Origin of the sequence: Erwinia sp. JUb26 (assembly GCF_003751505.1) — a bacterium.
In the GTDB taxonomy this organism is placed as follows: domain Bacteria; phylum Pseudomonadota; class Gammaproteobacteria; order Enterobacterales; family Enterobacteriaceae; genus Erwinia.
On sequence record NZ_RJVB01000003.1, the window covers coordinates 60712 to 118382 of the forward strand.

The 57671-nt window shown below is 58.7% G+C and carries 41 protein-coding genes and 1 pseudogene (2 of these 42 only partly in view); 19 read left to right on the plus strand and 23 right to left on the minus strand.

Annotated features, from left to right (window positions below; genetic code table 11):
- From EC836_RS09050 to EC836_RS09060, 4 genes and pseudogenes are all read right to left on the minus strand, one after another.
- Positions 1-6051: the 5' portion of an Ig-like domain-containing protein gene (locus tag EC836_RS09050; protein WP_158612775.1), read on the minus strand. Its footprint begins 3894 nt before the window's first position; 6051 of the gene's 9945 nt are visible here — the first part of the coding sequence; the start codon lies at positions 6049-6051; its stop codon lies off the left edge, out of view.
- 790 nt (positions 6052-6841) lie between these two features.
- Positions 6842-7027 (minus strand): annotated as a pseudogene (locus EC836_RS25075) (BapA prefix-like domain-containing protein); the annotation flags it as partial.
- A gap of 525 nt (positions 7028-7552) precedes the next feature.
- Complete coding sequence (locus EC836_RS24600; RefSeq protein WP_148050361.1) at positions 7553-7966, minus strand: hypothetical protein; 414 nt, start codon at positions 7964-7966, stop codon at positions 7553-7555.
- Between the two features lie 863 nt (positions 7967-8829).
- Positions 8830-9399: a DedA family protein gene (locus tag EC836_RS09060; RefSeq protein WP_123332267.1), complete on the minus strand. Its 570-nt coding sequence runs from the start codon at positions 9397-9399 to the stop codon at positions 8830-8832.
- A 221-nt stretch (positions 9400-9620) separates the two neighbouring features.
- Here EC836_RS09060 and EC836_RS09065 point away from each other — a divergent pair, with 221 nt between their 5' ends.
- Together EC836_RS09065 and pbpG are read left to right on the plus strand one after the other, a co-directional pair.
- On the plus strand, positions 9621-10208 hold the full coding sequence (locus tag EC836_RS09065; RefSeq protein WP_123332269.1) for a Yip1 family protein: 588 nt from the start codon (positions 9621-9623) through the stop codon (positions 10206-10208).
- A gap of 179 nt (positions 10209-10387) precedes the next feature.
- Entirely contained in the window at positions 10388-11338 is a 951-nt protein-coding gene (gene pbpG, locus EC836_RS09070; RefSeq protein WP_123332271.1) for a D-alanyl-D-alanine endopeptidase, read from the plus strand.
- Positions 11339-11363: 25 nt separating this feature from the next.
- On the opposite strand, the gene EC836_RS09075 is transcribed toward pbpG, so the two are convergent.
- Positions 11364-11909 (minus strand): GNAT family N-acetyltransferase, encoded by a 546-nt coding sequence (locus tag EC836_RS09075; RefSeq protein ID WP_123332273.1) that lies wholly within the window; start codon positions 11907-11909, stop codon positions 11364-11366.
- Between the two features lie 194 nt (positions 11910-12103).
- Between EC836_RS09075 and EC836_RS09080 the strand changes: the two genes are divergently transcribed.
- On the plus strand, positions 12104-14536 hold the full coding sequence (locus EC836_RS09080; protein WP_123332275.1) for a DUF3772 domain-containing protein: 2433 nt from the start codon (positions 12104-12106) through the stop codon (positions 14534-14536).
- A 44-nt stretch (positions 14537-14580) separates the two neighbouring features.
- Here EC836_RS09080 and murF read toward each other — a convergent pair whose 3' ends face one another.
- Positions 14581-16026: a UDP-N-acetylmuramoyl-tripeptide--D-alanyl-D-alanine ligase gene (murF, locus tag EC836_RS09085; RefSeq protein WP_123332277.1), complete on the minus strand. Its 1446-nt coding sequence runs from the start codon at positions 16024-16026 to the stop codon at positions 14581-14583.
- Positions 16027-16192: 166 nt separating this feature from the next.
- A complete protein-coding gene (dld, locus tag EC836_RS09090; protein ID WP_123332278.1) occupies positions 16193-17914 on the minus strand; it encodes a D-lactate dehydrogenase in 1722 nt (573 codons plus the stop codon).
- 187 nt (positions 17915-18101) lie between these two features.
- Here dld and bglX point away from each other — a divergent pair, with 187 nt between their 5' ends.
- The 6 genes from bglX to EC836_RS09120 all read left to right on the plus strand — a co-directional run bounded on the left by bglX (position 18102) and on the right by EC836_RS09120 (position 25153).
- Complete coding sequence (bglX, locus tag EC836_RS09095) at positions 18102-20399, plus strand: beta-glucosidase BglX (RefSeq protein ID WP_123332281.1); 2298 nt, start codon at positions 18102-18104, stop codon at positions 20397-20399.
- Positions 20400-20444: 45 nt separating this feature from the next.
- The gene (locus tag EC836_RS09100; RefSeq protein ID WP_123332283.1) at positions 20445-21311 is read left to right on the plus strand and encodes an oxygenase MpaB family protein; all 867 of its coding nucleotides are present in this window, start codon (positions 20445-20447) and stop codon (positions 21309-21311) included.
- Positions 21312-21416: 105 nt separating this feature from the next.
- Positions 21417-22526 carry a suppressor of fused domain protein gene (locus EC836_RS09105; protein WP_123332285.1) on the plus strand — a complete coding sequence of 370 codons (1110 nt, stop codon included), beginning with the start codon at positions 21417-21419 and terminating at the stop codon, positions 22524-22526.
- Between the two features lie 126 nt (positions 22527-22652).
- Positions 22653-23213: an isopentenyl-diphosphate Delta-isomerase gene (gene idi / locus EC836_RS09110; RefSeq protein WP_123332287.1), complete on the plus strand. Its 561-nt coding sequence runs from the start codon at positions 22653-22655 to the stop codon at positions 23211-23213.
- 481 nt (positions 23214-23694) lie between these two features.
- Positions 23695-24600 carry a hypothetical protein gene (locus EC836_RS24605; RefSeq protein ID WP_148050362.1) on the plus strand — a complete coding sequence of 302 codons (906 nt, stop codon included), beginning with the start codon at positions 23695-23697 and terminating at the stop codon, positions 24598-24600.
- Between the two features lie 43 nt (positions 24601-24643).
- The gene (locus tag EC836_RS09120) at positions 24644-25153 is read left to right on the plus strand and encodes a fimbrial protein (protein WP_123332291.1); all 510 of its coding nucleotides are present in this window, start codon (positions 24644-24646) and stop codon (positions 25151-25153) included.
- Between the two features lie 47 nt (positions 25154-25200).
- On the opposite strand, the gene EC836_RS09125 is transcribed toward EC836_RS09120, so the two are convergent.
- From EC836_RS09125 to EC836_RS09135, 3 genes are all read right to left on the minus strand, one after another.
- Positions 25201-26682, minus strand: coding sequence for an MFS transporter (locus tag EC836_RS09125; RefSeq protein WP_123332293.1), 1482 nt, complete (start codon positions 26680-26682; stop codon positions 25201-25203).
- Between the two features lie 145 nt (positions 26683-26827).
- A complete protein-coding gene (locus EC836_RS09130; protein WP_123332295.1) occupies positions 26828-26935 on the minus strand; it encodes a protein YohO in 108 nt (35 codons plus the stop codon).
- A gap of 55 nt (positions 26936-26990) precedes the next feature.
- Positions 26991-27761, minus strand: coding sequence for a MerR family transcriptional regulator (locus EC836_RS09135; RefSeq protein WP_123332297.1), 771 nt, complete (start codon positions 27759-27761; stop codon positions 26991-26993).
- 146 nt (positions 27762-27907) lie between these two features.
- On the opposite strand from EC836_RS09135, the gene EC836_RS09140 reads away from it, so the two are divergent.
- The 4 genes from EC836_RS09140 to ybiB all read left to right on the plus strand — a co-directional run bounded on the left by EC836_RS09140 (position 27908) and on the right by ybiB (position 32266).
- Positions 27908-28471, plus strand: a complete 564-nt coding sequence (locus tag EC836_RS09140; RefSeq protein WP_123332299.1) for a helix-turn-helix domain-containing protein — start codon at positions 27908-27910, stop codon at positions 28469-28471.
- Complete coding sequence (locus EC836_RS09145) at positions 28468-28986, plus strand: N-acetyltransferase (RefSeq protein WP_123332301.1); 519 nt, start codon at positions 28468-28470, stop codon at positions 28984-28986. The genes EC836_RS09140 and EC836_RS09145 overlap by 4 nt, the downstream gene beginning before the upstream one ends.
- Before the next feature lie 124 nt (positions 28987-29110).
- A complete protein-coding gene (dinG, locus tag EC836_RS09150; RefSeq protein WP_123332303.1) occupies positions 29111-31273 on the plus strand; it encodes an ATP-dependent DNA helicase DinG in 2163 nt (720 codons plus the stop codon).
- Between the two features lie 21 nt (positions 31274-31294).
- Entirely contained in the window at positions 31295-32266 is a 972-nt protein-coding gene (gene ybiB / locus EC836_RS09155; RefSeq protein WP_123332305.1) for a DNA-binding protein YbiB, read from the plus strand.
- A gap of 244 nt (positions 32267-32510) precedes the next feature.
- Here ybiB and EC836_RS09160 read toward each other — a convergent pair whose 3' ends face one another.
- Entirely contained in the window at positions 32511-32768 is a 258-nt protein-coding gene (locus EC836_RS09160; protein ID WP_123332307.1) for a hypothetical protein, read from the minus strand.
- A 273-nt stretch (positions 32769-33041) separates the two neighbouring features.
- Between EC836_RS09160 and blc the strand changes: the two genes are divergently transcribed.
- A complete protein-coding gene (blc, locus tag EC836_RS09165; protein WP_123332309.1) occupies positions 33042-33569 on the plus strand; it encodes an outer membrane lipoprotein Blc in 528 nt (175 codons plus the stop codon).
- A gap of 141 nt (positions 33570-33710) precedes the next feature.
- Here blc and EC836_RS09170 read toward each other — a convergent pair whose 3' ends face one another.
- From EC836_RS09170 to hutH, 3 genes are all read right to left on the minus strand, one after another.
- A complete protein-coding gene (locus EC836_RS09170) occupies positions 33711-34868 on the minus strand; it encodes a M20 aminoacylase family protein (protein ID WP_123332311.1) in 1158 nt (385 codons plus the stop codon).
- A gap of 113 nt (positions 34869-34981) precedes the next feature.
- Complete coding sequence (hutU, locus tag EC836_RS09175; protein ID WP_123332313.1) at positions 34982-36667, minus strand: urocanate hydratase; 1686 nt, start codon at positions 36665-36667, stop codon at positions 34982-34984.
- A 25-nt stretch (positions 36668-36692) separates the two neighbouring features.
- Positions 36693-38237 carry a histidine ammonia-lyase gene (gene hutH / locus EC836_RS09180; RefSeq protein WP_123332315.1) on the minus strand — a complete coding sequence of 515 codons (1545 nt, stop codon included), beginning with the start codon at positions 38235-38237 and terminating at the stop codon, positions 36693-36695.
- Positions 38238-38514: 277 nt separating this feature from the next.
- Here hutH and hutC point away from each other — a divergent pair, with 277 nt between their 5' ends.
- Positions 38515-39270, plus strand: a complete 756-nt coding sequence (gene hutC, locus EC836_RS09185) for a histidine utilization repressor (protein WP_123332317.1) — start codon at positions 38515-38517, stop codon at positions 39268-39270.
- On the opposite strand, the gene EC836_RS09190 is transcribed toward hutC, so the two are convergent.
- Together EC836_RS09190 and EC836_RS09195 are read right to left on the minus strand one after the other, a co-directional pair.
- A complete protein-coding gene (locus EC836_RS09190) occupies positions 39254-39814 on the minus strand; it encodes a HutD family protein (protein WP_123332319.1) in 561 nt (186 codons plus the stop codon). The genes hutC and EC836_RS09190 overlap by 17 nt on opposite strands.
- Positions 39811-41166 (minus strand): formimidoylglutamate deiminase, encoded by a 1356-nt coding sequence (locus tag EC836_RS09195; RefSeq protein WP_123332321.1) that lies wholly within the window; start codon positions 41164-41166, stop codon positions 39811-39813. Before EC836_RS09195 ends, EC836_RS09190 begins: the two co-directional genes overlap by 4 nt.
- A gap of 82 nt (positions 41167-41248) precedes the next feature.
- Between EC836_RS09195 and hutI the strand changes: the two genes are divergently transcribed.
- Both hutI and hutG read left to right on the plus strand, forming a co-directional pair.
- A complete protein-coding gene (gene hutI / locus EC836_RS09200; RefSeq protein WP_123332323.1) occupies positions 41249-42466 on the plus strand; it encodes an imidazolonepropionase in 1218 nt (405 codons plus the stop codon).
- Positions 42463-43251 (plus strand): N-formylglutamate deformylase, encoded by a 789-nt coding sequence (gene hutG / locus EC836_RS09205; RefSeq protein WP_123332325.1) that lies wholly within the window; start codon positions 42463-42465, stop codon positions 43249-43251. The genes hutI and hutG overlap by 4 nt, the downstream gene beginning before the upstream one ends.
- A gap of 38 nt (positions 43252-43289) precedes the next feature.
- Here the strand turns inward: hutG and EC836_RS09210 are convergent, their stop codons facing one another.
- Positions 43290-43811 (minus strand): 5'-3'-deoxyribonucleotidase, encoded by a 522-nt coding sequence (locus EC836_RS09210; RefSeq protein ID WP_123332327.1) that lies wholly within the window; start codon positions 43809-43811, stop codon positions 43290-43292.
- A gap of 484 nt (positions 43812-44295) precedes the next feature.
- On the opposite strand from EC836_RS09210, the gene EC836_RS09215 reads away from it, so the two are divergent.
- The gene (locus EC836_RS09215) at positions 44296-46593 is read left to right on the plus strand and encodes a TonB-dependent siderophore receptor (protein WP_123332329.1); all 2298 of its coding nucleotides are present in this window, start codon (positions 44296-44298) and stop codon (positions 46591-46593) included.
- A 953-nt stretch (positions 46594-47546) separates the two neighbouring features.
- Here EC836_RS09215 and EC836_RS09225 read toward each other — a convergent pair.
- From EC836_RS09225 to EC836_RS09245, 5 genes are all read right to left on the minus strand, one after another.
- Complete coding sequence (locus EC836_RS09225) at positions 47547-48914, minus strand: efflux transporter outer membrane subunit (protein WP_123333139.1); 1368 nt, start codon at positions 48912-48914, stop codon at positions 47547-47549.
- 2 nt (positions 48915-48916) lie between these two features.
- Positions 48917-52021, minus strand: a complete 3105-nt coding sequence (locus EC836_RS09230) for an efflux RND transporter permease subunit (protein WP_123332334.1) — start codon at positions 52019-52021, stop codon at positions 48917-48919.
- Positions 52021-53142, minus strand: coding sequence for an efflux RND transporter periplasmic adaptor subunit (locus tag EC836_RS09235; RefSeq protein ID WP_123332337.1), 1122 nt, complete (start codon positions 53140-53142; stop codon positions 52021-52023). The genes EC836_RS09230 and EC836_RS09235 overlap by 1 nt, the downstream gene beginning before the upstream one ends.
- 426 nt (positions 53143-53568) lie before the next feature.
- Positions 53569-54108 (minus strand): PadR family transcriptional regulator, encoded by a 540-nt coding sequence (locus EC836_RS09240; protein ID WP_123332339.1) that lies wholly within the window; start codon positions 54106-54108, stop codon positions 53569-53571.
- A gap of 114 nt (positions 54109-54222) precedes the next feature.
- Positions 54223-54855, minus strand: coding sequence for a flavin reductase family protein (locus EC836_RS09245; RefSeq protein ID WP_123332341.1), 633 nt, complete (start codon positions 54853-54855; stop codon positions 54223-54225).
- A gap of 93 nt (positions 54856-54948) precedes the next feature.
- On the opposite strand from EC836_RS09245, the gene rlmF reads away from it, so the two are divergent.
- A complete protein-coding gene (rlmF, locus tag EC836_RS09250; RefSeq protein ID WP_123332343.1) occupies positions 54949-55878 on the plus strand; it encodes a 23S rRNA (adenine(1618)-N(6))-methyltransferase RlmF in 930 nt (309 codons plus the stop codon).
- A 7-nt stretch (positions 55879-55885) separates the two neighbouring features.
- On the opposite strand, the gene ybiO is transcribed toward rlmF, so the two are convergent.
- Positions 55886-57671, minus strand: partial view of a mechanosensitive channel protein gene (gene ybiO, locus EC836_RS09255; RefSeq protein ID WP_123332345.1) — the 3' portion only. The gene runs 485 nt beyond the window's last position; the window shows 1786 of its 2271 coding nt (coding positions 486-2271); its start codon lies off the right edge, out of view; it ends in the stop codon at positions 55886-55888.

A 57671-nucleotide genomic window follows, 5' to 3' on the forward strand; every position in this document is an offset into this window, starting at 1 on the left:
GGTCAGGCCGTCAGCCGCCACGCTCAGGTCGTCAACCGGTGCCGGAGGCGTGGTATCGCCCGCGTCAACGGTAACCGGGGTGGAGGTGTTGTTGCCACCGTCGGTCTGGGTGACGGAGAGTGTTTCTCCATTGGTCTGGGCAGTGCTCAGATTAACGGTGAAGCTGCCGTCTGCCGCCACGATGGTGCCAGGCAGGCTGATCACGTTGCCGTCGACATCGCGTACGGTGATGGAGGAACCTGGTTCGCCGGTGCCGGTGATGGTCAGGCCGTCAGCCGCCACGCTCAGGTCGTCAACCGGTGCCGGAGGCGTGGTATCGCCCGCGTCAACGGTAACCGGGGTGGAGGTGTTGTTGCCGCCATCGGTCTGGGTCACGGAGAGTTCCTGACCGTTGGTCTGCGCGGTGCTCAGGGTGACGGTGAAGCTGCCATCCGCTGCCACGACGGTGCCTGGCAGGCTGATCACGTTGCCGTCGGCATCGCGCACGGTAATGCTTGCGCCAGGTTCACCAGTACCGGTGATGGTCAGGCCGTCAGCCGCCACGTCCAGATCGTCAACCGGTGCCGGAGGCGTGGTGTCGCCCGCATCAACGGTGACCGGGGTGGAGGTGTTGTTGCCGCCGTCGGTCTGGGTCACGGAGAGTTCCTGACCGTTGGTCTGCGCGATGTTCAGGGTGACGGTGAAGCTGCCGTCTGCCGCCACGATGGTGCCAGGCAGGCTGATCACGTTGCCGTCGACATCGCGAACGGTGATGGAGGAACCTGGTTCGCCGGTACCGGTGATGGTCAGGCCGTCAGCCGCCACGCTCAGGTCGTCAACCGGTGCCGGAGGCGTGGTGTCGCCCGCGTCAACGGTAACCGGCGTGGAGGTGTTGTTGCCGCCATCGGTCTGGGTCACGGAGAGTTCCTGACCGTTGGTCTGTGCGGTTCCCAGGGTGACGGTGAAGCTGCCATCCGCTGCCACGACGGTGCCCGGCAGGCTGATCACGTTGCCGTCGGCATCGCGCACGGTAATGCTTGCGCCAGGTTCACCAGTACCGGTGATGGTCAGGCCGTCAGCCGCCACGCTCAGGTCGTCAACCGGTGCCGGAGGCGTTGTGTCGCCCGCGTCAACGGTAACCGGGGTGGAGGTGTTACCGTCCTCGTCGGTCTGGGTCACGGAGAGTTCCTGACCGTTGGTCTGCGCGGTGCTCAGGTTCACGGTGAAGCTGCCATCCGCTGCAACCACTGCGCCAGCAACGCTGATCACGATGCCATCAGCATTACGCACGGTGATGGAGGCACCTGGTTCACCGGTGCCGGTGATGGTCAGGCCATCAGCCGCCACGTCCAGATCGTCAACCGGGGCCGGAGGCGTGGTATCGCCTGCCTTCACATCGGTAGGAAGTGACTCATTATTGGCTGCATCGGTCAGCGTGACCGCGAGTGTTTCGCCGTTGGTCTGTGGAGTGGTCAGATCGACGGTAAAGGTTCCATCTGCTGCAACGACTGCGCCCGGTACGCTGATCACATTGCCATCGGCATCACGAACGGTCACGGTTGCACCTGGTTCACCGGTACCGGTGATGCTCAGACCGTCATCAGAAACCACCAAACCTTCTGGTGCATCCGGGGCGTCTACGTCCGCATCCGCATCCGCATCCGCGTCGGCGTCAGCATCGGCATCGGCGTCCGCGTCGGCATCGGCGTCAGCATCCGCGTCGGCATCGGCGTCGGCGTCAGCATCCGCATCCGCGTCGGCATCCGCGTCGGCGTCGGCATCGGCATCAGCATCCGCATCCGCATCCGCATCGGCGTCCGCGTCGGCATCGGCATCCGCGTCAGCATCCGCATCCGCATCCGCGTCCGCATCGGCGTCGGCATCCGCATCGGCATCGGCATCGGCATCGGCATCGGCATCGGCGTCAGCATCCGCATCGGCATCCGCATCGGCATCGGCATCGGCATCAGCATCGGCGTCAGCATCCGCATCGGCGTCTGCATCCGCATCGGCATCGGCATCCGCGTCGGCATCAGCATCCGCATCGGCGTCAGCATCCGCATCCGCATCCGCATCCGCATCGGCGTCGGCATCGGCGTCCGCATCCGCATCGGCGTCAGCATCCGCATCGGCATCGGCGTCCGCATCGGCATCCGCATCCGCATCCGCATCCGCATCCGCATCCGCATCCGCATCCGCATCCGCGTCGGCATCCGCGTCGGCATCCGCATCCGCATCGGCATCGGCATCGGCATCCGCATCCGCATCGGCGTCAGCATCGGCATCCGCATCGGCATCCGCATCGGCGTCGGCGTCAGCATCCGCATCGGCATCCGCGTCGGCATCCGCATCCGCATCCGCATCCGCATCCGCATCCGCATCGGCGTCGGCATCCGCATCGGCATCAGCATCGGCATCGGCATCGGCATCGGCATCAGCATCGGCGTCCGCATCGGCGTCAGCATCAGCATCGGCGTCCGCATCGGCGTCAGCATCAGCATCGGCATCAGCATCAGCATCGGCATCGGCATCCGCATCCGCATCGGCGTCCGCATCCGCATCCGCATCCGCATCCGCATCGGCGTCAGCATCCGCATCGGCATCTGCATCGGCATCGGCGTCAGCATCGGCGTCAGCATCGGCGTCGGCATCAGCATCCGCATCGGCATCGGCATCCGCATCGGCGTCGGCATCGGCATCGGCGTCAGCATCCGCATCGGCATCGGCATCCGCATCGGCGTCAGCATCCGCATCCGCATCCGCATCGGCATCGGCATCCGCATCCGCATCGGCGTCAGCATCCGCATCGGCATCCGCATCGGCGTCAGCATCGGCATCGGCATCCGCATCGGCATCCGCATCGGCGTCAGCATCGGCATCGGCATCGGCATCGGCATCCGCATCGGCGTCGGCATCCGCATCGGCATCCGCATCGGCATCCGCATCGGCATCAGCATCCGCATCGGCGTCGGCATCGGCATCGGCATCCGCATCCGCGTCGGCGTCAGCATCCGCATCCGCATCCGCATCGGCGTCAGCATCGGCATCGGCATCCGCATCGGCATCCGCATCGGCATCCGCATCGGCATCAGCATCCGCATCGGCGTCGGCATCGGCATCGGCATCCGCATCCGCATCGGCGTCGGCGTCAGCATCCGCATCCGCATCGGCGTCGGCGTCCGCATCCGCATCGGCATCCGCATCGGCGTCAGCATCCGCATCGGCGTCCGCATCCGCATCGGCATCGGCGTCAGCATCGGCGTCAGCATCGGCATCCGCATCGGCATCCGCATCCGCATCGGCGTCGGCGTCCGCATCCGCATCCGCATCGGCATCGGCGTCGGCGTCAGCATCGGCGTCAGCATCGGCATCGGCATCGGCATCGGCGTCGGCATCCGCATCGGCATCGGCATCAGCATCCGCATCGGCGTCGGCATCGGCATCGGCATCGGCATCGGCATCGGCATCGGCGTCGGCGTCCGCATCGGCGTCCGCATCGGCATCCGCGTCGGCATCCGCGTCGGCATCGGCATCGGCGTCAGCATCCGCATCCGCATCGGCGTCGGCGTCGGCATCGGCATCGGCGTCGGCATCGGCGTCAGCATCCGCATCCGCATCGGCGTCGGCGTCAGCATCCGCATCCGCATCCGCATCGGCATCCGCATCGGCATCCGCATCGGCATCCGCATCGGCGTCCGCATCCGCATCGGCGTCGGCATCGGCGTCCGCATCGGCATCTGCATCGGCATCGGCATCGGCATCGGCGTCAGCATCCGCATCGGCGTCAGCATCCGCATCGGCGTCAGCATCCGCATCCGCATCGGCGTCGGCATCAGCATCGGCATCCGCATCCGCATCCGCATCGGCATCCGCGTCGGCATCCGCATCGGCATCGGCGTCAGCATCGGCATCCGCATCGGCGTCGGCATCAGCATCCGCGTCGGCATCCGCATCGGCATCGCCATCCGCATCGGCATCCGCATCCGCATCCGCATCTGCATCCGCATCGGCGTCAGCATCCGCATCCGCGTCGGCATCCGCATCGGCATCGGCATCGGCATCCGCATCGGCATCCGCATCAGCATCGGCATCGGCATCGGCATCCGCATCAGCATCGGCATCGGCATCCGCATCCGCATCGGCGTCAGCATCCGCATCCGCATCCGCATCCGCATCCGCATCCGCATCCGCGTCGGCATCGGCGTCAGCATCGGCATCCGCATCGGCATCGGCATCCGCATCGGCGTCGGCGTCGGCATCGGCGTCGGCATCGGCGTCGGCGTCGGCGTCGGCATCCGCGTCGGCATCGGCGTCAGCATCCGCATCGGCGTCAGCATCGGCATCGGCATCCGCATCGGCGTCAGCATCCGCATCCGCGTCGGCATCGGCGTCAGCATCCGCATCCGCATCCGCGTCGGCATCGGCGTCAGCATCCGCATCCGCGTCGGCATCGGCGTCAGCATCGGCGTCAGCATCCGCATCCGCGTCGGCATCCGCATCCGCATCGGCGTCAGCATCGGCGTCAGCATCCGCATCCGCGTCGGCATCCGCGTCGGCATCGGCGTCAGCATCCGCATCGGCGTCAGCATCGGCATCGGCATCCGCATCGGCGTCAGCATCCGCATCCGCGTCGGCATCGGCGTCAGCATCCGCATCCGCATCCGCGTCGGCATCGGCGTCAGCATCCGCATCCGCGTCGGCATCGGCGTCAGCATCGGCGTCAGCATCCGCATCCGCGTCGGCATCCGCATCCGCATCGGCGTCAGCATCGGCGTCAGCATCCGCATCCGCGTCGGCATCCGCATCGGCATCGGCGTCAGCATCGGCATCGGCGTCAGCATCCGCATCCGCGTCGGCATCCGCATCCGCGTCGGCATCGGCGTCAGCATCCGCATCCGCGTCGGCATCGGCATCCGCATCGGCATCCGCGTCGGCATCGGCATCGGCATCGGCATCGGCATCGGCGTCAGCATCCGCATCCGCATCGGCGTCGGCGTCAGCATCCGCGTCGGCATCGGCATCCGCATCGGCATCCGCATCGGCATCGGCATCCGCATCCGCGTCGGCATCGGCATCCGCATCGGCATCGGCGTCCGCATCGGCATCGGCGTCCGCATCGGCATCGGCATCGGCATCGGCGTCAGCATCCGCGTCGGCATCGGCATCGGCATCGGCATCCGCATCCGCGTCGGCATCGGCGTCAGCATCCGCATCCGCGTCGGCATCCGCATCCGCATCGGCATCGGCGTCAGCATCGGCATCGGCATCGGCATCGGCGTCGGCATCAGCGTCGGCGTCGGCATCCGCATCGGCATCGGCATCCGCGTCGGCATCGGCATCGGCGTCAGCATCGGCATCGGCATCGGCGTCAGCATCGGCATCGGCGTCAGCATCCGCGTCGGCATCGGCATCCGCATCAGCATCCGCATCCGCATCGGCATCGGCGTCAGCATCGGCATCGGCATCGGCGTCAGCATCGGCATCGGCGTCAGCATCCGCGTCGGCATCGGCATCCGCATCAGCATCCGCATCGCGCATCGGCGTCAGCATCGGCATCGGCATCGGCGTCAGCATCGGCATCGGCGTCAGCATCCGCGTCGGCATCGGCATCCGCATCAGCATCCGCATCGGCATCCGCATCGGCATCCGCGTCAGCATCCGCATCGGCATCAGCATCCGCATCCGCATCCGCATCCGCATCCGCATCCGCATCCGCATCGGCGTCCGCATCCGCATCGGCGTCGGCATCGGCATCGGCATCGGCATCGGCATCCGCGTCGGCATCGGCATCAGCATCCGCATCCGCATCGGCGTCGGCATCCGCATCGGCGTCGGCATCCGCATCGGCATCCGCATCGGCGTCGGCGTCAGCATCGGCGTCCGCATCGGCGTCCGCATCGGCATCGGCGTCGGCATCCGCATCGGCGTCGGCGTCAGCATCGGCATCGGCATCGGCATCGGCGTCAGCATCCGCGTCGGCATCGGCATCCGCATCGGCGTCGGCATCGGCATCGGCGTCAGCATCCGCATCGGCATCGGCGTCAGCATCGGCGTCAGCATCGGCGTCAGCATCGGCATCCGCGTCGGCATCCGCATCGGCATCGGCATCGGCATCCGCATCGGCGTCGGCATCGGCATCGGCATCGGCATCGGCGTCGGCGTCGGCATCGGCATCGGCGTCGGCATCCGCGTCGGCGTCGGCATCGGCGTCGGCATCGGCGTCAGCATCCGCATCCGCATCGGCATCGGCATCGGCATCGGCATCGGCGTCAGCATCCGCATCGGCATCGGCATCGGCGTCAGCATCGGCATCCGCATCCGCATCGGCGTCAGCATCACTGTCGGAATCTGAATCGCTGTCGGAATCGGAGTCACTGTCGGAGTCTGAATCGCTGTCGGAATCGGAGTCACTGTCGGAGTCTGAATCGCTGTCGGAATCGGAGTCACTGTCGGAGTCGGAGTCACTGTCGGAATCAGAGTCGCTGTCGGAATCAGAGTCACTGTCGGAATCAGAGTCACTGTCGGAGTCTGAATCGGCGTCCGCATCGGCATCCGCGTCGGCATCAGAATCACTGTCGGAGTCAGAATCGCTGTCGGAATCTGAATCGCTGTCGTCGTTATTGTGGTGATCGTCGTCGCTTACGCCCAGGAACATTGCTCCTAAGCCAAGCAGGCCGGCGCCAGCAAATGCCAGCCCAGCCGCATAACTTGGTTCCGAACCGCCCAGCAATAAGCCGTCGATATCGGCAATAGATTCAAAATGGAAGCCGGTGGCGGGATCTTGCACCCACCACAGGGCGCCCTGACCATCTTCCAGGACTAAATCACTGGTGTGGCCCTGTGCATCGGCCACATAGAAATTCTGGAGTACGACTTTTTCGCCAGAGTGTAACGTAACGATCAAATCATTCCCGGAGCGTGTTGTTGCAGCGATGTCGCTGCGCTCCAGTTGTAGCTTTACTACGCTAGGCCTGGTCAGATTAACCCGATCAGCTGATACGCTGGAGGTTGCTCCGCCGTCCTTTACGGTTACAGCTATGTTATTCATAAACTTGCACTCCCATGAGGATTGAGCATTTGGCAAGGCCCCAGAGCGTTGCCAAATCGTTTACTAATTTGATACGTAATTAATAGAAGTTGTAGCAAGCACCTTTGGAGCTTATTCCCTTCTTATTTCAACTGCTTACTGCTTCTGGCGCGGAAGTTTTATGCGGGCCTTAATGACGTGCATTTCAGTGCGGCAGGTCTGTTGCCGGGCTATCAGATTTATTTCTTGTTCTTGAGGTTCACGCGTTTTAAAGCGGCATGAATCCACTAATTAACAATGAGTAATCTGACAAACGGCCAAGACGATGCCCCCCTGAATAAGGGGCATAAAAATAGTTTTATTATCCAGTTGATTACCCTGGATTATTATTATCAGAGGTGATTTTCCGATATTGATATCATTAATATCACTACCAGCTGGGCACCTCGTAACGGCAGGGGGGAATTCTCCTCCCTGCAAAGCTGGAATATTTCATTCATTCAGTCAGCACAGGCCTAATTATTCACGGGATTAATAAACCCGTAATTAAATAAGGGAATGGCAAAATAGTTTGCCAACGATCACATAATTCCCTGGCATCCTGAAATATATCCTGCCGGACTTCACATATTTTCCTGCCGTAGCGGCAACCGCCGCTAACCGACAATATCCGTTGCGTAGGATGAAGTTGAGATTAAGAACACGGCATTGAACCCGTGGGCCAGCTTCAACACGCTTGCTTAGGTCAACCTGCTTTTCGGATTGAAAGGGAAAATCGATATCCAGCGATGTTCTCTGCGCGATGAAACGAGGACAGGTGCGATCGTCAGGATCGATCGCCAGGCCAATGAAGGAGGGTGAAGAAAGTGTCTGTGTTGAACATTTGCGGGAAAGTAGTGCACCTGCCATAGCATGAGTAAGGCCAGGGACTAACCGATAGTCAACACGATGTACTTTCATACTGCAGTCCTTTAACGCCATCAATAGGTTAAAGCTCTTCATCATTAGCTGTGCATCACTCAATTTGAAATCATCTCCACGACCTGAGAACACCGATCTCTAGCTAAAATGGAGCTTAGTGTGTTAATTCAGTTAATTGAAATTGGTTTGAATGTATGATTGAGTGCTTTTTGATAGTTTTTCCCTATTGGATGATTTCATATGGTAACCACTGGCTATCTAAAATTAAGATAAGTCCCACTTAATGGCATTACCAGTGACGGTGAATTGTCACATCTTGATAACATCATGAATTGAAATGGTTTTTTTTAATTAGATTAATTTATGAGTGTGGGGCTTACGTCAATTAGAATGCGAATATTCTGAGTCTGACACTGATTGATAAGGCTTGCTGTTGTTTGAAAGTGTAATTATTGATTTCTTTTTATACATCAGAAGCGTGAAAAGTGTGATTTATTCGTAAAATCATTAAAAAACTTATCGTGTTTTTTATTTAAAATTGTGATGAAGATCACAATAATTTGCCGTTTCTTGTAAAAATACTGAAAAATCAACGTTGGTACGGTCTGTTGCGAATCTGACTCATTAGTTTACATAGACTATCTCTGGGAAAGTTAAGAAATATTTTTTCATTATTTCTATGCTTTTTTATGTGACTGATTCTCTGAGATAGCAAATGACCATCAGTTAATGTTATCAATGAGAAGGAATCGTCTATTCAATGACATAAAGCGAGGCAGGCGGTGCGATGTCTCACATCCTGCCACTCGCGGTGGGGGAGGGGCTTAAGGGCTAGCTTCGGGATGATGGTTTTGCACCCCACAGGATAAGGGACGTGCATCCCGCAGGATAAGGGCGAAGTTTTATCTGCTGCGCTTATAGCGGCGGAACGCAAAACGGGCTCCCCAGACCAGGGCAATCGCCAGCAGCAGCCAGACCAGCTGCTTGATGTGATGGTCGAGTGCGTGCAGCCACGGGGCAATCACCTGTCCTCCCAGATAGCCGAGCGTGACAAACAGCGTGGCCCACAGCAGTGCGCCGATCACGTTGAGCAGCAGAAAGGTCGCGGGGCGCAGGCGGCTGGCACCGATGATGATTGGTCCAATAATGCGCAGGCCGTACATAAAGCGCACGCCGATAACGAAGAGTACGGGTCGTTTGCGGATCAGCTGATTCGCCGAGGCAATTTTGTCCTCATGCTTTTTAAAACGTTGCAGAATGCTGGTGCCGTAGTATCGACCCAGAAAAAACAGCGCGGTATCACCCAGAATACCGCCGCATGCCGTCACCAGCAGCACCCAGCCGTAGTGCAAGAGTCCTTCATGAGCGGCAACGCCGCCCAGCAGGGTAAAGGTTTCCCCTTCCGCCAGGCAGCCAATAAACAGTGCCCAATAGCCATATTCCGTAATCAGCGCATTCACATCAGCAGGCAAAATCGTTCCCCTTAGATTGATTCATATCGGCTTAGTTTAGCGTTTTGTGACCGATCCCGCAGCCTGCAGAAAGTCCCCCAATTTATTTTCAATGAGAAAAGAGAGCGTTAGCTCGACGGCATGGCTGAGTAAAAAGCAAACGATGAAGGAGCGCATATACTAAACATGTTGCCGCTTAAGACAGAACCCACGGGCGGCCAGACGTTGTGAGGAGTGAAGATATGAACCACGTATGGGGACTTCTTGCGCATCCTGACCGTGAGATGCGGGATATTAAGCGGGAGAACGAAACGCTCTCCCACCATTACACTCACCATGTTTTACTGATGGCGCTGATCCCGGTGGTCTGTGCCTTTATTGGCACCACGCAGATCGGCTGGGATATTGGCGTGGGCCAGACCATTCCGCTGTCGCTATTCAGTGCCTTCGTGCTGGCGATTGTGTTCTATGCGGTGATCCTCGGCGGGGTTGCGGTGATGGGGCGGGTGATCTGGTGGATGGCGCGTGACTATCCGCAGCGGCCGCAGCTTAGCAGCTGCATGGTATTCGCCGGATACATTGCTACACCGCTGTTTCTCAGCGGGCTGGTCGCGCTGTATCCGCTAGTCTGGCTGTGCGTGCTGGTCGGTGCCCTGGCACTGGTCTATACCGGCTATCTGCTTTACATCGGCATCCCTCAGTTCCTGAATATCGATCGCGATGAAAGCCTGCGTATTTCAGGTTCGACGCTGGCGATTGGCATCCTGGTTCTTGAAGTGCTGCTGGCGATGACGGTCCTGATGTGGGGCTACGGCTATCGCCTGTTTTAACGGCCTGCGCCACCGGGAAACCGGTGGCGATCTGGAAACGCCTGGAAACGAATAATCGGTAGGAAAATATCTGCTTTACAGCGTATTATGCGCGAGCCAGCCCTCGCGTATTCTCCGTTTCTGCGGGTGGCGGCGTGTGGTTACCACACCTGAATCACTAGCCGTTAAGTTCCGAACTGATGCCTGCAAAAATCCGTTTATCTCTTTTGAGTTTGGCCCTGCTGTTTTCCGGCCCGCTACTCGTTAATCAGGCCAATGCCCGAACTCCTCAATCTGAAACCGCAGGCGCGGCGCAGCCGGAAATTGCCTCCGGTAGTGCGATGATTGTTGATATGGACACCCAAAAAATTATCTACGCGAACCATCCTGACCTGGTGCGTCCGATTGCCTCGATCACCAAGCTGATGACGGTGATGGTGGTGCTGGATGCGCATCTGCCGATGGATGAGATCCTCAGCGTGGATATCAGTCAGACTCCGGAAATGCGTGGCATTTATTCGCGCGTGCGGCTCAACAGTGAAATCAGCCGTAAGGATATGATGCTGCTTGCGCTGATGTCTTCGGAAAACCGCGCGGCGGCGAGTCTGGCACATCATTATCCGGGCGGATACGATGCCTTTATTCGCGCAATGAACGCCAAGGCGCGTTCGCTGGGCATGAGCAACACGCGCTACGTGGAGCCAACCGGGCTGTCGATTCACAACGTGTCGACCGCGCGCGATCTGACCAAACTGCTGATCGCCAGTAAGCGCTACCCGCTGCTGGGTGAGTTAAGTACCACCCGCGAGGATATGGCCACCTTCCGCCATCCGAACTATACGCTGCCTTTCCGCAACACCAACCACCTGGTGTACCGCCCGGACTGGAATATTCAGCTGACCAAAACCGGTTTCACCAATCAGGCCGGGCACTGCCTGGTGATGCGCACGGTGATTAACAAGCGGCCGGTTTCACTGGTGGTGTTGGATGCCTTCGGTAAGTACACGCACTTTGCCGATGCTAACCGCCTGCGCAGCTGGATCGAAACCGGGAAAATCTCCCCGGTGCCTGCCGCCGCGCTCAGCTATAAAAAGCAGAAGGCCGCTCAGGTTGCCAGCAACGCCGTGGCTGACGACAGCGCGGTGGAGTAACCCGCTCAAAGCGTGCCGGAAGGGATTAACTTTCCGGCACCTCTGCCGCATTCGGCTGTAGCGCCAGCTGCATCAGCAGCGTATCCCGCCATTCGCCGTGTTTGAATCCCACATTGCGGAAATTGCCCACCGTTTCGAAACCCATTTTTTTATGCAGGTTCAGCGAACCGGCGTTGCGTTCTCCGTTGCCGACAATCGCCAGCATTTGCCGCCACGGCCCCTGCTGACAGCGGGCAATCATCGCCGTCATCAGCACGCTGCCAATGCCTTTGCCGCCCGCGTCGGGTGCCAGATAAATGGAATCTTCAATGGTGTAGCGATAGGCAGGGCGGGGGCGATACTGTGTAGCGTAGCAGTAGCCCACCACTTCATTATCAACCAGCGCGACCAGCCAGGGCAGGCCGAAGACGCGAACCTTGCGGAAACGTTCGGTCATTTCATTGACGTCGGGTGGCGTTTCTTCGAACGAGCCACAGCCGTGCAGGACGTGCCAGCTATAGATGCGGGTGATGATATCGAAATCGGCTTCTTCTGCGTCGCGGATGCGGACGTCAGATGCGGGGCTAACCATGACTATTCCTTGTGTTTTTTCTTTCTAATTTGCCATGCGGCTCACGGTAAAACACCATAGATTATTCTTATGGCTGAGACTTTTTTTTTCTATCGCAAATCTTATAGTGCGGCCCACGGCAAAGGCATAAACTATGCCGCGATATTCATCCGGCACCGTCCGGTGCCCTCTCTTTTTTATCAGGAACTTCGTTCATGTCAGGCATGTTAACTTTTCTTCGGGTGTGTCTGTTGGCACTGGTGGCGCTGTCGCCGCAGTGGGTGCAGGCGGCCGACAGCGACAGCGCTCAGCAAAATGCTGATGCGCCGATCAAGGTCAATGCTGCCGTTGAGCTGCCTAAGATGCAGAAGGTGCTCGACAAAATAAAGCAGCAGGTATCCGGCGAGACCAACGATACTCGCCTGAATGCGCTTAATGACCTGGCGCTGGAGCTGTCCGGCGATGCCGATGCGCTGATTCAGGGGCTGATCCCTCAGCGCGCGCAGCTGCAGGCGCAGCTGGCGGTACTGGGTCCGGCTCCGGCGGCGGACAGCGGCGTGAAGGAAACCAGCGAAGTCACCACCAAACGCAGCAAGCTGGAAAGCCAGAAAAACAAAACCGACGACCAGATCAAGCAGGCCGAAGCGATCAAATCCGGGTCAATCAATCTTTCCGCTCAGATTGTTAACCTGCGCCGCGATGCGCTGAAAACGCAGCTGGCGCTGAACGCCGGCAGTATTTTCGGGCCGCGCTTCTGGGCGCCGCTGTCGAATACGCAAAGTGGCGACAGTGAAAAAATCAGCGACTTTATCGATGAGCTGAAAACCGCCGCATCGCTCTCTTTTGAGCCGGGCTGGGTGTTTGGCACCGTCGGCTGGATCCTGGCCGCAGGCCTGGTTGCAACGCTGGGCCGTCGTTATCTGGAACAGTTCCTGGCCTGGGTGGGTATTCATCATCTGCCGGAAGGACGACTGCGCCGCAGCTTCCTCGCCGCCGCCACGGCGTTAACCACGCTGGCCGCGGTGGTGCTGGCGTTTAACTTCCTCGATCTGGCCTTTACCCGCCACGATGACGTGGTGGATGACGTTCGTGTTTTCGCTGACAAACTGGTTGGCCTGAGTATTTTCTGCGGCCTGATCGCGGGCCTGGGGCGCGCTTTCCTCTCCACCCGCCGCCCGTCCTGGCGGCTGCCGCAGATTTCTAATGAAGTGGCGATGGCGTTGAAGCCCTATCCGCCGCTGACCGCCGCGCTGGTGTTTATTTTCCAGATGGTTGAGAACTTCAACAGCAGCGCGAATACCAGCGTTGCCACGACGATTTTTGCCAACGGCATGACCGCGCTGCTTATCGGCGCGACCGCGCTGTCAATCAGCATGCGCACCAACCGCGTGCGCCGCCGGATGATTCAGGAGGGCCATCAGCCGGAGGCGAGATCGACGCTGGTTGGGCTGATTCAAATGGCGCTGACGCTGATTGGCTTTGCCATCATGATTGCGCTGGTGATTGGCTACATTACCCTGGCACGATTCCTGGCTTATGAACTGATCTGGATGGGCATCGTCTTTGGCCTGTTCTATATCTTCAGCCAGCTGGTGACGGATGCCTGTGAAAGTCTGTTCTCCACCAACAACGCCTCCGGCAAGCGCATCCAGGCCTCGCTCAACGTGGATGAGCGCCATCTTGGTCAGGTTGCTACCCTGCTCGGTGCGATTGGTAAAACGCTGCTGCTGCTGGCGGCGGCGATGGCGTTGCTGAACGGCACATTCGGCAGCGCAACGCCGATTGAGCTGGTGCAGAAGGCAATCGAGTTCTGGGGCGGTAAAGGCCTGGAGTCGATGAATATCGTTCCGGCGCACGTGGTAAACGCGCTGGTGTGCCTGGCGGTCGGCATCTGGGTGCTGCGCTCGGTAAAGCGCTGGCTGGAAAACGAGTTCCTGCCGAAAACCACCATGGACAAGGGGATGCGCGTTTCGCTGATTACCCTGTTCAGCAACATCGGCTTTGTGCTGGTGATCCTGATGACGCTGTCGATTATGGGCGTGCAGTGGAACAAGCTGGCCTGGATCGTCAGCGCCCTGTCGGTCGGTATCGGTTTCGGTTTACAGGAGATTGTGAAGAACTTTATCTCCGGCCTGATCCTGCTGACCGAACGCCCGGTAAAAGTCGGCGATCTGGTCAGTATCAGCGGCATTGAGGGCGATATCCGCCGCATTAACGTGCGTGCCACCGAGATCCAGCTCAGCGATAAATCAACGGTGATCGTGCCGAACTCGCAGCTGATTTCGCAGAACGTGCGTAACGCCACCATGGGCAATGCGCAGGGGGTGGCGACCATCACGCTGACCTTCCCGCTGGATATCGACCCGCAGCAGGTGCGCCAGCTGCTGCTGGACGTTTACAACGATAATGAACGCATTCTGGAAACTCCAGAGCCGTCGGTATCGTTTAAAGATCTGACCTCGACCGGTATTGTGCTGTCCGTTACCGGCAACGTCGCCAGCCCGCGTCAGGTGAGCGGGGCGAAAAGCGATCTGCTGTTTGATATTCTGACCCGACTGCGTAAGGAAGGCGTGGCGCTGTCTGCACCGCAGACGATGATTCTTGAACGGAAAAACGGCAAGGTGATTCTGGAGGATGCGCCGGAGTAAAGGCTTTAGCGCCGCCGGTGGATTTTCGCCGGCGGCCTGACGGATTACGCTTTTTCCTGCATCTGATCTATCCAACTGACCAGCTGATGAACTTTGGTGCTGTTTGAGCCCTTAAACAGCACCGTATCATTGGCCTGCAGTGCCTCCAGCAGCAGTGGCTTGAGATCCTCCGGCGCATCCACCCACGCCCCTTTTTTCCCTTCGTCCAGCTGTTCCCAGCAGTGCTTATAGCTCGATCCTGCCAGGAAAATCTGGTCGATCTGGCTGGCGTTCAGCAGCGGTGCCAGTTCGGTATGATAGTTCTCGGAGCCGGAGCCCAGCTCGGCCATTTCGCCCAGCACGGCAATCCGGCGTCCGCTGCAGCTCTGTCCGCTGATCCGCTCAATCGCCGCCTGCATGGAACCCGGATTGGCGTTATAGGCATCATCGATCAGGGTCAGCGGCAGGCCGTTCACCCTGACCTGTTTTTCTTCACCGCGCCCGGCCAGGGCGGCAAACTGTCCAATCTTCTCAATGGCCGGTTCCAGCGGATAGCCCAGCGCGTCGACGGCGGCCAGCGTCGCCAGGCTGTTCAGCGCCATATGTTTTCCGCCCGCCGCCAGCGTATAGCGCAGCGTGCGGTCACCAATTTGTGCGGTGACCTGCTGATTCTGCGCGTCGTATTCAACCAGCCGGTACTGGCAGTCGGGATGCGTGCCGTAGTTAACGATGTTTTGCTGCTTCGCTTCGGCCGCCTGACTGACCGTTTCCCACTCCAGCATATCGCGGTTTAGAATCGCCACGCCGCCGGGCGCCATGCCGACAAAAATCGCGCTTTTGGTCAGGGCAACGTCGTGCACGGTGGTGTTTTCACCGAGGTGCGCGGGTTGGATGTTGGTGAAGATCGCCACTTCCGGGCGCACCATTCGCGAGCTGACCGCCATTCTGCCAATCGCCATTTCCAGCACGATATGCGCGCTGTCCCACGGCATCGAGGCGATATTCCACGCCACGCCACGCGGCAGGTTGGCGTTGTTGTTGCTCTTACAGGTCGGCCCCCAGGCGGAGAGCGCATCGGCGACCATCGCCACGCAGGTGGTTTTACCGGCGCTGCCGGTGATGCCCAGCACCCGGCCCTGCATTTTATCGCGGGCGTAGCGGCCCATTGCTAGAATCGTATCGGTGTTATCGGCAACCTTCAGCAGCGGAATACTGTCAGACAGGATTTTATCCGGTTCGGTGGTGATCAGACAGGAGGGAGGAGGCGAAAGGCGTAAAGCCACGCTGGCCAGCAGTCCGGTTTTATCATCTTCGGTGCGGATAACCGCCATATTTCCGGGCTGCAGAGCGGGGGCGAAAATAGAGACGCCGGTGGCGGTCCAGCCTTCTGCAGGCGGAATAACCCAGCTGCCCTTCGTGGCTTTTTCGACATCTTGTACGGTCCAGTAATGCTTATTGCTGATAAGGCTATTATTTGAAGCAGTAATGTTTTCTTCTGCTACGACGCCCATATTTCCTCCGCCAGTCAGTTGGCATGATTACAGTTATCACAGGATACAATTGACTATTAGCGTAAAAGTGGAAAAAAACAATGTTTCGCGGCGAATCGGAAAGGATAAATAACATGAATATGAGCGAGCGCACCGGGGCGAAATAATTCCGCCCCGGAAGGAAGAACTATTTGTGGCAGTCGCAGCTGCCCCAGTGTTTTTCCCGCGTTGTTTTACCGATACCCGGATTGAAGGTATTGGTCGGATCGAGCTGCTGATAAAACGCTTTCAGCTGCGGTTTCGCTTTATAAAGATGGCCGACATTATGCTCCGCCGGATATTCCGCGCCGCGCTCGGCCAGCAGTGCCAGCATTTTTTCCTTCAGCGCGTGGGTATCCACGCCTTTTTTCACAATGTAGTCCTGATGGAAGACGTGGCACAGGAAGTGGCCGTAATAGAGGCGGTGGGTCAGCGCGCCGTCAAATTCGGCGGGCAGCCGCTCAAACCAGTCGCGGTCGTTGCGGCGCAGGGCGATGTCCAGCGCCAGAATGTCTTCCACTTCATCGTGATGCACGGCGTGATAGCGCACGGCAGCCCCCGCCGCGGCGAAGCGGTGCAGGAACGCGTGCGCGCCCTCTTTACCTTCGCATTCGAAGAACGCGCCTTCGGCATGGTGGAAAAACTCCTGCAGATACGCGCGCGCTTCGGCGACGCCGTCACCGGACATTTTTAGCATCAGGTGATGTTCATAGCGCTCGCGGTACTGCTTCATGCGGGCGGGCAGATGGGAGGGCAGCAGGGCGGTCAGCTTCTGCAATGCGCGGTCGGTAAAGTGCGGCTTAAACCATTTAATGCGCGACAGCCAGGCGTCAACGCGACCTTTCATCGTAAAGAACATCGGCATTTTATCGGTGCCGAGCTTGTCGATCATCACGAAGGTGTCTTTACCGTACACTTCGGCAATATCGAAGATGTCGCGGTGCATATACTCACCGGCGACCGGCAGGTTGTTGAAGTGGGCCAGCATATGGCGGCGCAACTGGTCCAGCACGTCGGTATTATTGGTACCGATATAGAACACCTGCTGGGCGGTCTCGCTGGCAAAGGTATCAAGGCGGACGGCAAACAGCGCCAGCTTGCCCGCACAGCCGGAGGCTTCGAACAGGCGACGCGCGTCGGCATTAAAGCGCGAAGGGGTGTCGGCTTCAACGTCGCGCACGCGGTCAGCGTATTCGTGGTCGGAGGCGTGACGCTGATCGTGCAGCACGTCGCCCTGCTGCCAGGTATCATCATCCAGCCGGGTGAGGATCTGCTCCGGCGTGGTGCCGAGGTTAATACCCAGATGGTTCACCAGCCGCAGAGCGCCGTCGGCGTCGATCTGCGCATACAGCGCCATTTCGGTATAGGCCGGGCCGCGCTTCACCAGCGAACCGCCGGAGTTATTACAGATCCCGCCCAGCACCGATGCGCCGATGCAGGAAGAGCCAATCACCGAGTGCGGCTCGCGTCCCAGCGGCTTCAGCTCTTTTTCCAGCTGATACAGCGTGCTGCCCGGGAATGCCAGCACCTGTTTACCCTCATCCAGCAGGCGGATTTTATCCATTCGCAGCGTGCTGATAATCACGATATCACGGGGATAATCATTGCCGTTGGGGGTGGAGCCTTCGGTCAGGCCGGTATTCGCCGCCTGCATAAGAATAATGGCATCCGCCGCCACGCAGGCCTGCAGGATCCGCCACTGTTCCAGCAGCGAACCAGGGAAAACGACCGCCAGCGCCTCGCCTTCGCCGGAGCGGAAGCCCTTACGGTAGCGCTCCGTTTGCGCGGGATCGGTGAGCAGATGGTTGCGGCCGACGATGCGGCCCAGTTCAGAAATCAGTTTTTGTCCTGCCGGGAGAGAAGTGTGCATGTCATATCCTTGTCAGAATCACCTCCCTACTTTAGCACCGCTGCGGGCGCAATAAAGCTGTTGTTATCACGTGATATTCGTCGATACCTCACTAGCTGCTATCCTCAAGGTATGACACACTCAATCCACTTGTTACCTGTCCGTCATGAAACTCATACGCCTTAGTCACTTGAGAGATGATCATCTGATGAAATGGATTTGCTCCGTCAGCTTTGCTGCCGCTCTGGCCATTCAGCCAGCCTTTGCCGATGACCTGTTTGGTCCCCATGAACTGACACCTGCCGCACGCGATGCGTTCGTCACCGATCTGCTGAAAAAGATGACCCTCGACGAAAAAATCGGCCAGCTGCGGCTGATCAGCGTGGGGCCGGATAATCCGAAAGAAGCCATCCGTGAGATGATCAAAAACGAGCAGGTGGGGGCCATTTTTAATACCGTCACTCGTCATGATATCCGTCAGATGCAGGATCAGGTGATGCAGCTCAGCCGCCTGAAGATCCCCCTGTTTTTCGCCTATGACGTGATCCACGGACAGCGCACACAATTCCCGATCCCGCTGGCGCTGGCCTCCAGCTGGGATACCGACGCGGTGGCAACGGTCGGGCGAATTTCTGCCTATGAAGCCGCCGATGACGGCCTGAATATGACCTGGGCACCGATGGTGGATGTGACCCGTGAACCTCGCTGGGGGCGCGGCTCTGAGGGCTTCGGTGAAGATACGTATCTGACCGCGGAAATGGGCAGCGTGCTGGTGACCGCCATGCAGGGCAAAAGCCCGGCGGACCGCTACTCGGTGATGACCAGCGTGAAGCACTTTGCCGCCTACGGTGCGGTTGAAGGCGGGCGCGACTACAACACCGTGGATATGAGCCCGCAGCGGCTGTTCCAGGACTATCTGCCGCCGTATAAAGCGGCGCTGGATGCCGGCAGCGGTGGTGTGATGGTGGCGCTGAACTCGCTGAACGGCGTTCCGGCCAGCGCCGACGGCTGGCTGCTGAAGGACATCCTGCGCGATGAGTGGAAGTTTAAAGGCATTACTATCAGCGATCACGGTGCGATCAAAGAGCTGATCAAACACGGTGTGGCCAGCGATCCGCAGGATGCGGTGCGCGTGGCGATTAAATCCGGCGTGAACATGAGTATGAGCGATGAGTATTACAGCAAATACCTGCCGGGGCTGGTCAAAAGCGGGGCGGTGACCGAACAGGAAATTGACGATGCTGCTCGCCACGTGCTGAATGTAAAATACGATATGGGGTTGTTTAACGATCCGTACAGCCACTTAGGCCCGGCTGACCAGGACCCACCGGATACCAACGCCGAAAGCCGTCTGCATCGTACCGACGCCCGCGACGTGGCGCGCAAAAGCATGGTGCTGCTGAAAAACCGCCAGGATACGCTGCCGCTGAAAAACAGCGGTAACATCGCGCTGATTGGCCCGCTGGCCGACAGCCAGATTGATATTATGGGCAGCTGGTCCGCTGCGGGCGTGGCGAAGCAATCAGTCACCCTGCTGCAGGGGATGAACAATGCCACCGCCGGTAAGGCCAACCTGCTGTATGCCAAAGGGGCAAACGTCACCGACAACAAGGGCATTCAGGACTTCCTCAACCTGTATGAACCGGCGATGACAGTGGACAGCCGTTCACCGCAGCAGATGCTGGATGAAGCCGTGGAAACCGCGAAAAAGGCCGACGTCGTGGTGCTGGCTATTGGTGAAGCGCGCGGAATGGCACATGAAGCGTCCAGCCGCAGCGATCTGACGCTGCCGGAGAGCCAGCGTAAACTGATTGATGCGGTCAAAGCCACCGGCAAACCGCTGGTATTGGTGCTGATGAACGGCCGTGCGCTGGCGATAGTGAAAGAAAGCCAGCAGGCGGATGCACTGCTGGAGAGCTGGTACAGCGGCACGGAAGGCGGTAACGCTATTGCCGATGTGCTGTTCGGTGACTATAACCCGTCCGGTAAGCTGCCAATGTCTTTCCCGCGTTCGGTCGGACAGCTACCGATTTACTACAATCACCTGAATACCGGGCGGCCGTATAACTTCGAAAAGCCTAACAAATACACCTCGCACTACTACGACGAGGCCAACGGCCCGCTGTATCCGTTCGGCTACGGGTTAAGCTACACCACCTTCACTCTGTCGCCGGTGAAGCTCTCTTCTGCTTCGATGCCGCGCGATGGCAAGATCAACGCCAGCGTGACGGTAACCAATAGCGGCAAGCGCGACGGTGCCACGGTGGTGCAGCTCTATCTGCACGACGAGGTCGCCAGCATCAGCCGTCCGGTGAAAGAGCTGAAGGGCTTTAAGCGTATTATGCTGAAAGCCGGTGAGTCGCAGACCGTCACCTTCCCGATCGAGGTCAGCGCGCTGAAGTTCTGGAATGCCAAAATGCAGCACGTCGCCGAGCCGGGTAAATTCAGCGTGATGATCGGGCTGGACTCCGCTCGCACCGAAAACGCCGAGTTCGATTACCGTTAAGGACCGGGGGCAGGGTAGCCTGCCCCGTTTGCAGGCAGGAGCAGAATGCCAGGGTTAAGAGACAGAATTCAGCAGCAGGTTTTTCGCCTGAACGGCCTGTCGCTGAATGAATTTGATATTTCCCAACCGCCGGGTGACCCCGGTCTTTACGGGCCGGACAGCGTTATCTGGCGGGTGCACGGCGATTTTTCCTCGATGCTGTGCGGCGGCATTTCGGCGCTGCTGCTGCAGATGCTGCATCCGCTGGCGCTGGCGGGCGTCTGGGATCACTCCACCTTCCGTCAGGATATGATGGGCAGGCTGCGGCGAACCAGTCAGTTTATCGCCGTCACCACCTTCGGCAATCAACGCGATGCGCATATCCTGATCGACCGGGTGAAGCGCATCCACCTGCACATTACCGGCACGGATGCGCACGGCGTTCCCTATGCCGCCAGCGATCCGGCGTTGCTGACCTGGGTCCACGTTGCCGAGACCCGCTGTTTTCTTGCCGCCCACCTGCGCTATAAAAATCCACAGCTCAGCCTCGAAGAGCAGGACCGCTACTACGCGGAAGCGGCACGGGTCGCGGAAGCGCTTGGCGCTGAGCAGGTGCCAAAAAGCGTTGCCGCCGTTGAAGCTTATCTGCAACGGATGCGGCCGCAGCTGCGCTGTGATGAGCGCACGCGTGAGGTGCTGTCGCTGCTGCTGAACGCCCCTGCACCCAGCTGGCAGGCACGCCCGGCAATGCACGCCATGCTGCAGGCCGGCATCGCGCTGCTGCCCGACTGGGCGCTGCATGCCTTTGGTGTAAATTACTCACCGCTGCGGCACCGCCTGATTAACGGGCAGATTTCAGTGATTGCCGGACTGCTGCGCTGGGCGATACGCCAGGGTGCCTATCAGCGCGCAATGACCCGCATGGGGCGGTGACTCGCGCGGATTTTGAGACAAATACCCTTGTTCTGACATAGCGTAACCCGTCATCCTGCTCTATTCTCCGGGAAAAAGGATCCCTCCAGACAACGTCGAGGCGTTATGACAGAGCCCTATCAGATTGCTGAAGTGACCAATCAACAGCAGACGCTGATCGCATTGGTCGAACAGGATGACCGCACAGCCTATTTCTATATCTGGCCGGCGGAAGCGTTCCGCAGCCAGTTCGCCGTGCGCGGCTGCTGGCTGCGCAATCTGCTGCCCGCACCGGCGCAGGAAGATATGGCCGCCATGGAGCAGGGCAGGGCACCGCTGCTGAGCGCCGAGTTCTGCCGCACGCTCCTTGCTGAGCCGATGCTCGATCCTGCCGGTTTGCAGATTATCTGGGAACCCAGCGACGACGGCGCAGCCCTGTGGTATCAGGGACAGCTGCTGGCGGTGATACCCGGCTGGAGTCTGTATCAGGAAAAGCAGGTGAGCTATTCCGCAGGCTGCATCAAAGCCAACCGACTGACCGCACCGCTCGGCTCGGCCTCCACCAACCAGCACTACGCCCGCGCCCAGCAGCACCGGCAGTTCTGGCGCGATTGGCAGGAAGGCCAGCGCTGGGAACCGTTCCAGCAGAAGATGCTGGCCTGCTATAGCGAACAGTTTGGCGAGTCGATCAAGTATTACGCCATCGATCGCGGCAGCTGGCCGCCGATGGCGATTTCCCAGCATTACCATGAGGGAAACTGGTATTTTCTCACCCTTGGGATGAGTATTCGCCCGATGCCGTGGGTGGATTATCTGTATGAGGATCTGGCCCCGCAGCACCGCCGGACCGAGCTGGCGCTGGCAATTGATGCCGAAGTCATGACCGAGGACAATGCCGTGCAGATGGCCAGCGCGCTGGCCAGCTTCGCCCACCTGCCGTGGGATCGCCTCAGCTGGCTGGGCGAGGGGCACACGCTGTCATCTTCAATGGCACCGGTAGGATTTGAGGGCTTTATCCTTTCCGGCGCGCTGGGTCGTGAAGCCGGGCAGTTTCCGCTGCCGCGTTTCGACGACGAGCCGGTTAATCTGCTGTGGGCGGCCCCGGTCACGCAGCTGGAGCGCGAATTTGCTCAGGCGGAAGAGAACGGCGGCTATCAGCTGGTTGCGCGGCTGCTGCAGTACGGCACGGGTCATATTTTCCGCGCCCGGCAGCAGGTGGTTGAAACCGGCGAGTAAATTTCCCGCACCGGCGGCGACATACGGTGGCGGTTATGCTGAAATTCAGGCCGTGCGCACGATTCTGTACAGCATATTACCGGCCGGATATGCCAGAATAGTGGGGAAATGACCTGAGGAGTTCGCATGGCAGCTATTGAAGTTATCCTTGTCGATCGTGACGATCGTGCCACCGGTAAGATGGAAAAGCTGGAGGTGCATGAAAAGGGTTTACTGCACCGTGCGGTAACCGTTTATGTCTTTAATTCTTCGCATCAGCTACTGCTTCAGCAGCGCGCCAGCGGGAAATACCACTGTGGCGGCCTGTGGAGCAATACCACCTGCGGTCACCCGTATCCGCAGGAATCAACCCGCCACGCCGCCGAGCGCCGACTGTTTGAAGAAATGGGCATGCGGCTGACGTTACAGCCGGTTTTTGAACTGAGCTACAATCTGCCGCTGAGCAATGGCCTGACCGAACACGAGTACGGCCACGTCTATTTCGCCATCAGCGATGAGCAGCCACAGCTTAATCCCGACGAGGCCGATGGCTGGCGCTACGCCTCTCTGGCTGAGCTTCAGGCCGAAATTCAGCAGCAGCCCGAGCAGTTTACGCCGTGGTTCCTGCACACGTTTGCCCGTATTCCGGCTGAGTTTACCCGTTTTATGGGCGCGGCGAATGCCGACGCACACCCCCAGCCACATTAAAGTCTGTGAGAAGGGATTGCAATGCCCTGCGTCGGATCCATTCCGCGCCGCAGACTTTACTGGCTGAGAGTCAATGGGGTCTCGCCGTTATTCATAATCCAGTGTGAGGACGGAACTGGCTTCAAAATAACCAAACGTTGTCGGTTTCCCCTTCAGGGCTGTATCAAGGCTGATGCTCATTGGAGGAACTACTAGTCAGAATGAGTTGGAAAAACTCAGTCTGTCGACTGCGGTACTAAATCGTACTTCCCCCTGAGTTAGCAGGGAAATTATATAAAGCATTGCGATATCATTACAAAATTAACTCAACCCTCTTGAGTTGATATTCTTGAGTATTTTTTTATTTAGCATTTTATATCGCATTTGATTGTGCGTGTCCTTTTTCTATTTGAGATTAATTATAATCAGCATCGATCTGCAGTCAGTAAACGATTTTTTTATTGGGCTAATACTCATAGTGAATATTTCAGGATGATGATTAATGTTGATAAAAAAGGATGGGAGAGGAAAATTTATGAGCGCATGCATTATAAATTTTCATCTCAGTGCTTTATACAGAATAACCTGTATAAAGGTTATTAACACTCTGATCATATTATGCATATGTGCTGGTGTTGCTCGCCCAGTTATTGGTGCTCCAGTTGTTAATGTAACTAGTGTGCTTATAAGTGGAATAAGTCAGCCAAGAACTTATAATATGGTTGGATATATGTCATGGCCTTCTCAGTCTTTCGGTGGTGAAGCTTTATTAGAAGACGGTGTTATCGAGTTAAATCTTTTAGTTAAATCTGGTAGTGCACTTTTTGCTGTCCCTGATATATCAGGGACATGTAGCTTAAAAAAAGCGGAATTAATTTGGCCAGCCTGCCAACCAAAATGGTTTTACGGCACAAAAAGCTTCAGTTTAACGTTTTCCACAGACGATACTGTCTTTAAACCCTGCATCACTTTTGGCTCAATGGATTCTCGAATTAAACAACATATTACACCCGGAGCAAACTGTTCATCCGGTCCTACACCGCCGCCGCCCCGGCTCATCTGCAAGTTGAATGCCAGCAGTTTAGAAATGGATTTTTCCGCGCTGGATGCCCGAAATTATAACGGCCTGCAGAAAACGGCGCGTTCAATACTGAACTGCACTAAAAATGACAGACCCGCTGATGCCAGTTTGTCAGTGACCATGACTGACTGGAATCCTGACTTAAAAAATGGTACTAGTGCTGTTTTTACCATTAGCGCGGGTGGCAATACGCTTGTTCAGAATGGTGATCTGGCGAAAACGGTCAATGGTACGCTGGATATTGATGTGATCAGTCAACTCAAGGGAACACCGGTATCATATGGTCCTTTCTCGGCCAGTAGTGTGATGACCATTAATTATGATTGAGCCTTCGGTTATGGGGGATGAAAGCAGATAAGGGAGAATAAGAATGTCAGTAAAACGCTATTGTTTCATAGTGTTGTTTTTAATTGGCGCTACGCTGATATGCGTCAGGATGGCGGGAGCTAAAGATTCCATCAGCGGCATTACCGTGGTGGTAAAAGGAATTGTTAACAGACCAATACCTTGTGTGATTAACAATGGAAAAATGATTAGTGTTGATTTCAAAACCGTACTTACCGACCGTATTCAGGGCGATTACTACACGAAAAATGTAGACTACGGACTGGATTGCAGTAAGGCAGAGGGGAATATGCTGGTGATATCCATTTCAGGAAACCCCGCCAGTTTTAACCCGGACTTTTTAGACTCCGGCGTTAAAGGTCTGGGGATAAAGTTTAGTAGCGCAGCTAAGCTGGTCAGGCTGGGAGAGAATTATCGCTTTGACCCGAGCCAGGGAAATTTTCCACTACAGGCCACGTTGGTCAAAAATGGCAATACTGCATTAACTGCGGGGGACTTCATAACCACGGCGACAATGACGATAGATTATCTGTAACCGCCCTGTCTGCTTACGAGCAGGTTTGAAGGCACCCCGCATTACACTTACTTGCCGTTCAGCGCGAAATCTTCCGCATCAACATCATAGCCTGACGGTTCCCAACGGATCGCCAGCAGCGCCAGCAGGCCGACAATTGGTGCCAGAGCAATCACCCAGAACACGTTGGTGCTCAGCGCTGCCGCCAGCACCGGGAACAGAAACAGCGAGGCGGTGGAGCTGGCGCGCACCATCATCTGATTAAAGCCAACGCCGACGCCGCGCAGCGAGGTGGGGTAGCTCAGCGACGCGTAGGTCATGGTGTGCGCCCCCGGACCAAAGCCCTGGCCGAGCAGGAACAGCGCCAGCATGGCCACCGAAATCGCCGCCTGATGTCCGTCTTCCGGCCGACCGACCAGCGCCAGGCCCAGCAGGGCGGTAATCTGGCAGATATAGCCCAGCGTCATCATTTTCCAGGCACCAAAGCGCGGCACCAGTCGCACGGCAAGAATACCGCCGGTAAAGGCAAACAGCAGATTCAGTGCCAGCGACAGCAGAATGGTGGTCAGCATCGACTGTGCCAGGAAGCTGGAAATAATCACCGGCAGGCCGAAGGCCACGGCGTTATAGGCAAACGGCGACACGATAGAGGTGACGGTGGCCAGCGTGGTGCGCTTGAGATAAACGCCTTTAAACAGCGCGCCGTAGTTACCCCAGCTGGCGCGACGCACCGGGCGGGCGGGTGTTAAATCCGCATCCTTCGCCACGTGGGCGTTGATACCATAGGAATTGCGCAGGATAGCGGCGGCACCGTGCAGATCGCCCTGATTGGCCGCCCAGATTGGCGACTCGCTCATATACTTGCTGCGGATGGCGATAATGATCAGCGCCGGAATGGCACCAAACCCGAGAATAATTCGCCACATCCAGTCGCTGTGGCTTTCCGGCAGCACCGACCAGAAGAACAGCACCAGCAGGTAAGAAACCGAAATTGCTGCGTACCAGGTCGGGCACCACATGGCGATACTCGCCGCCTTATTGCCGCGCCCTTTTAGTTTGGAAAATTCAGCCAGGAACGCCATCGCCACCGGCAGATCGATACCGATGCCCATCCCCATCACAAATCGTGCCCCGGCGAGCACGTACTCGTTGGGCGCAAATGCACAGGCCAGCGCGGCAAAAACGAAGAAAAACATATCCGCCATAAACACGCGATAGCGGCCAATTTTGTCCGTCAGATAGCCGCCAATCAGCGCGCCAACGATTGCGCCGAGGGTGATAGCCGAAGCAATCATTCCCGCGCCGGAGGGCGAAAGGCCAAACTCGCGGGTGACATCCTTCATGCCGAAGGCCAGCGCGCCGAGATCGTAAGCATCCAGGAACACGCCGCCGAGGGCGATGCCGATAACAATGCGGGCATTGCTGCGCGAACTGTCGCTGTTATTAACCAACTGAGAGACATCCGCCGCGCGGCGAATGGTGACTGCTGCGCCGGTGGGCGCATTCCCTGCCTGCGCAACGTGCGCTGAAGAGGTGATGAGATCGGTCATGATGTTTTATAGGTCTTTTTGGAATAAACCCTGAGCATAACCAGCCCGGCTGGCGGAGTTAAATTCCAGCTGGTTATAAGTTAAAACGAAAAGTTACAAACAGGAGCGGGGCGGCAGAAAATGCCGCCTGGTGAGCAAAAGGGGGTTATTTCGAATGCAGGATCAGGGTATAGCCAGTCAGCATCACGCCGCCAATTCCACCTAAAGCCATCAGCAGAAAGATAAAGACCACACCAATTTTTTGCCAGTTCATAACGTAACCCGTTTTCTCAAAGGAAGGCGGATTATAGCGCCTTCACCTGAGATTATTAAACCAAAGAGTGGATTTTCTTCTCTTCGGTTGCCGGTTCGCTGCCGTGCGCGGTCACCGTGAATCCCTGTTCCTGCCAGTGCGCCAGCTGCTCCTGCTGACGTCGGGTCAGGGGCTTACCGGTATAAACGAAAATTTTCTGGCCGGGAAACAGCTCCGGGCGCGGCTGCTCCAGCGGTTCGGCCAGCACGTCAATGCGCCAGCCCTGCTGCGAAAGCCGCCAGGCTTCCAGCCACAGGCGAGTGCGATCCTCGTTGCCCCAGCCCATCAGCAATGCATCCTTGCCGGCTTTTTTCCGTGAGCCGGTCAGGCAGAAGGCCACATAGTCGATCAGCGCGCCGTCCAGCAGGCTGCACATCGTGCGGGCAGTATTCTGGTCCAGATTCAGCCGCTGGCGAATCGGCAGATAAACGTGGTCGATCAGCGCCTCAGCCGGATTTTCACGGCCGGTGGTGGCAATTTTTGCTCTCAGCTTTGACGGGCGTACGTGGCGCAGCACGGTCATCATCTCTTCCTGTAGCGTGATCCAGCCGTCGTGGATCTCGATGTTTTCGCCTTCCAGCAGCGCTTTCACTTTCCCCACCGGCACGCCGGTGCTCATCCAGCGCTTAATCTCTTCGATGCGTTGAATATCGTCTTCATCAAACAGGCGGTGACCGCCTTCGGTTCGTTGCGGCTTTAACAGGCCATAGCGGCGTTGCCAGGCGCGCAGTGTTACCGGATTAATCCCGCAGCGCTCAGCAACATCGCCGATGCTGTACAACGTCATTTCTCACCTCATTCGCTCTCAGGCCTGATATAACCGTATCCAATAATGCCATGCTGTACAAATTATTTGTGCATGTACAACTTGATCTGCGTGATAGCTTACGGTAGATCTCATATATGAGATTATTTCCCTTAAATGAGATGGCTATGGATCAGAAGCAAACCGAGCAACGTTTGGCGCAGCGGCTGGCCGATCTGCGTGTTGAGCAGGGGTGGTCGCTGGAGACACTGGCGGAGATGACCGGCATCAGCCGCGCGTCGCTGTCGCGCATTGAACGCGGAGAAAACAGCCCCACCGCCGCGCTGCTTAACCGGCTGTGCAGCGCCTATGGATTGACCATGTCGCGCCTGCTCAGCGAAGTGGAGCAGAGCGGGCCACAGCATCTGCGTCCTTCGCAGCAGAACGTGTGGCGCGATGCCAGCAGCGGCTATCTGCGCCGCAGCGTTTCCCCGCCCGCGCAGGCATTTCACGCCGAGCTGGTAGAGGCGCAGCTGGAGCAGGGCGCGCTGATTGAGTATGACCTGCCGCCGCTGGCCGGGCTGGAGCAGCATATCTGGATGCTGGACGGCGTGCTGATTTTCCGCATGAATGAACAGCAGTGGCGGCTGGAAAAGGGCGACTGCCTGCGCTTTCATCTGTTCGGCCGCACGTCGTTCAACGCCCCGGAAGCCGGAGGCGCTCGCTATGCGCTGGTGGTGGCACGGCCATGAACCAGATTGAATACGAGTGGCTGGACGCGCAGCAGGCGCGTGATGAGCTTCCGGCGCTGTGCCGGGTGCTGGAGGGCTGCGTGGCACAGGGTGCCAGCGTCGGGTTTGTGAACTGTGACTCGCAGACTTTTATCCGCTTCTGGCAGGACGTGGTCTTCAGCCTGGCCTGTGGTGATAAAGCGCTGCTGGTGGCGAGGCTGGCCGACCGCATTGTGGCGACGGTGATGGTGGTGCTGGCGATGCCGCCGAACGGTGCGCACCGCGCCGAGGTGATCAAGCTGCTGGTTCATCCCGATGCGCGTCGGCGAGGTATTGCTCGCGAACTGATGCGGAAGGCGGAAGCCCGCGCTGTGCAGGCGGGCCGCACGCTGCTGGTGCTGGACACCCGCAGCGGTGACGTGGCGGAGCCGCTCTACCGTTCGCTGGGCTGGCAGGTAGCCGGGGAAATTCCGTGTTATGCGCAATCCACCGCAGGGGTTCTGGATGCCACCACGCTGATGTATAAAAACTGCTGAGGAGCGCCATACCGTCGTAGAAATGCGGAGCGGCACTACTTTCCTTGTGGGATCCGCATCCGCAGGCTGACGCCAGCGCGATACTGTGTAAAAATACAGCCCTGATTTTATGTAAAGGGTTGTCATGGCGTTAACTGCGGCGTTAAAAGCGCAAATTGCCGGGTGGTATAAAGCCCTGCAACAGCAAGTCCCCGATTTTATTCCGCGCGCACCGCAGCGGCAGATGATTGCTGAAGTGGCGAAAACGCTGTCGGGTGAAGACGGGCGCCATCTGGCTATTGAAGCACCGACAGGCGTGGGGAAAACCCTCTCCTATCTGATCCCCGGCATCGCGGTGAGCCGCGCCGAGGAAAAACCGCTGGTGGTCAGCACGGCCAACGTGGCGCTGCAGGATCAGATTTACAGTAAAGATCTGCCGCTGCTGAAGAAAATCATTCCTGAACTGACCTTTACCGCTGCTTTTGGTCGCGGGCGCTACGTCTGCCCGCGCAATCTCTCGGCGCTGGCTACTGATGAAGAGAAGCAGGGCGATCTGCTGCTGTTCCTTGACGATGATATGACCGCCAGCAAGGCGGAGCGGGCGATCTGCTGCGAGCTGGAAAAGGCGCTGAACCGCCATGAATGGGACGGCCTGCGCGATCACTGCAAGGACAATATCGAAGATTCGCTTTGGCAGCGTATCAGCACCGATAAAGCCAACTGCCTCGGCAGTAACTGCCACTGGTTCCGCGAATGCCCGTTCTACGTGGCGCGCCGCGAGATCGAAAACGCCGACGTCGTGGTCGCTAACCATGCGCTGGTGATGGCGGCGCTGGAAACCGAATCCGTACTGCCGCCGCCGAAAAACCTGCTGCTGGTGCTGGATGAAGGGCACCATCTGCCGGACGTGGCGCGCGACGCGCTGGAAATGAGCGGCGAAATCACCCCCGGCTGGACGACGCTCCAGCTCGATCTGTTTGCCCGCCTGGTAGAGCAGTGCATGGCGCAGTTCAGGCCCAAGCGTCCGCCGCCGCTGGCCAACCCGGATCGTCTTAAAGAGCACTGTGAAGAAGTGCGTGAACAGCTGCAAATGCTGTCGCAGATCCTCGGCCTGTATCTGCCGCCGGAGGGGCAGGAGGGGGAGTACCGCTTTGAGATGGGGCTGCTGCCGGAGGAGATCATGACGATCTGCGGCAGGCTGTTTAAGCTCAGCGACGCGCTGCGCGGGATGGCAGAAGGGCTGGTTAACGATCTCAGTGAAAAAACCGGCCAGTTCGACGTGGTGCGCCTGCACCGCACGCTGCTGCAGATGAACCGCGCGCTGGGCTGGTTTGAAGCCAGCAGCAAGCTTTGGCGGCTGGCGGCGCTGGAACAGACGTCCGGTGCACCGGTGTCGAAGTGGGTGACCCGCGAACTGCGGGAAGGCAACGTGCATCTGATGCTGCACTGCGCCGGGATCCGCGTCAGCGATCAGCTGGAAAAGCTGCTGTGGCGAAAAATCCCCCACGTGGTGCTGACCTCCGCCACCCTGCGTTCCTTAAACAGCTTCCAGCGGCTACAGGAAATGTCCGGGCTGAGTGAAAAAGCGGACGATCGCTTTGTCGCGCTGGACTCGCCGTTTAATCATGTGGAGCAGGGCAAGCTGGTTATCCCGCAGTTGAAGCACGAACCGCTGCTGGCGAATGAGGTGGCGCATCTGGCCGAAATGGCCCACTTTTTCCGCCATCAGATCACACTGGCGAAACATAAGGGGCTGCTGGTGCTGTTCGCCAGCAACCGGGCCATGCAGCAGTTTATTGCCTATCTGCCCGAACTGCGGTTGATGATGCTGGTGCAGGGTGATAAGCCGCGCCCTGCGCTGGTGGCCCTGCATCGCCAGCGCGTGGAGCGCGGGGAAACCAGCGTGCTGGTCGGTTTGCAGTCCTTTGCGGAGGGGCTGGATCTGAAGGGAGAGCTGCTTTCCCAGGTCCATATTCATAAAATCGCTTTCCCCCCGGTAGACAGTCCGGTTATTTTGACCGAGGGCGAATGGCTGAAAAGCCTGAAGCGTTATCCTTTTGAGGTGCAGAGTCTGCCCAGCGCCTCGTTTAATCTTATCCAGCAGGTGGGAAGGCTGATCCGCAGCCACGCCTGCTTCGGTGAGATTGTGATTTACGACCGACGGCTATTGAGCAAAAGCTACGGCGCACGGTTACTGGGGGCACTGCCGGTGTTTCCTATCGAACAGCCGCCGATGCCGGAAGGCGATCTGCCCAAGGCGGTCAGCCCGCCGGTGAAAAAAAGAATGCCGCCGCGCCGCAGGCGTTAACCTTATTCAGTGAGCAAACGCATGGAATTAAATAAGATTATTAAAGAGATCGGGCGCGGTAAAAATCATGCCCGGGATATTGATATCGACAGCGCGCGCGGGCTTTACCGCCGCATGCTGGCGGGGGACGTGCCGGACCTGGAACTGGGCGCGATCCTGATTGCGCTACGCATTAAGGGAGAAGGCGAAGAGGAGATGCTGGGCTTCTATCAGGCGATGCAGGAACAGATGCCGCGCCTTACGCCACCCGCCGGTCTGCCGATGCCGATCGTCATCCCCAGCTACAACGGCGCGCGGCGGCAGGGGAATCTGACCCCGCTGCTGGCGCTGCTGCTGAGCCGACTCGGCTTCCCGGTGCTGGTTCACGGGGTCAGCGACGATCCGACGCGCATCACCAGCGAAGCGGTGTTTCAGGCGCTGGGCGTTCCCGCCACGCTGACGCCAGCGGAAGCCCAGAGCCGACTGGATGCGGGCGAGCCGGTGTTCATCACCATCGGCCAGCTGTGCGAACCGATGGAGCGCCAGCTGGCGATGCGCTGGCGGATGGGCGTGCGCAACAGCGCGCATACGCTGGCCAAGCTGGCGACGCCGTTTGGCGAAGACGCGGCGCTGCGCCTGGCCAGCGTGTCGCACCCGGAATATATCCCGAAGGTGGGCAAGTTCTTCAGCGACATCGGTGGGCGCGGCCTGTTGCTTAACGGCACCGAGGGTGAAGTCTACGCCAGCCCGCAGCGCTGCCCGTCAATCAGCCTGATCCACGGTGAAGAACCTCAGGTGCTGCTGGCGCGGCAGGAAGAGGTTGCCTTTGCGGCGGGCGAGCTGCCGGAAGCGAAAGATGCGGTCACCACCGCGGCCTGGATCCATCGCTGCCTTAATCGTGAAGTGGTGGTCCCGCAGTCGCTGCGTTTGCAGATCGCCTGCTGCTATGTGGCAACGGGCAGGGCGCAGACGCTGGACGCGGCGCTGAGTGAGATTAAGCAAGCGGGGTATTAAAGCGGGTTCTCGGCGACAGGTGTTACTGTTGGCATCACGTACCGACAGTGGATCTGCCGCGATGTTGAACAGTTGCGGGTAGTGCAGAGTTAATCAGGGGAAATTGGGTCAGATGCTTTTGGATGAACCCTTCGTGAAATACGACGACCCTGATGTTCCTCATTCTGAGTCTCAAATTAAAAATGCGCCATATGGCGCATTTTTTTATAAATTAAACGGTTGCATCAACGCAGGGGATTAAGCGCTAAGCGGCCGCCTTATTCACCAGAATTTCAATATCGGCGATGGAGGCTTCCACTTCGTCATGCAGCTTGCCCTGGGCATTCAGCAAGGTATCAATTTTACCCGCCAGTTCTTTATCTTTAAACTCGCCGGAGTCGAAGGCAAGCCACTGAGCAGAAAGGGTTTCCGTATTATTTTTCGCGTAGTGGCGAATCTCTTTAAGCTGAGAAAGCACGTCATTAATATAGTCATCTTTCGTTTTTGTTTCGATGTCAGCCATGATGAGATGTTTCCTTCTTCTGAGTTAGAAATTCAATTTAAGCCTGGCTGAGAACGGCGATCTTATCTCTAAGAATAATCGTATTATGCTCTTTAGCCCAATTCGCCGGATTTTTCATTCGTCAGATTAAATAGTCATTCAATGCATAGTGCTATGCGAAAATAATACCTGTTTCAGATAATTAAACCGATGTCGACTGCCCGACCGATGGCCTGTTAAGGGGTTTGTACTACACTCTCTTTGGCTGATAATTATGTGAATCAAGGAGCAAGCATGAAGCTGTGGCCCGTTCTTACCGGGGTGGTACTGTCACTGGGTCTGGTGGCCTGTAAATCCCCGACGCCGCCAAAAGGCGTTACGCCGATTAGCGGCTTTGATGCCGCTCGCTACCTGGGAAAATGGTATGAGGTCGCTCGGCTGGAAAACCGCTTCGAGCGCGGGCTGGAGAAGGTCACCGCCACCTACGGCAAACGCAGCGACGGCGGAATATCCGTACTTAACCGTGGCTACGATCCGGTGAAAGCGCGATGGAAGGAGAGTGAAGGCCGTGCCTACTTCACCGGTGCGCCATCCACTGCGGCACTGAAGGTGTCGTTCTTCGGTCCATTCTACGGGGGCTATAACGTTATCGCACTGGACGACGACTATCGCTATGCGCTGGTCAGCGGCCCGAATCGCGACTACCTGTGGATACTGTCGCGCATGCCGCAGATCCCGGAGAGCGTTAAGCAGAACTATCTGGCGATTGCTCGCGGGCTGAACTTCCCGGTGGATAAATTGCTGTGGGTGAAGCAGGGATAATTCGCTTCTGGAATTGTCCTGCTTTGCGGCTGTGAGGATCGTAAAAGCAGTGTTTCAGAATGGGAAAGCTGTACAAGGGAGTTGGCCCCGTGAGGGGCCATAGAACGGTGTGATCGATGGTTGCGGTCAGGTGAATATCAATCAGCCGAGCGGCAGCAGCTGCTCAACCAGCGCGGTCCACAGGGCGATGCCCGGAGCGATCAGCCCATCGTTAAAATCGTAGTTGGCATTGTGCAACGGCCGCGATGGCGTATCGCCGTCAGCGCCGATCCAGAAGTACGCGCCCGGGCAGTGCTCCAGCATGCAGGCAAAATCCTCAGAGGCCATCGACGGGCTGACGTTCCAGTGTACCTTTTCCGCAGGCAGCAGCGTCAGCGCGCAGTCGCGCACCCGGGTGGCTTCCGCAGCGTGGTTTATGGTCACCGGATAGTCGCCCTGATACTCAATGCTGCCCTCAATGCCCAGCGGTGCGGTAAACGAGGTGACAAATTCATCGATCATCTGTTTTACCCGGCTGCGCACGTCCGCCTGCAGGCAGCGCAGCGTGCCGCGCAGCACCACGTTTTCCGGAATGACGTTAATCGCCTCACCGCCGTTGATCTGGGTAATGCTGACCACCGCAGAGGCCAGCGGCGACAGGCGGCGGGCCGGGATGGTTTGCAGCGCCATAATCAGCTGGGCGGCGGCGACAATCGGGTCCGCGCCGTTTTCCGGCATGGCGGCGTGACAGCTGCGGCCGCGCAGATTGATTTCGAAGGAATCCAGCGAGGCCATCATCGCCCCTGCGTTCACGGCAACCTCACCGGCGGGCAGGCCCGGCCAGTTGTGCATGCCGTAGATGGCATCCATCGGGAACAGGGTAAACAGGCCGTCTTCCACCATGCGGCGCGCGCCACCGAGGTTTTCCTCTGCGGGCTGGAAGACAAAATGCAGCGTTCCGCTAAAGCGGCGGGTGGTGCTCAGGTGCTTTGCCACCGCCAGCAGGATCGCCGTATGGCCATCGTGTCCGCAGGCGTGCATCACGCCTGGATTCGTGGAGCGGTGGGGCGGATTGCTCAGCTCGGTGATCGGCAGGGCGTCCATGTCAGCGCGTAACCCGATAACCGGTCCGGGGCCGTTTTCCAGCGTGCCGACCACGCCGGTGCCTGCCAGACCACGATGAACCTGCAGACCAAAGGCTTCCAGCTGTTCGGCGATCAACTGTGAAGTGTGATGCTCCTGATATCCCAGTTCGGGGCGGGCGTGCAGGGCTCTGCGCCAGCCGGTGGCTTCTTCAATCAGCGAAACGGGAACTGTCATTCAATACTTCTCCTGTGCAGGGTAACGCGCAGAAACAAGGTAGCATAAATCGGGGGCGGAAGAAGCGGGTAGCGGGGAAGAAAACAGGCCGGTGATACCGGCCTGGATAACGCTTAGTCAATCATCGGCAGATTCAGTTCGTGCTTCGCGGCACAGGCTTTCGCCACTTCATATCCGGCATCGGCATGGCGCATCACGCCGGTCGCCGGGTCGTTCCACAGCACACGGCCCAGGCGTTTATCGGCCTCGGCGCTGCCGTCGGCAACGATCACTACGCCAGCATGCTGGGAGAAGCCCATGCCCACGCCGCCGCCGTGATGCAGGCTGACCCAGGTCGCGCCGCCCGCGGTGTTCAGCAGGGCGTTGAGCAGCGGCCAGTCGGAGACCGCATCCGAGCCGTCGCGCATCGCTTCGGTTTCGCGGTTTGGTGAAGCCACGGATCCGCAGTCAAGGTGATCGCGGCCGATGACCACCGGCGCTTTCAGCTCGCCGTTGCGCACCATCTCGTTAAACGCCAGTCCCGCCAGATGACGCTCGCCCAGACCCAGCCAGCAGATACGCGCGGGCAGGCCCTGGAACGCGATCCGCTCCTGCGCCATATCCAGCCAGCGGTGCAGGTTGGTATGGTCGGGGAACAGTTCTTTCAGTTTGGCATCGGTGCGGTAGATGTCCTCCGGATCGCCGGACAGGGCGACCCAGCGGAACGGACCTTTGCCTTCACAGAACAGCGGACGGATATAGGCCGGTACAAAGCCAGGGAAGTCGAACGCGTTGGTGACGCCTTCTTCCAGCGCCACCTGGCGGATATTGTTGCCGTAATCTACGGTGGGAATGCCCATATGGCAGAAGTCGAGCATCGCCTGCACGTGGACCGCCATTGAGGCGCGGGCGGCTTTCTCCACGGATTTCGGATCGCTGCGGCGGGCTTCTTCCCACTGCTCAACGGACCAGCCCTGCGGCAGATAGCCGTTGATCGGATCGTGTGCAGAGGTCTGGTCGGTGACAATATCCGGCTTCATGCCGCCGGCTTTCGCCCGTTTAACCAGTTCCGGCAGCACATCCGCCGCGTTACCGAGCAGGCCGACGGAAATCGCGCGCTTCTCTTTATTCGCCTGGTCAATCATCGCCAGCGCCTCGTCGAGGGTCTCGGCGCGGTAATCGACGTAGCGGGTACGCAGACGGAAGTCGATGCGCGAAGACTGGCACTCAACGGCCAGCACGGAAGCACCGGCCAGCACGCCCGCCAGCGGCTGCGCGCCGCCCATCCCGCCCAGTCCGGCGGTGAGGATCCATTTGCCGCTCAGATCGCCGTTATAGTGCTGGCGACCGGCTTCGGCGAAGGTTTCAAAGGTGCCCTGCACGATGCCCTGCGCGCCAATGTAGATCCAGGATCCGGCGGTCATCTGGCCGTACATCATCAGCCCGGCTTTATCGAGCTTGTTAAAGTGGTCCCAGTTGGCCCAGTGCGGCACCAGGTTAGAGTTGGCAATCAGCACGCGCGGCGCATCGGCGTGGGTGCGGAAAACCCCAACCGGCTTACCGGACTGCACCAGCAGGGTTTCTTCCGGCTGCAGCGCCTGCAGTGAACGCAGGATCTGCTCGAAGCACTCCCAGTTACGGGCGGCTTTACCAATACCGCCGTACACCACCAAATCTTCCGGGCGTTCGGCAACGTCAGGATCCAGGTTGTTCTGGATCATGCGGTAAGCGGCTTCAATCAGCCAGTTGGCGCAGTGCAGCGTATCGCCGTGGGGAGCGCGAATAGTACGGGCAACGGCCTTGCTTACGGACTCAGTCATGGTTGTTTTCCTTATCGGTATTCGTTTAGTGGGCGCGTGCAGGCAGCAGCGCAGCAATCATTTCCGGCCAGCTGTCGCCAGCGGCCCATAAACGCATCTGTTCGATATCCGGGGCCATCAGGCGGTCTTTGTCGAGAAAGGCCACGTTCTGGCGGATATTGCCCAGCACCGCTTCCAGCTGCGGCGAACTTTGCAGCGGGCGGTGGAAGTCGATTCCCTGCGCTGCGGCCATCGCTTCAATGCCCACCACGGCGGCGGTGTTAAAGCACATAGCCCCCAGGCGGCGGGCGGCATAGGTGGCCATCGAGACGTGATCTTCCTGGTTGGCGGAGGTTGGCAGGCTGTCTACGCTGCCCGGATGCGCCAGCGATTTGTTTTCCGACGCCAGCGCGGCGGCGGTCACCTGGGCTATCATAAATCCTGAGTTCACCCCGCCGTCGTTGACCAGGAACGGCGGCAGTCCGGAAAGGCCGGTATCCAGCAGCAGCGCCAGGCGGCGTTCTGAGATGGCACCGATCTCCGCCACGGCCAGCGCGATAATATCGGCGGCGAACGCCACCGGTTCGGCGTGGAAGTTACCGCCGGAGATCACTTCGCCGGTATCGGTAAACACCAGCGGGTTATCGGACGCGGCGTTGGCTTCAATCTGCAGCACGCGGGCGGCGTGGTTGAGGTTATCCAGGCAGGCACCCATCACCTGCGGCACGCAGCGGATGGAGTAGGGGTCCTGCACCCGTCCGCAGTTGGCGTGGGAGTTGAGGATAACGCTGCCGTCCAGTAGGCTGGAAACGGCCGCGGCGACCGAAATTTGCCCCTGCTGGCCGCGGGCTTCATGAATGCGGTGGTCGAACGGTTTCACCGAGCCTTTAATCGCTTCCAGCGACAGCGCACCGGATACCAGCCCGGCGGCAAAAACGTTCTCGGCTTCGAACAGGCCGCGCAGGGCCAGTGCGGTAGAAACCTGGGTGCCGTTCAGCAGCGCCAGGCCCTCTTTCGGCCCCAGCACGATCGGCTCCAGACCTGCTAACGCCAGGCCATCGCGAGCGGGCATCAGTTCGCCTTTTACCCGGACTTCACCTTCGCCCAGCAGCATCAGGGAGAGATGCGCCAGCGGGGCTAAATCACCGGAGGCACCCACTGAGCCTTTCTCCGGAATACACGGCATCACACCGGCATTAAACAGGGTAATCAGCGCGTCGACCAGCTCGATTCTGATCCCGGAATGGCCGCGCGCCAGGCTGATAATTTTGGTTGCCATGACCAGGCGCACGACGTCGTCCGGCAGCAGGTCGCCCAGACCGACGCTGTGTGACAGCACCAGGTTACGCTGCAGCTCGGCCAGCCTGTCCGCCGGAATGGAGGTCTGAGCCAGTTTGCCAAAGCCGGTATTAATGCCGTAGGTCACTTTGCCTTCGCTGACAATGGCCTCAACCGTATCGCGCGCCTGCTGGATGCGGCTGCGCGCCTGTTCATCCAGCGCCAGCGTGACGCCACCGCGATAGAGGGTTTTCAGCGTGGCGAGATCGACCTTACCCGGCGTCAGTAAGCAGTGGGGCTGAGTCAGTGACATAGTATACTCCTGTATAGACAACTGGGTGGGCATCAAACCTGTATTACGGGCATCATCCCGACAGGTTGTTAATGCGAGTTAAATTTCGGTCTGAATTGAGTGAATCACAAACGTATAGTCTTGTCTATACAACCAAAGTAACTTGTCTTGCTGCGATCACAAAAAAACGGCACGAAAGCGCTTAAATAAACGGCAGTCCTGGCGGAAAACTTAACATGTATATACATTTAGAATATTAGCCAGTAAACTGATTTTCCCACTGTTATAAGGATTCGGTATGGCCAGGCAGAGTGCAATTTCTCAACTTTCCGCTGCAATGAGCGATCAGCCTGCACCGATTTACCAGCGAGTGAAGCAGGCGATTATCAGCCAGATCAGCGAAGGCGTCTGGCAGCCAAATCAGCGCGTGCCGTCTGAAAGCGAACTGGTTAACGAGCTTGGCGTCAGCCGGATGACCATTAACCGCGCACTGCGCGAGCTGACCAGCGAAGGCTATCTGATGCGGATGCAGGGCGTGGGCACGTTTGTCGCGGAAGCCAAAGGCTATACCGCGATGATGGAAGTCCACAATATCGCGGAAGAGATAGCCCAGCGCGGCCATCGCCACAGCTGTAAAATTCTGGCGTTTGGCGAGAGTAAAGCCGATGCGGAACAGGCCGCGCTGCTCGGTTTAACCAGCGGCCAGAAACTGTTTCACTCGCTGATGATCCACTATGAGAACGATCAGCCGGTGCAGCTGGAAGATCGCCTGGTCAATCCGCAGATGGCACCGGACTACCTGCTGCAGGATTACACCGAGCAGACGCCCTATACCTATCTGATGCGGGTCGCTCCATTAACCGCCGGTGAGCACGTGGTGGAAGCGGTTCTGCCCGACGCGCGACAGTGCCGCCATCTGGCGATCGACGCGCAGGAGCCCTGCCTGCTGATCCGCCGCCAGACCTGGAGCGATAATAAGATCGTGACCTACGCGCGCCTGCTGTATCCCGGCTCACGCTACAAGCTGATGGGACGCTTTAAAGGCCATGGTTAAAACTCGGTAGCAGAGTACCCCATAGCAGCAGGGCGTCGTTCGACAGCGGAACAAATTGGCCGCCCTGATTTTCCCACCAGGCCCCCTGACCGGCCGCCAGCAGCGTTTGCCCATGCTGCCACTGGCCGCTAATCACCATCACCACGCCTGCGGCCTCTACCGGCGGTACAAATGCCGCCCGGGTGGTTTCGGCAGCGGACACATAGCTCCCACGCCGGGCCATAATGTTAAAGTCGTGGCTTGCCCCGGCCGGCAGCCGGGCGCTGATGCGATCCTCACCGCGAAACGCATAGGGCTGGTTCACCGCCAGACGCTGGCGCAGACGATCGTCGCTGTACAACTCCACCTCCCCATCCAGCAGCGTAATAATGCGGTCGACGCCGGGGAACGTCGAAAAGTCCCCGTCGGCGGCGATGGTGGCGATACTGATACGCCAGTCAAATTCGGCTTCGCCGGGTGGATAGCTGATGATTTCCCGCGTTTCTCCGCCGCCGTTGCGCCAGCGGCTGACGGGCAGGCTGGCACGGTTAAATAAGTGGATCATCGCAGCGCCTCCAGCACCTGACGGAACGCCGCGTCAATCGATTCCTGCTGTGCGTGCTGGCCGTGACGGATGCGCTGCTCCCCCGCGACGAACACATCCTGGATCTGCCCGCGATGCCCGGCAAACAGCCAGCGGTTGAGCAGGGCCTCGTCGCTCGTCGCGCCCAGCAGCGCATCGTCACTCAGCACCAGCCAGTCGGCGCGATAGCCGGTTTGCAGGCTGCCGGTTTTCACGCCACAGGCCTGAGCCCCGCCCGCCAGCGCCTGCCGGTAAAGCAGATCGCCAACCGACGGCTGATTGGCCGCCACAATCCGATTGCGGCGGCGATCGCGCAGCCGCTGGGCATACTCCAGCCAGCGCAGCTCCTCAACCACGTCCAGCGACACATGGCTGTCGGAACCAATGCCCCAGCGGCCACCGCGAGCGATAAACTCGGTGGCCGGGAAAATACCGTCGCCGAGGTTGGCTTCGGTGGTCGGGCAGAGTCCGGCTACGGCCTGGCTCTCTGCCAGCCGCGAAATTTCACTGTCGTCAAGGTGGGTGGCGTGGATCAGGCACCAGCGCGGGTCAACCGGGAAGCGATCCAGCAGCCAGCTGACCGGGCGTTCGCCGCTCCAGGCCAGCGAATCGTTAACCTCTTTTTCCTGTTCGGCGACGTGCAGATGCACCGGCAGATGTGCCGGGCTGGCCGCGAGTACCTCGTGCATTTGCGCTTCGCTGACCGCGCGCAGGGAGTGGAAGCACAGTCCGTGGTTAATCAGCGGCTTGCCGTCAATCAGCTTCACCAGTCTCCGCTGCTGGGCGAGATACGCGGCGGTATCCTGAATAAAGCGCTTCTGGCCCGGCTGTGCGGGCTGGCTGCCAAATCCGGCGTAGCTGTAGAGCACCGGCAGCATTGTCTGACCGATACCGCTGCGCCCGGCGGCGGCAATCAGCTCAACCAGCATCTCATCCTGCGGATAGGGCTGGCCGTCCGGCTGGTGGTGCAGATAGTGAAACTCCGCCACCTGGCAATAGCCGCCCTTGAGCATCTCAACATAAAGCGCTGCCGCAACCGCGCCCACCTGCTTTGGCGTCAGGCGCTGCACCATGCGGTACATCAGATCGCGCCAGGTCCAGAAGCTGTCCTGCGGATCGCCCGCCACCTCGGCCAGCCCGGCCATCGCGCGTTGAAAGGCATGCGAGTGCAAATTGGCCATAGCCGGTATCACAATACCGTCCAGGCGCTGTGCATCCTGCGGCTGTCTGTTGGCGGTCAGAGAGGCGATATGGCCGTGGCTGTCGACGTCAATCAGTACGTTATGCTGCCAGCCATCTGCAAGCAGGGCGCGGGGCGCAAAATAGCGAGTCATCGGTTGCTTCCTGTGCGTTGAGGTTGTATATACATATACATACTTATGGCAGTTCAGTAAAGCACGCAACGTGGGAGAGGTGATGAACCAGCAACGCAACTGTGAGCATTTGTGGTATGGCGCCGATATCGTCACGATGCGCGACGGCCAGTACAGCATCATCAAAGACGGCGCGATTGCCGTCGACGGTCAGCAGATCGTCTGGGTCGGGCCGTATCAGGAGGCCGGGCAGTTTACCCCGCAGCGCACCACCGATTTCGGCGGCGGCATCGTGACGCCGGGGCTGGTAGATTGCCATACGCACCTGGTGTTTGGCGGCGACCGCAGCCACGAGTTTGAGCAGCGCCTGAACGGCGTCAGCTACAGTGAGATTGCCGCGGCGGGTGGCGGGATCCTCTCCACGGTCCGCGCCACGCGGGAATCCTCGCTGGCACTGTTGGTGAGCAGCGCCCGTCATCGCCTCGACGTGCTGCTGGCTGAAGGGGTCACTACCGTAGAAATTAAATCCGGCTACGGGCTCGAGATCGCCAGTGAACTGCGTATGCTGCAGGCGATCCGCCAGCTCGGTCAGCAGGTCCCGGCGCAAATCAAGGCCACCTGCCTGGCCGCACACGCGGTGCCGCCGGAGTATAAGCAAAAGCCGGATGAATGGATTGAGGTGATCTGCCGCGAGCTGCTGCCGCAGGTGGCCGCCGGACAGTTGGCGGACGCGGTGGACGCGTTCTGCGAATATCTGGCGTTTACCCCTGCTCAGGTTGAGAAGGTCTTTCTTGCCGCCCGGCAGCTGGGCCTGCCGGTCAAACTGCACGCCGAACAGCTGTCATCGCTGGGCGGCGGGGCGCTGGCCGCCCGATTCAACGCGCTGTCGGCGGACCATCTGGAATACGCCACCGAAAGTGATATCGCCGCGATGGCGCAGAGCGGCACGGTGGCGGTACTGCTGCCGGGCGCATTCTATCTGCTGCGGGAAACGCAGCGGCCGCCGGTGGCGCTGTTCCGTCAGTACGGGGTGCCGATGGCGCTGGCCAGCGATGCCAATCCGGGAACGTCCCCGGCGCTGTCGCTGCGGCTGATGCTCAATATGGGCTGTACCCTGTTTGGTATGACGCCGGAGGAAGCGCTGGCCGGCGTCACGCTTCACGGTGCGCGGGCGCTGGGCCTGGCCGCCACGCACGGTTCACTGGAACCGGGCAAGATGGCAGATTTTGTTCACTGGCCGCTGGAACGCCCGGCGGAGCTGGTTTACTGGCTTGGTGGGCAGCTGCCCTGCCGGGTTATTTTCCGAGGAGAGGAACGATGAACGCGTTTGAATTTAGCGCCGGTAAACTGCCGCTGCTGCTGAGTATTCCCCATGCCGGTACGTTACTGACGCCGGAAGTGAAGGCAGGGCTGAGCGATGCGGCGAAAGGATTGCCGGATACCGACTGGCATATCCCGCAGCTGTATGCGTTTGCCCGCGAAATGGGGGCCAGTGTGCTGGTGGGCAACTATTCGCGCTTTGTCATTGACCTGAACCGCCCGCCGGATAATCAGGCGCTTTACACCACTGCAACCACCGGGCTGTATCCGGAAACGCTGTTCGACGGCACGCCGACCTTTAAGCCGGGAATGACGCCGACGGCAGCCCAGCGGGCGGGATATCTGCAAAACATCTGGCAGCCGTATCATGATCAGATTCGCCTGGAGCTTGAGCGCATCCGCCGTCAGTTTGGCTACGCGCTGCTGTTTGATGCGCATTCGATCGCCTCAACAGTGCCGCGCCTGTTTGACGGCCAGCTGCCGGACCTTAATCTGGGCACCAATGATGGGGCGAGCTGTAGCCCGGAGATCGCGGGCCATCTCACGGCGGTCTGTGACGATCAGTCTCGCTTCAGCTGGGTAATCAACGGTCGCTTTAAGGGCGGATATATTACCCGCGCCTACGGCAAACCGGCGGAGAATCAGCACGCGGTGCAGCTGGAACTGGCGCAGTGCAACTATATGGATGAGCAGCCGCCGTTTGCCTGGCGCGGGGATAAAGCGCAGGAGCTCCAGGTTATATTGCAGAAAATTCTGGAAACGCTACTGCGTGAAGGCAAAAAATAATTCATTGCAATGTGTACGGCGGAAACGCACATCTTTGGCTACAGCAGCAGCGCCTCAATATCGCGCCAGCTGTCCACCCGCCGATAGCCGGTAACATGACGATTGTGCGGGGCGGTGTAGAGAATGCCTTCCCCGCAGAAATCGACAAAGTTAATCGCATTATCATCAATCATGTAGTCGGCGTTAATAATGCTTTTATTGCCGCAGAACACGATATGGCTGGGCTTGATGGCCGGAAAATGCACGTTCAGCCAGCGGAATTTGGCATTGAATGAGGCCGGCACCTGCATGGCTGCGGTGGTGATAAAAATCTCATAGTGCTTGCTGAGACTGGCAATCACGCGCTGGCTGTCGGGGATCACCGCCAGATCGGCAAAAAAATCCGGGTGCCCGGCCAGTTCAAAGATCTCTACCAGCTTTTCCGGATCGTCCTGATGCAGGTCAAAGAGGTTGAGTTCATCTGGGGTGAGTTCCTGCGAAAAATGTCGGTTCCAGGTGTGCAGGATTTTAGAATGAAAGTCAGCGATAACCTCATCCATATCAATAGCAATGCGTTTCATAATCGCTCCATGATGGATTTGAAGGCACAGCATATCAAAAAAAAAGCCAGAAGCAGGGCTTCTGGCTAAAAAAGACTCAGGCACGGTCAGGAGGGTAATTTCGCAGTGTTCCTGCCGTGACGACATCATACGCGGGCAGTGAAAAGAACAAACCGCATAAGCTTGATGAAGACCTTCAAATAATATGATGGATATCACCGCTTAACCCTCATTTTTACTGTGCCTTACTCCGACTTAAGTCCTGGAAATCGCCTCGCCGTTTCGTCACCGCTGTCATTGTTTTGTAATATTTACACACATCTATTTCCCTTTCTTTACTTAATCTCCACGAGATTTGGTCGCCGAAATTTGCTGCAATACTTAGTCGTAAGTGATAATCATTATTATTGTCTTTCTCTTTTCGTTCTCAGGCGATAGAAATGAATTTTTACTTATAAAACAATAAGTAATTTCAAAAAAGAAATCAGGGCATTAAGGGATGAGTATGGAATTCAATAGTAAAAGATTGAGCCTTATCAGTATCGCTGTCGGCCTTGCGCTGCTGCCGCTCAAGGGCTTCTCAGCAGAAGCTACCGCCGCAGATGCGCAGCAAACCAGCGATAGCGCTGAGGCAAAAACCAGCAAAAAAACCGAAAAAGATGCGGTGTCCGGCGAGCAGTCCATGGTGGTTACCGCGCGCGTGCAGACCCTGCAGGCACCGGGCGTTTCCACCATCAATGCGGAAGAAATCAAAAAACACCCACCGGAGCGCGATGTTTCTGAACTGATTCGTACCATGCCGGGCGTTAACCTGACCGGTAACTCCACCAGCGGCCAACGCGGTAACAACCGTCAGGTCGATATTCGCGGTATGGGCCCGGAAAACACCCTGATCCTGATCGACGGTATGCCGGTATCGAGCAAAAACTCGGTGCGCTACGGCTGGCGCGGCGAGCGTGACTCCCGTGGCGATACCGCCTGGGTTCCACCGGAAATGATTGAACGCATTGACGTCCTGCGCGGCCCGGCTGCGGCACTGTACGGCAGTGGCGCGGCGGGCGGGGTGATCAACATCATCACTAAACCGGCAACCAAAGACTGGCACGGCAGCTTTAACACCTACTACAACGTCCCGGAGCACAAAGCCGAAGGGGCCACGCGCCGCTTTAACGGCAGCCTGGCGGGCGAACTGGCGGATAACCTGACCTTCAAACTGTACGGCGGCTGGGCGAAAACTCAGGCCGACGCGCAGTACATCAACTCCGGCCATGAGGCCCAGCGTACCGGCGCCTACGTCGGCAGCGTTCCTTCGGGCCGTGAAGGTTTGAAAAACGAAGACATCAACGGCTCTCTGCGCTGGGAATTCATTCCAGGCCAGGCGCTGGAACTGGGCGCCGGATTCAGCCGCCAGGGCAACCTCTACGCCGGGGATACGCAGAACACCAACACCAACGCGCTGGTGCAGAAATATTACGGTAAAGAGACCAATGTCCTGTATCGCCAGAACGTCAGCCTGAAGCACACCGGCTCCTGGGATAACGGCGTGACCACCACCAACTACATTCAGTACGAGCGCACGCGCAATACCCGTCTGAACGAAGGTCTGGCAGGGGGAACGGAGGGGATCTTTAATGCCACTGACGAAGGTTTCTCCACCATCAACCTGGCGGATACCAACGCTCACACCGAGTTTAACGTGCCGCTGGATCTGTTATTCCAGCAGACGCTGACCCTGGGCGGCGAATGGAACCATCAGCAGATGAAGGATCCGACCTCGAACACGCAGAATGCCGCCACGGCGGGCAGCGTGGCGGGCGTTTCCGCGACCGGACGCAGCGTTTACAGCTCGGCCGATCTTTACTCCGTCTTTGCCGACGATAACATTGAGCTGACCGACACCACGATCCTGACCCCGGGCATCCGCTTTAACTATCATTCGATTACCGGCAGCAACTTCAGTCCGTCGCTGAACCTGTCGCAGGAGCTGGGCAGCGATTTCACCCTGAAAATGGGGATCGCCCGTGCCTACAAGGCCCCGAACCTGTATCAGACCAACCCGAACTATATCCTCTACAGCAATGGACAGGGCTGCTATGCCAGCGCCGGTGCCTGCTATCTGCAGGGTAATGACAATCTGAAAGCGGAAACCAGCATCAACAAAGAGATTGGGCTGGAATACCATCACGACGATTATCAGGCGGGTCTGACTTACTTCCACAACGATTACCGCAATAAGATCGAAGCGGGCTATGCTTCCGACTACAGCGTCGGAACGACCGATGTCTATAAGTGGGAGAACGTGCCGCGCGCGCTGATTCAGGGTCTGGAAGGGACGCTGAACTTCCCGATTACCGACAGCGTCTCAATGAAGAATAACTTCACCTACATCATTGAGAATAAGAATAAGAAAACTGGCGATTATCTGTCGATTATTCCAGAGTACACCATCAACTCGACGCTGGAATGGCAGGCGATGAACGATCTGTCCCTGCGCGGCACGATGGCCTGGTACGGCGTGCAGAAGCCGAAGAAGTACAACTACAAGGGCGTAGCGGCAACGGGTAGCGAAACCAACGAGCTGAGTCCGTATGCGCTGTTTGGTCTGAGCGCGACCTATACCGTGAACAAGTATGTGGATGTGACGGCAGGGATTGATAACCTGCTGGATAAACGCCACTACCGCGCGGGCAATGCCTCCACTACCGGCAATGCGACGACCGGCGCGTATCTGTATGGTGCGGGTGCTGAGACGTATAACGAGTCGGGCAGAACGTACTTTATGTCGTTGAATACGCACTTCTGATAACCGCGGCGGGCGAGGGTATCTCGTTCGCGGGTTGTGTGTGATAAGGCCGCTATCCGTTTGGATGGCGGTTTTTTTTGTCCAGCCTTTGCGGCTGTCGGGCGGTCCTCGCGCCGCTTCGCGGTCCCTTCACTTCGTGCGTCAGCCTGTCGGACCGGCTCAGACGGCACATCCGTGTGCCGACCGAGCCTTGCGCCCGCGTCCTGCGTGCCCATCCTGGCTTCCTCTCTCCGTTCAGCGCTGCGGATTACCCGGCAGCCGCAGAGGCTGGGCGACCTCTAACAATAGCAATCGCTGTTTTTATCTATTGAAATGATGAATAAATCGTTCGGACAATTTGCAGCGCTGAGTGGAGAAAATAACCCCGTTTTAGCTGCACATTCAGGGTGAGCGTGTAGCAATGCGATTCTATTCAAAGTAGCCCGGCGAAAGCAGCGAAAGATGAAAGGTGTTTTTACCGGCAACACAATGATGAACCAGCAGGCTGGCGGCTTCCCCGTACGGGCAATCCACAGCGCTGAACGAAGAAAATAATTCCGGATTTAGCTGCACATTCAGGGTGAACATGTCGCAATGCGATTGCATTCAAAGCAGCCTAGGGAAAGCAGCGAAAGATGAAAGGTGTTTTACCGGCAGCACAATGATTAACCAGCAGACTGGCGGCTTCCCCGTACGGGCAATCCACAGCGCTGAACGAAGAGAGGAAAGCCAGGATTCTCCAGCAGGGAAGCTGGAGAAAGGTGCGGCCGGGCCATGGAGGGCCCGTCTGCACCGGTCCGACGGGCTGACGATTGTAGTGAGGGAGCCACGCGGCGCGTGGCGCGAGGACGCCCGAGCGGGGAAGCCGCCAGTCAGCGCAATCACCGCGCTGACAGCAATCCCAGCAATCACTCATCCCACAGAACCCCCTCAACCAGCTTTACATCAGAAACTGAATATCAGGTAGGGCGCGATCAGCTCCCGCCCCCCAGCGACTGCCACAGCGTAATCCGGTTATCGTAATCCGTTTGCTGAAGCGCAATCAGCTCCAGCTGCGCCGACCACAGCGTACGCTGATTGGTCAACACGGTCAGATAATCCCCGCTGCCGGCCTGATAACCGTGCAGTGACAAATCCAGACTGCGCTGCGCCGCTGCAACGTACTCGCGCTGCGCATCCATCTGCTCGCTGAGCGTGGCACGGCGTGCCAGCGCATCGGCAACGTCTTTGAACCCGCTCTGAATCGCTTTTTCATACGCCGCAATCAGTCCCTGTTTCTCCGCCTCAGCATACTTCAGCGCCGCCACGTTGGTGCCACCGGCAAACAGCGGCAGCGACAGGCTCGGTGCAAACGACCAGACGTTGGCGCCGTGGCTGAACAGGCTGGAAAGCGACCCGCTCGCTACCCCGGCGCTGGACGTCAGCGAGAGGGTCGGGAAGAAGTTGGCGCGCGCGGCACCGATATCCGCATTGGCGCTCTTCAGGCTGTGCTCCGCTTCCTGCACGTCCGGGCGGCGCAGCAGGAGCGAAGAAGATACTCCGGCAGGCACCAGCGTAATGGCATTGTCGTTCAGCTTATCCAGCGGACCGGGCAGCAGCGAATCCGGTAGGCTCTCACCCGCCAGTAGCGTCAGGGCGTTGCGGTCCTGGGCAACCAGCGTCTGATAGCTGGCCACGCTGGCGCGCGCAGACTGGTAAACGGTCATCGCCTCGTTCATATCCGTGCCGTCTGCCACCCCGGCCGCCTGACGGCGTTTAGTGATCTCCAGCGTTTTACCGGCGCTGATCATCGTCTCCTGCGCGAGCTGCAGATTACTGTTATCCGCCGCCAGCGTGACCCAGGCGGTGGCGGTTTCAGCAATCAGCGTCAGGCGGGTGTTCTGCGCGGTAAATTCGCTGGCCAGCCAGGTTTCCTTCGCCGCACGGCTCAGGCTGCGGTTGTGGCCAAACAGATCGATCTCGAAACTGCTGACGCTGCCGCTGGCCTCCGCGCTGCCGGTTACGCCCGCATCGGTGGTCCGGCTGCGGGTGCTGGTCAGCCCGGCATTCAGCGTCGGGAACAGGCTGGCGCGCTCTTCGCCGTACAGCGCCTTCGCCTGCTCGATATCGCTGATTGCTTTACGCAGGTCGCGGTTGCTGGCTAAAGCGCGTGCCACCACGGTTTTCAGTCGGCTGTCACCCATCACCTGCTGCCAGTTACTGAGCACGGCCGGTGCGCTGCCGTCCGGATTCTGCCCCGGCCAGGTGGCCGGAACCGGCGCGGCGGGGCGCTGATAATCGGGATCGAGAGACAGACAGCCCGCCAGCATCATCGACAGGGCTATCACGCTAATTCGGTACATCATTATTTACTCCCGTGGCGTGATGTGAACAGATGCTTCACCAGCACAAAGAACAGCGGTACAAAGAAAATCGCCAGAATGGTCGCGGCCAGCGTCCCGCCGATAATCCCGGTACCAATCGCAATGCGGCTGTTGGCTCCGGCACCGGTCGCCACCGCCAGCGGCAGTACCCCGGCAATAAAGGCCAGCGAGGTCATAATAATCGGTCGCAGGCGGATACGGGCCGCGGAAATCGCCGCCGCGCTCAGCGAACTCCCCTGTTTCAGCGCCGCCTCGGCGAATTCCACAATCAGGATGGCGTTCTTCGCCGACAGTCCGATGGTGGTCAGCAGCGCAACCTGGAAGTAAATATCGTTGCTCAGCCCGCGCAGGCTGGCGGCCAGTGCGGCACCGAAGATACCCAGCGGGATCACCAGCAGCACCGAGAACGGCACCGACCAGCTCTCATACAGCGCTGCCAGGCACAGGAACACCACCAGAATCGAGATGGCGTACAGGCTCATGGCCTGGCCGCTGGCGAGTTTTTCCTGCAGCGACAGGCCGCTCCACGCCCAGCTGGAGCCCGGCGCCAGCTGATTGGCCAGCTCTTCCATTTTGTCCATCGCCGCACCCGAGCTGTAGCCGGAGCTATTTTCACCGGCGATTTCAAAGGCGGCCGAGCCGTTATAGCGTGACAGGCTTTCCGGGCCGTAGATCCAGTGCGTGGTGGCAAAGGCGGAGAACGGCGTCATGCTGTCGTCGCTGCCGCGCACGAACCACTTCGCCAGATCTTCCGGCTTCGAGCGGAACTGGCTGTCCCCTTCGATATAGACCTCTTTCACCCTGCCGCGATCGATAAAGTCGTTCACGTAGGTGCCGCCCCACGCGCTGCTCAGCGTGTCGGTCACGTCGGACAGTGACAGGCCGAGTGCCACCGCTTTGTTATTGTCGATATCCACCTGAAGCTGCGGCATCTGCGGCAGATCGCTGGCGCGCACGGACTGAAGCTCCGGACTGCTGTTTGCCGCTTTCAGCAGATCGCTGCGCAGCTTCAGCAGGGTGTTACGGTCGGTGGCGCCGCTGGCCAGCAGCTCAAAGGTAAAGCCGTTGCTTTGCCCCAGCCCCTGCACCGACGGCGGAGTCATGGCGAAGACTTTCGCATCGCGGATATCACCCAGCGCCGCCATGGCTTCACGGGCGATGCCCTGCGCGCTGTTTTTCTCGCCGGCGCGCTGGCTCCAGTCTTTCAGTGACACGAAGGCCATCCCGGCATTCTGGCCGCTACCGCTGAAGTTAAAGCCGTTAACGGTGAAGATAACGTTGGTGTTGTCCTTCTGCTGGTTAAGGAACCAGTCGGTCACGCGTTTGTTCACCGCGTCGGTGCGGCTGATGGTGGCCCCGGCGGGCAGGGTGTACTGCACCATGATTTCGCCCTGGTCCTCTTCCGGCAGGAAGCTGCCCGGCAGGCGCCACAGCAGCAGCGCCATCAGTCCGGCAAACACGGCGTAAACCAGCATCAGCCGCACCGGGCGGCCAAGAAGCCACAGCACGCGTTTGCGGTAGCGCTTCTCGCCGTTCTGATACAGGCGGTTAAAACGCGCAAAGAATCCGCGCTGCGGAGGCTGGCTGTGCTTCAGCAGCATGCCGCACAGCGCCGGGGTCAGCGTCAGGGCGACCACCACCGACAGCATCATGGCGGCGATAATCGTCACCGAGAACTGGCGGTAAATCACCCCGGTGGATCCGCCGAAGAAGGCCATCGGCAGGAATACCGCCGACAGCACCAGCGCAATCGCCACCAGCGCCCCGGCGATTTCACCCATCGATTTCTCGGTGGCTTCACGGGCGTTCAGCCCTTCGTTGCGCATAATGCGCTCAACGTTTTCCACCACCACGATGGCGTCATCCACCAGCAGCCCGATGGCCAGCACCATGGCAAACAGCGTCAGGGTGTTAATGGAGTAGCCGAACAGCGCCAGCACGCCAAAGGTGCCGAGCAGCACCACCGGCACCGCCAGCGCGGGGATCAGCGTGGCGCGCAGGTTTTGCAGGAACAGCATCATCACCGTCACCACCAGAACAATGGCGATCAGCAGGGTTTCAATCACATCCTGTACCGAGATTTTAATAAATTCGGTGCTGTCCTTCGGATAGGCGATTTCATAGCCCGCAGGCATGTTGTGGTGATATTCCTCAATCTTTGCCTTCACCAGGCTGGCGGTATCCAGCGCGTTGGCACCGGGAGCCAGCATCACCGCTACACCGGCCGCCGGGTGACCGTTCAGTTTTGAGCTGGCGCTGTAGTCTTCACTGCCCATCTCAACGCGCGCAACGTCGCCGATGCGCACCACGGCACCGCCGGTGGCGCTTTTAATGATGATATTGCGGAACTGGTCGACGGTTTGCAGGCGCGACTGCGCACGCACCGTGGCCGTCAGCTGCTGGTTGCTGGCGGCAGGCAGGGCGCCGAGTTTACCGGCGGTGACCTGCACGTTCTGCGCTTCAATTGCAGTTTGCACGTCAGACGGCATCAGGCTGTAGGAGGCGAGTTTGGCGGGATCGAGCCAGATACGCATCGCGTATTCCGCACCGAAAACCTGCAGGCTACCGACGCCGCTCACGCGGGCCAGTGGATCCTGCAGGTTGCTCACCAGCCAGTCGGCGATATCGGAGCTGGTGGCGCGATCGTTGTTATCGTACAGCGCCATAATCAGCAGGAAGTTGGACTGCGTTTTAGTGACGGTAATTCCGGCGCTTTGGACTTCGCTTGGCAGGCGAGACTCGGCCTGCTGCACCTTATTCTGCACCTGCACCTGCGCGGTATCCGGGTCTGTACCCTGCTGGAAGGTGACGTTGATATCCACCGAGCCGTCCGAGCTGCTGGACGAGGTGAAGTAGAGCAGATTATCCAGGCCGGTCATCTGCTGTTCGATCACCTGGGTCACGCTGTTTTCCAGTGTTTCCGCCGAAGCACCGGTATAGGTAGCTTTAATTTTGATCGAGGGCGGGGCAACGTCGGGATACTGGGCCACTGGCAGGGTGCGGATAGCCATAATCCCCGCCAGCATAATCAGAATCGCAATCACCCAGGCAAACACCGGGCGGCGCACAAAGAAACGCGAAAACATCAGTTCGCTCCTTCGCTGCGGGTGACTTCTTCCGGCTTCACGCTGTCACCGGCGGCGACTTTATCGCTGCCTTCCACCAGTAGACGGTCGCCCGCATGCAGGCCTTTGGTTATCAGCCAGTTGGTTCCGGTGGCATCGGCGGTCACCACTTCACGCTGTTCGACTTTATTTTCTGCGTTAACCACCAGCGCGGTGGCGTTGCCTTTGGCATCGCGGGTAATACCCTGCTGCGGCGCAAGAATGGCGTTTTCCACCACGCCTTCATCGACCAGAGCGTGAACAAACATGCCCGGGAGCAGCACGTGCTGCGGATTCGGGAACACGGCGCGCAGCGTGACCGAGCCGGTGGCTTCATCCACCGCCACTTCGGTCAGTTCGAGACGGCCTTTTTCCGGGTAGGTGGTGCCGTCTTCCAGCGTCAGGGTGACGTTAAGCGTGTTGTTGTCGCTGGCCAGTGCACGCTTGCGCAGATTCAGCAGTTCCACGCTGGAGCGGGTCAGATCCACATACATGCTGTCGAGGCTGCGGATGGTGGCCAGCACGGTGTCCTGCCCGGCGGTGACTAACGCACCGGGCGTCACGGCGGAGATGCCGATGCGGCCCGCAATGGGGGCGGTGACGGTGGTCCAGTCGAGGTTAACGCGCGCGCTGTCCAGCGCCGCCTGTTTTTCCGCCACGCTGGCGCGATCCTGGTCGCAGGTGGATTTCGCATCGTCGGCATCCTGCTGTGAAACGCCCTGATACTGCACCAGTCCGGCATAGCGTTTGGCTTTCTGACAGTCGCCGATTACCAGCGCCTGAGCGCTTTTCAGCGCGGCGGCAGCCTGTTGCCAGGCGGCTTTATAGCTGGCGGCGTCGAGCTGGTACAGCGCCTGTCCGGCTTTCACTTCGGCCCCTTCGGTGAACAGGCGCTTCTGGATCAGCCCACCCACCTGCGGCCTGACTTCTGCCGTCTGGGTAGCGGTGGTGCGCCCGGTAAGATCGCTGGTCAGGGTAAAGCTGCTGGCTTTCAGCGTGACGACCCCGACTTCGGTCAGACCGGGGGCCGGGGCGCTGGAGGTGACATTATCGCAGCCGGCCAGGCAAAAAAGGGTCAGCAGCGAGACTATGCGTAATTGCATATGGCTATTCCACTCAAATTAAAAAAGAAAATGGCACATCGGCGAGCCATCATTATTTAGCAATGGCTCAGGATACGTTTAATAACATTCAGGTACTGCTGTTAATCGGTAAAGTAATTGCAATGAAATCGTTTGGATGATTGCGAAGCGTGTTTTTATCTCTCCAGTCTCATCATTTTTTTAAAATCAGACGGGAGATAATCATCCTGTCTTTAGGGCGATTTCGGTCTGGATTTGCCGGCCAGTCCCTTGTGCGGTGTGGCTTGTGGCCTTGCTGATGTAAAGTTTTGTTGTCCCGGACGCATTAAAGTGAAAGAAATCTGTCCGTTAATGACAATGACAATTTACGCCGAGGTTAATTAATTGCCATAACGACACACTGTATTATTTAATCATCAGGGGAATAAGATTTTCCAAGGGTGATTTCTAAATTCGGCGTATTTTCTCGCTGGCTTCAATAATGGCATCGACAATAGCCGCACGCTCGTCGGTGTTAATGGTTCTGTTTGTTGTCAGCGTGCGCAGGCTGAATTTCAGCTTTTCAAACGCCTCTTCGATCAGCGGGTCTTTCTGCGTCTGGCTGACCACCAGCTTTTTCATTTTTATCAGCGTGTCGCGCAGCGCCTCATGATGCCGGGCGAGGAACGCTTCACCCGCTGCCGTCAGCGAGTACTGCTTTTTACCGCCGCCGCTTTCGATGGTCGTGGCATACTTCTCTTCTTCTATCGAAGTCAGAATCGGATAGATCACGCCGGGGCTGGGACGGTATACGCCCTGCGAATAGTCCCTGATCGAGGTAATCACCTCATACCCGTGCGTTGGATTGAGCCGAATCAGATGCAGCACCAGCAGGACCAGTTCCGTGCGGGTAAAGGCTTTGCCGCGACGCGCCTGATTCTTGCCGGAGTCGCTCGCTTTTTTTGACTCATCGACGTTTGATTCCTGGGGATGAAGCGTTTTTTTCATGGTCACAGTGCAGGTTAATGGCTGACCAAAATAAGATATATCTTGAGCAATAAAGTCATCAAGATATATCTTGAGAGGATTCCGCCAGCAAAGAGTAAAAGTTTCGTTAAGACCCTATTTTACGCGCGCATCGGGGCGAACAAGGTCAAATCGCTGGGCTTCGCTGATGCCATAATAGGCGCTGGGGCCACCGGCGCGCAGGATCGGTTCTGCCTTGGCGGTTTGATAAATGCCGTTGTCCAGCAGGTCGCTGTCGATATGAATGGCGATGGCTTCCCCCAGCACCAGCCAGCTGTCCAGCAGCCCACCCTGCGCGTCCTGCAGTTGGATGCACTGCGTGAGGCGACACTCAAAATTCACCGGACTTTCCGCCACCATGCTGACGTTGACCCGGCTGGCGGGCAGGGCGGTCAGCCCGGCGTGGATGAACTCATCCTCCCCGCGCGGCAGCGAGGCCGAGCTTTCATTCATCGCCACCGCCAGCGATCGCGTGGCCAGATTCCAGACGAATTCGCCGGTTTCAACGATGTTCGCCACGCTGTCCTTCCAGCCGCTGCTGGCAAAGCCGATAATCGGTGGGCGATAGCTGAAGCAGTTAAAGAAGCTGTACGGCGCGAGGTTGCGCTGCCCGGCGGCATTCTGCGAGCTGATCCAGCCGATCGGGCGCGGGCCGATAATGGCATTCAGCGGATCGTGGGGCAGACCGTGCCCCTGCTCCGGTCGGTAGGAATGGCGTGATCGTGACATAAATCGTCCTTATAAAGAGTAAAGTCAGCGGGAAATGTTTACCATTAATAGCACAGAGGGTATCTTACGCCGCTGCTGACAAGAGAGTTACTGATGAAAACCCCTGCCGAAAAAAATGTTCTTCACCCGCGTAACCGCCATCGCGGACGTTATGATTTCGCTGCGCTGATCGCCTGTCATCCGGCGCTGGCGCCGTTTGTTGCCGTTAATAACTGGGGCAGCGAGTCGATCGATTTCGCCAACCCGGAAGCGGTGAAAACCCTGAACCAGGCGCTGCTGCACCATTTCTACGGGCTGGCCCACTGGGATATCCCGGAAGGCTTCCTCTGCCCGCCGGTGCCGGGCCGCGCTGACTATGTTCACCATCTGGCCGATCTGCTGGCGGAAGATAATAATCGCGCAGTGCCGCGTGATATCAACGTGCTGGATATCGGCTGCGGTGCCAATATGATCTATCCGATTATCGGCCACAGCGAGTATCAGTGGCGCTTTACCGGCACCGAGGTTAATCCGCAGGCGATGGCCGCTGCCAACGGTATTATCGCAGCGAACCCGGGCCTGAACCGTGCTATTCGTCTGCGCCGTCAGAAGGACAGTTCGACGATCTTCGGCGGTATCATTCATAAAAATGAGCTGTATCACGCCACGATGTGTAATCCGCCGTTCCACGCTTCCGCCGCCGATGCGCGCGAAGGCAGCCAGCGCAAGCTGCGTAATCTGGGGCTGGATCGCAATGCGCCACTGAACTTCGGCGGGCAGCAGGATGAGCTGTGGTGTGAGGGCGGTGAAAAGGCGTTCATTGGCCGGATGATTGCGGAAAGCGCGAATTTCGCCCGCCAGTGTATCTGGTTCACCTCGCTGGTTTCCCGCCGCGAGAACCTGCCGGAGCTGTGGCGCGCGCTGGAAGAGGCCGACGTGGCTGCCGTGCGCACCATCGATATGGCCCAGGGTCAAAAGCAAAGCCGCTTTATCGCCTGGAGCTTTATGGAACAGCCACAGCGCACGCGTTTGATGGGTAAGTAAGTTCAGCTCACTCCGGAGCAGGCAGCGCCGCTTGCACGCCCGCGGCACCCGCCACATCGCTGCCGCTCTGCATCACCTGCACCGTCTGGTAAGGCACTTTGATCCCTGCGGCATCGAAGTGCTTTTTCACCATGCCGTCCAGCGCGAACCGCACCGTCCACTGCTTCAGCGGCTGGGTGGTGAACGAGACACGCACGGTAAACGCCTGATTGGTTAAGCCGACCAGCCCGGCAAACGACGGTTCGCCGATCACCATCCCGCGAATGGTTTTATCCTCCAGCAGCTCCCTGACCGCCGCCTGCAGCGTAGCGTTGACCCGATCGGTATCCTCACGGCGATCGACGTCGTAGTTCGCCACAAACGAGCCGATGCCGCGCACGAAGTTGGCAAAGGTGGTTATCGAGGACCACGGAATGATGTGGTAAGCCCCGGTGTCCTGACGTACCCCGACGGAACGAATCGACATTCGTTCCACCGTACCGGTAATCGGCCCGATGGTCACCAGATCCCCGGTGTTCATGCCGTTTTCAAACTGGATAAACACGCCGGTAATAATATCTTTGACCAGCGTCTGCGAGCCGAACGACACCGCCAGCCCGAGCGCCCCGGCACCGGCCAGCAGCGGGGCGATATTCACGCCGATCTCGGACAGCACGATCATGATGGTGATGGTGCTGATCACCACCGCCAGCGCGTTGCGGAACAGCGTCAGCAGGGTGCGGGTACGCGCGCTGGGCATCGGCCTGCCGTGCGAGTCCGAAGCCAGGCGGCTCTCAATCAGGCTGGCGAGCAGCGTCCAGCCCACTGCGGAGAAGAACAGGATCACCACGATGCGGATCAGAATATCCACCAGCTTCTCCCCCGCGCCCACTGTGAGCCAGTGCCAGAGGTCAAACAGGTGCCAGGCATTCAACAGCATCAGGGTGACGGCAAACACGCTGATCACCCGCGCCAGCTTGAGCATCGCCGACAGCCAGCCGTTCACCCGCTGCTGAAGTTCGGGATAGTTACGGCGTAGCTCCGGGGAGAGCACGATGGTTTTATTGATCCAGCGGGTCAGCATGCCGGACACCAGCGCGCCGATGGCGATAATCGCCAGCGATCGCACGCTGGCGGACATCATAAACTTCAGGCTGTTGCCGGGATCGAACAGGGAAAACAGGAACAGGGCGATAAAGTAGGCGCTGGCGAGCCAGTGCCATACCAGCGCAAACGCGCGGATAAATAGCGCGAAAAACGCCAGCGAGCGATCCGCCAGCCGCGTCAGTTCCAGCTGAATGTTGCGACGGTTGTGGAAAATCAGATACAGCGCCCACACCGTCACCAGCCCCATCACCAGCACGTTGATCATTGCGCCAACCTGCACATTCACCTGATTTGAGACGATCGGCACGATCACCAGCAGGCCGTAGCCGATCAGTCCACTCAGCCAGCTGATGCGGGTGCTCCAGTAGATGGCGCGATCGTCGGTAAGATGGAAAAAGCGCAGCTGGGGAAAACGCGGGCAAAACATCAGCCGCAATACGGCCTTAAAAAACTCAACCAGGGCAAAGGCGTTCAGAAACAGCCCCTGCTGATAGGCAATGGTGCGGCTGCCCGCATTCATGTTGTCACTGAGTATCTGCCCGACAAACAGCGCCAGCGCCAGCAGTAGCAGGTCGATAACAAAAGCCCCGGCAATCATCGCGGGCAGGTGCAGCCAGTTGGTCCGTTCGCTGTTCTTACGCCGCCCCCAGGCGCCCATCCGGCGATAGAGCGGGGAGGCCGCCCAGCGCGTCAGCCAGTAGAAGGCG

Excerpts from the sequence above, each read along its gene's own strand:
- hutI (WP_123332323.1), top strand. The coding sequence starts at position 41,249 with ATGAACCAGCAACGCAACTGTGAGCATTTGTGGTATGGCGCCGATATC.
- ybiB (WP_123332305.1), top strand. The coding sequence starts at position 31,295 with ATGGAATTAAATAAGATTATTAAAGAGATCGGGCGCGGTAAAAATCAT.
- bglX (WP_123332281.1), top strand. The coding sequence starts at position 18,102 with ATGAAATGGATTTGCTCCGTCAGCTTTGCTGCCGCTCTGGCCATTCAG.
- EC836_RS09245 (WP_123332341.1), bottom strand. The coding sequence starts at position 54,855 with ATGTCACGATCACGCCATTCCTACCGACCGGAGCAGGGGCACGGTCTG.
- EC836_RS09170 (WP_123332311.1), bottom strand. The coding sequence starts at position 34,868 with ATGACAGTTCCCGTTTCGCTGATTGAAGAAGCCACCGGCTGGCGCAGA.
- EC836_RS09140 (WP_123332299.1), top strand. The coding sequence starts at position 27,908 with ATGGATCAGAAGCAAACCGAGCAACGTTTGGCGCAGCGGCTGGCCGAT.
- EC836_RS09160 (WP_123332307.1), bottom strand. The coding sequence starts at position 32,768 with ATGGCTGACATCGAAACAAAAACGAAAGATGACTATATTAATGACGTG.
- EC836_RS09215 (WP_123332329.1), top strand. The coding sequence starts at position 44,296 with ATGGAATTCAATAGTAAAAGATTGAGCCTTATCAGTATCGCTGTCGGC.
- EC836_RS24600 (WP_148050361.1), bottom strand. The coding sequence starts at position 7,966 with ATGAAAGTACATCGTGTTGACTATCGGTTAGTCCCTGGCCTTACTCAT.
- EC836_RS24605 (WP_148050362.1), top strand. The coding sequence starts at position 23,695 with ATGTTGATAAAAAAGGATGGGAGAGGAAAATTTATGAGCGCATGCATT.
- pbpG (WP_123332271.1), top strand. The coding sequence starts at position 10,388 with ATGCCTGCAAAAATCCGTTTATCTCTTTTGAGTTTGGCCCTGCTGTTT.
- EC836_RS09065 (WP_123332269.1), top strand. The coding sequence starts at position 9,621 with ATGAACCACGTATGGGGACTTCTTGCGCATCCTGACCGTGAGATGCGG.
- EC836_RS09135 (WP_123332297.1), bottom strand. The coding sequence starts at position 27,761 with ATGACGTTGTACAGCATCGGCGATGTTGCTGAGCGCTGCGGGATTAAT.
- EC836_RS09240 (WP_123332339.1), bottom strand. The coding sequence starts at position 54,108 with ATGAAAAAAACGCTTCATCCCCAGGAATCAAACGTCGATGAGTCAAAA.
- hutG (WP_123332325.1), top strand. The coding sequence starts at position 42,463 with ATGAACGCGTTTGAATTTAGCGCCGGTAAACTGCCGCTGCTGCTGAGT.
- EC836_RS09210 (WP_123332327.1), bottom strand. The coding sequence starts at position 43,811 with ATGAAACGCATTGCTATTGATATGGATGAGGTTATCGCTGACTTTCAT.
- hutH (WP_123332315.1), bottom strand. The coding sequence starts at position 38,237 with ATGTCACTGACTCAGCCCCACTGCTTACTGACGCCGGGTAAGGTCGAT.
- EC836_RS09105 (WP_123332285.1), top strand. The coding sequence starts at position 21,417 with ATGACAGAGCCCTATCAGATTGCTGAAGTGACCAATCAACAGCAGACG.
- EC836_RS09230 (WP_123332334.1), bottom strand. The coding sequence starts at position 52,021 with ATGTTTTCGCGTTTCTTTGTGCGCCGCCCGGTGTTTGCCTGGGTGATT.
- EC836_RS09225 (WP_123333139.1), bottom strand. The coding sequence starts at position 48,914 with ATGTACCGAATTAGCGTGATAGCCCTGTCGATGATGCTGGCGGGCTGT.
- EC836_RS09100 (WP_123332283.1), top strand. The coding sequence starts at position 20,445 with ATGCCAGGGTTAAGAGACAGAATTCAGCAGCAGGTTTTTCGCCTGAAC.
- EC836_RS09075 (WP_123332273.1), bottom strand. The coding sequence starts at position 11,909 with ATGGTTAGCCCCGCATCTGACGTCCGCATCCGCGACGCAGAAGAAGCC.
- dinG (WP_123332303.1), top strand. The coding sequence starts at position 29,111 with ATGGCGTTAACTGCGGCGTTAAAAGCGCAAATTGCCGGGTGGTATAAA.
- idi (WP_123332287.1), top strand. The coding sequence starts at position 22,653 with ATGGCAGCTATTGAAGTTATCCTTGTCGATCGTGACGATCGTGCCACC.
- EC836_RS09130 (WP_123332295.1), bottom strand. The coding sequence starts at position 26,935 with ATGAACTGGCAAAAAATTGGTGTGGTCTTTATCTTTCTGCTGATGGCT.
- EC836_RS09235 (WP_123332337.1), bottom strand. The coding sequence starts at position 53,142 with ATGCAATTACGCATAGTCTCGCTGCTGACCCTTTTTTGCCTGGCCGGC.
- hutC (WP_123332317.1), top strand. The coding sequence starts at position 38,515 with ATGGCCAGGCAGAGTGCAATTTCTCAACTTTCCGCTGCAATGAGCGAT.
- rlmF (WP_123332343.1), top strand. The coding sequence starts at position 54,949 with ATGAAAACCCCTGCCGAAAAAAATGTTCTTCACCCGCGTAACCGCCAT.
- EC836_RS09190 (WP_123332319.1), bottom strand. The coding sequence starts at position 39,814 with ATGATCCACTTATTTAACCGTGCCAGCCTGCCCGTCAGCCGCTGGCGC.
- EC836_RS09145 (WP_123332301.1), top strand. The coding sequence starts at position 28,468 with ATGAACCAGATTGAATACGAGTGGCTGGACGCGCAGCAGGCGCGTGAT.
- murF (WP_123332277.1), bottom strand. The coding sequence starts at position 16,026 with ATGGGCGTCGTAGCAGAAGAAAACATTACTGCTTCAAATAATAGCCTT.
- EC836_RS09080 (WP_123332275.1), top strand. The coding sequence starts at position 12,104 with ATGTCAGGCATGTTAACTTTTCTTCGGGTGTGTCTGTTGGCACTGGTG.
- EC836_RS09120 (WP_123332291.1), top strand. The coding sequence starts at position 24,644 with ATGTCAGTAAAACGCTATTGTTTCATAGTGTTGTTTTTAATTGGCGCT.
- EC836_RS09125 (WP_123332293.1), bottom strand. The coding sequence starts at position 26,682 with ATGACCGATCTCATCACCTCTTCAGCGCACGTTGCGCAGGCAGGGAAT.
- hutU (WP_123332313.1), bottom strand. The coding sequence starts at position 36,667 with ATGACTGAGTCCGTAAGCAAGGCCGTTGCCCGTACTATTCGCGCTCCC.
- blc (WP_123332309.1), top strand. The coding sequence starts at position 33,042 with ATGAAGCTGTGGCCCGTTCTTACCGGGGTGGTACTGTCACTGGGTCTG.
- EC836_RS09195 (WP_123332321.1), bottom strand. The coding sequence starts at position 41,166 with ATGACTCGCTATTTTGCGCCCCGCGCCCTGCTTGCAGATGGCTGGCAG.
- dld (WP_123332278.1), bottom strand. The coding sequence starts at position 17,914 with ATGCACACTTCTCTCCCGGCAGGACAAAAACTGATTTCTGAACTGGGC.